The sequence below is a fragment of the Streptomyces sp. NPDC096013 genome (genome assembly GCF_044763565.1).
Lineage (GTDB): Bacteria > Actinomycetota > Actinomycetes > Streptomycetales > Streptomycetaceae > Streptomyces.
This window is the reverse complement of record NZ_JBIWGK010000018.1, coordinates 115343-169896: the sequence shown is the minus strand read 5'-3', so window position 1 is coordinate 169896 and position 54554 is coordinate 115343. Positions and strand designations below refer to the sequence as shown.

Annotated in this window: 59 protein-coding genes, 1 tRNA gene and 1 riboswitch (2 of these 61 running past the window's edge); of the genes, 23 read left to right on the top strand and 37 right to left on the bottom strand. The window is 69.7% G+C overall.

The features are described 5' to 3' along the window. Positions 1-330 carry the 3' portion of a hypothetical protein gene (locus tag ACIRB1_RS39910; RefSeq protein WP_352184339.1) on the top strand. It extends 519 nt beyond the left edge of the window, so 330 of the gene's 849 nt are visible here — the last part of the coding sequence; its start codon lies off the left edge, out of view; the stop codon is at positions 328-330. Between the two features lie 184 nt (positions 331-514). Here the strand turns inward: ACIRB1_RS39910 and ACIRB1_RS39905 are convergent, their stop codons facing one another. Together ACIRB1_RS39905 and ACIRB1_RS39900 are read right to left on the bottom strand one after the other, a co-directional pair. Further along, positions 515-1882 (bottom strand): HupE/UreJ family protein, encoded by a 1368-nt coding sequence (locus ACIRB1_RS39905; protein ID WP_403468961.1) that lies wholly within the window; start codon positions 1880-1882, stop codon positions 515-517. Beyond that, positions 1879-3147 carry a DUF3500 domain-containing protein gene (locus tag ACIRB1_RS39900; protein WP_403468960.1) on the bottom strand — a complete coding sequence of 423 codons (1269 nt, stop codon included), beginning with the start codon at positions 3145-3147 and terminating at the stop codon, positions 1879-1881. The genes ACIRB1_RS39905 and ACIRB1_RS39900 overlap by 4 nt, the downstream gene beginning before the upstream one ends. Positions 3148-3446: 299 nt before the next feature. Here ACIRB1_RS39900 and ACIRB1_RS39895 point away from each other — a divergent pair, with 299 nt between their 5' ends. Beyond that, the gene (locus ACIRB1_RS39895) at positions 3447-3758 is read left to right on the top strand and encodes a hypothetical protein (protein WP_403468959.1); all 312 of its coding nucleotides are present in this window, start codon (positions 3447-3449) and stop codon (positions 3756-3758) included. Positions 3759-4012: 254 nt separating this feature from the next. Here ACIRB1_RS39895 and ACIRB1_RS39890 read toward each other — a convergent pair whose 3' ends face one another. The 4 genes from ACIRB1_RS39890 to ACIRB1_RS39875 form a co-directional block, all read right to left on the bottom strand. Further along, positions 4013-4378: a VOC family protein gene (locus tag ACIRB1_RS39890; RefSeq protein ID WP_352184337.1), complete on the bottom strand. Its 366-nt coding sequence runs from the start codon at positions 4376-4378 to the stop codon at positions 4013-4015. Positions 4379-4391: 13 nt separating this feature from the next. After that, positions 4392-4811 carry a hypothetical protein gene (locus ACIRB1_RS39885; RefSeq protein ID WP_403468958.1) on the bottom strand — a complete coding sequence of 140 codons (420 nt, stop codon included), beginning with the start codon at positions 4809-4811 and terminating at the stop codon, positions 4392-4394. A 62-nt stretch (positions 4812-4873) separates the two neighbouring features. Then, complete coding sequence (locus tag ACIRB1_RS39880) at positions 4874-6424, bottom strand: MFS transporter (protein WP_403468957.1); 1551 nt, start codon at positions 6422-6424, stop codon at positions 4874-4876. 64 nt (positions 6425-6488) lie between these two features. Beyond that, positions 6489-7823, bottom strand: coding sequence for a DUF445 domain-containing protein (locus ACIRB1_RS39875; RefSeq protein WP_403468956.1), 1335 nt, complete (start codon positions 7821-7823; stop codon positions 6489-6491). 136 nt (positions 7824-7959) lie between these two features. On the opposite strand from ACIRB1_RS39875, the gene ACIRB1_RS39870 reads away from it, so the two are divergent. Then, the gene (locus tag ACIRB1_RS39870; RefSeq protein WP_403468955.1) at positions 7960-9288 is read left to right on the top strand and encodes an SGNH/GDSL hydrolase family protein; all 1329 of its coding nucleotides are present in this window, start codon (positions 7960-7962) and stop codon (positions 9286-9288) included. A 23-nt stretch (positions 9289-9311) separates the two neighbouring features. Here ACIRB1_RS39870 and ACIRB1_RS39865 read toward each other — a convergent pair whose 3' ends face one another. The 4 genes from ACIRB1_RS39865 to ACIRB1_RS39850 form a co-directional block, all read right to left on the bottom strand. Next, the gene (locus ACIRB1_RS39865) at positions 9312-10169 is read right to left on the bottom strand and encodes a DUF1707 domain-containing protein (RefSeq protein WP_403468954.1); all 858 of its coding nucleotides are present in this window, start codon (positions 10167-10169) and stop codon (positions 9312-9314) included. A gap of 67 nt (positions 10170-10236) precedes the next feature. Next, the gene (locus ACIRB1_RS39860; RefSeq protein ID WP_403468966.1) at positions 10237-11244 is read right to left on the bottom strand and encodes an ATP-binding cassette domain-containing protein; all 1008 of its coding nucleotides are present in this window, start codon (positions 11242-11244) and stop codon (positions 10237-10239) included. 2 nt (positions 11245-11246) lie between these two features. After that, on the bottom strand, positions 11247-12068 hold the full coding sequence (locus ACIRB1_RS39855) for an ABC transporter permease (protein ID WP_403468953.1): 822 nt from the start codon (positions 12066-12068) through the stop codon (positions 11247-11249). Between the two features lie 25 nt (positions 12069-12093). Further along, positions 12094-12894 (bottom strand): ABC-2 family transporter protein, encoded by an 801-nt coding sequence (locus ACIRB1_RS39850; protein ID WP_352184331.1) that lies wholly within the window; start codon positions 12892-12894, stop codon positions 12094-12096. 221 nt (positions 12895-13115) lie between these two features. On the opposite strand from ACIRB1_RS39850, the gene ACIRB1_RS39845 reads away from it, so the two are divergent. Beyond that, on the top strand, positions 13116-15569 hold the full coding sequence (locus ACIRB1_RS39845; protein WP_403468952.1) for a transglycosylase domain-containing protein: 2454 nt from the start codon (positions 13116-13118) through the stop codon (positions 15567-15569). Between the two features lie 49 nt (positions 15570-15618). Here ACIRB1_RS39845 and ACIRB1_RS39840 read toward each other — a convergent pair whose 3' ends face one another. The 3 genes from ACIRB1_RS39840 to ACIRB1_RS39830 all read right to left on the bottom strand — a co-directional run bounded on the left by ACIRB1_RS39840 (position 15619) and on the right by ACIRB1_RS39830 (position 16867). After that, positions 15619-15939 carry a DMT family transporter gene (locus ACIRB1_RS39840; protein WP_403468951.1) on the bottom strand — a complete coding sequence of 107 codons (321 nt, stop codon included), beginning with the start codon at positions 15937-15939 and terminating at the stop codon, positions 15619-15621. A gap of 36 nt (positions 15940-15975) precedes the next feature. Further along, positions 15976-16048, bottom strand: a riboswitch (guanidine-III (ykkC-III) riboswitch). A 47-nt stretch (positions 16049-16095) separates the two neighbouring features. Beyond that, positions 16096-16452, bottom strand: coding sequence for a co-chaperone GroES (locus ACIRB1_RS39835; RefSeq protein WP_266769113.1), 357 nt, complete (start codon positions 16450-16452; stop codon positions 16096-16098). Positions 16453-16528: 76 nt separating this feature from the next. After that, the gene (locus ACIRB1_RS39830; RefSeq protein WP_328831162.1) at positions 16529-16867 is read right to left on the bottom strand and encodes a DUF3618 domain-containing protein; all 339 of its coding nucleotides are present in this window, start codon (positions 16865-16867) and stop codon (positions 16529-16531) included. A 94-nt stretch (positions 16868-16961) separates the two neighbouring features. Between ACIRB1_RS39830 and bcp the strand changes: the two genes are divergently transcribed. Then, positions 16962-17429, top strand: coding sequence for a thioredoxin-dependent thiol peroxidase (bcp, locus tag ACIRB1_RS39825; RefSeq protein ID WP_352184328.1), 468 nt, complete (start codon positions 16962-16964; stop codon positions 17427-17429). 196 nt (positions 17430-17625) lie between these two features. Here bcp and ACIRB1_RS39820 read toward each other — a convergent pair whose 3' ends face one another. Further along, on the bottom strand, positions 17626-18207 hold the full coding sequence (locus ACIRB1_RS39820) for a GNAT family N-acetyltransferase (protein WP_403468950.1): 582 nt from the start codon (positions 18205-18207) through the stop codon (positions 17626-17628). A 154-nt stretch (positions 18208-18361) separates the two neighbouring features. On the opposite strand from ACIRB1_RS39820, the gene ACIRB1_RS39815 reads away from it, so the two are divergent. The 3 genes from ACIRB1_RS39815 (at position 18362) to ACIRB1_RS39805 (ending at position 19776) form a co-directional block, all read left to right on the top strand. Further along, positions 18362-19015 carry an HNH endonuclease signature motif containing protein gene (locus ACIRB1_RS39815; protein ID WP_403468949.1) on the top strand — a complete coding sequence of 218 codons (654 nt, stop codon included), beginning with the start codon at positions 18362-18364 and terminating at the stop codon, positions 19013-19015. After that, on the top strand, positions 19012-19686 hold the full coding sequence (locus ACIRB1_RS39810; protein WP_403468948.1) for an HNH endonuclease: 675 nt from the start codon (positions 19012-19014) through the stop codon (positions 19684-19686). Before ACIRB1_RS39815 ends, ACIRB1_RS39810 begins: the two co-directional genes overlap by 4 nt. Before the next feature lie 17 nt (positions 19687-19703). Next, a tRNA-Leu gene (locus ACIRB1_RS39805) sits at positions 19704-19776 on the top strand. Positions 19777-19827: 51 nt separating this feature from the next. On the opposite strand, the gene rdgB is transcribed toward ACIRB1_RS39805, so the two are convergent. From rdgB to ACIRB1_RS39785, 4 genes are all read right to left on the bottom strand, one after another. Beyond that, positions 19828-20430 carry an RdgB/HAM1 family non-canonical purine NTP pyrophosphatase gene (gene rdgB, locus ACIRB1_RS39800; protein ID WP_403468947.1) on the bottom strand — a complete coding sequence of 201 codons (603 nt, stop codon included), beginning with the start codon at positions 20428-20430 and terminating at the stop codon, positions 19828-19830. 388 nt (positions 20431-20818) lie between these two features. Continuing rightward, a complete protein-coding gene (locus ACIRB1_RS39795) occupies positions 20819-21229 on the bottom strand; it encodes a hypothetical protein (RefSeq protein ID WP_403468946.1) in 411 nt (136 codons plus the stop codon). 142 nt (positions 21230-21371) lie between these two features. Further along, positions 21372-22109, bottom strand: coding sequence for a ribonuclease PH (gene rph, locus ACIRB1_RS39790; RefSeq protein WP_403468945.1), 738 nt, complete (start codon positions 22107-22109; stop codon positions 21372-21374). Between the two features lie 143 nt (positions 22110-22252). Beyond that, positions 22253-22522: a PTS glucose/sucrose transporter subunit IIB gene (locus tag ACIRB1_RS39785; protein WP_327407241.1), complete on the bottom strand. Its 270-nt coding sequence runs from the start codon at positions 22520-22522 to the stop codon at positions 22253-22255. Between the two features lie 106 nt (positions 22523-22628). Between ACIRB1_RS39785 and ACIRB1_RS39780 the strand changes: the two genes are divergently transcribed. Both ACIRB1_RS39780 and ACIRB1_RS39775 read left to right on the top strand, forming a co-directional pair. Continuing rightward, positions 22629-23921 (top strand): PTS transporter subunit EIIC, encoded by a 1293-nt coding sequence (locus tag ACIRB1_RS39780; protein WP_403468944.1) that lies wholly within the window; start codon positions 22629-22631, stop codon positions 23919-23921. A gap of 180 nt (positions 23922-24101) precedes the next feature. Further along, on the top strand, positions 24102-25352 hold the full coding sequence (locus ACIRB1_RS39775) for a PTS transporter subunit EIIC (RefSeq protein ID WP_352184321.1): 1251 nt from the start codon (positions 24102-24104) through the stop codon (positions 25350-25352). A 74-nt stretch (positions 25353-25426) separates the two neighbouring features. Here the strand turns inward: ACIRB1_RS39775 and ACIRB1_RS39770 are convergent, their stop codons facing one another. Beyond that, positions 25427-26179, bottom strand: a complete 753-nt coding sequence (locus ACIRB1_RS39770) for an MBL fold metallo-hydrolase (RefSeq protein WP_403468943.1) — start codon at positions 26177-26179, stop codon at positions 25427-25429. A 214-nt stretch (positions 26180-26393) separates the two neighbouring features. Between ACIRB1_RS39770 and ACIRB1_RS39765 the strand changes: the two genes are divergently transcribed. Continuing rightward, positions 26394-26810, top strand: coding sequence for a type II toxin-antitoxin system PemK/MazF family toxin (locus tag ACIRB1_RS39765; protein WP_403468942.1), 417 nt, complete (start codon positions 26394-26396; stop codon positions 26808-26810). A gap of 58 nt (positions 26811-26868) precedes the next feature. On the opposite strand, the gene ACIRB1_RS39760 is transcribed toward ACIRB1_RS39765, so the two are convergent. The 7 genes from ACIRB1_RS39760 to clpS all read right to left on the bottom strand — a co-directional run bounded on the left by ACIRB1_RS39760 (position 26869) and on the right by clpS (position 31566). Continuing rightward, complete coding sequence (locus ACIRB1_RS39760; protein WP_352184318.1) at positions 26869-27819, bottom strand: cysteine synthase; 951 nt, start codon at positions 27817-27819, stop codon at positions 26869-26871. A gap of 6 nt (positions 27820-27825) precedes the next feature. Further along, complete coding sequence (locus tag ACIRB1_RS39755) at positions 27826-28104, bottom strand: MoaD/ThiS family protein (protein ID WP_266769135.1); 279 nt, start codon at positions 28102-28104, stop codon at positions 27826-27828. A 104-nt stretch (positions 28105-28208) separates the two neighbouring features. After that, the gene (locus ACIRB1_RS39750; RefSeq protein ID WP_323185335.1) at positions 28209-28304 is read right to left on the bottom strand and encodes a putative leader peptide; all 96 of its coding nucleotides are present in this window, start codon (positions 28302-28304) and stop codon (positions 28209-28211) included. Between the two features lie 90 nt (positions 28305-28394). Beyond that, a complete protein-coding gene (locus tag ACIRB1_RS39745; protein WP_352184317.1) occupies positions 28395-28823 on the bottom strand; it encodes a M67 family metallopeptidase in 429 nt (142 codons plus the stop codon). A gap of 84 nt (positions 28824-28907) precedes the next feature. Continuing rightward, positions 28908-30332 carry an amino acid permease gene (locus tag ACIRB1_RS39740; RefSeq protein WP_352184316.1) on the bottom strand — a complete coding sequence of 475 codons (1425 nt, stop codon included), beginning with the start codon at positions 30330-30332 and terminating at the stop codon, positions 28908-28910. Between the two features lie 298 nt (positions 30333-30630). Beyond that, on the bottom strand, positions 30631-31236 hold the full coding sequence (locus ACIRB1_RS39735) for a DUF2017 domain-containing protein (protein WP_352184315.1): 606 nt from the start codon (positions 31234-31236) through the stop codon (positions 30631-30633). Positions 31237-31248: 12 nt separating this feature from the next. After that, on the bottom strand, positions 31249-31566 hold the full coding sequence (gene clpS / locus ACIRB1_RS39730) for an ATP-dependent Clp protease adapter ClpS (protein WP_352184314.1): 318 nt from the start codon (positions 31564-31566) through the stop codon (positions 31249-31251). Positions 31567-31726: 160 nt separating this feature from the next. Between clpS and ACIRB1_RS39725 the strand changes: the two genes are divergently transcribed. Together ACIRB1_RS39725 and ACIRB1_RS39720 are read left to right on the top strand one after the other, a co-directional pair. Then, a complete protein-coding gene (locus tag ACIRB1_RS39725) occupies positions 31727-33073 on the top strand; it encodes a nicotinate phosphoribosyltransferase (protein ID WP_352184313.1) in 1347 nt (448 codons plus the stop codon). Between the two features lie 86 nt (positions 33074-33159). Beyond that, on the top strand, positions 33160-33744 hold the full coding sequence (locus tag ACIRB1_RS39720) for a nicotinamidase (protein ID WP_403468941.1): 585 nt from the start codon (positions 33160-33162) through the stop codon (positions 33742-33744). A gap of 367 nt (positions 33745-34111) precedes the next feature. Here ACIRB1_RS39720 and ACIRB1_RS39715 read toward each other — a convergent pair whose 3' ends face one another. Then, positions 34112-34465 (bottom strand): hypothetical protein, encoded by a 354-nt coding sequence (locus ACIRB1_RS39715; protein ID WP_403468940.1) that lies wholly within the window; start codon positions 34463-34465, stop codon positions 34112-34114. A gap of 135 nt (positions 34466-34600) precedes the next feature. Beyond that, positions 34601-36943, bottom strand: coding sequence for an immune inhibitor A domain-containing protein (locus ACIRB1_RS39710; protein ID WP_403468939.1), 2343 nt, complete (start codon positions 36941-36943; stop codon positions 34601-34603). A gap of 433 nt (positions 36944-37376) precedes the next feature. On the opposite strand from ACIRB1_RS39710, the gene ACIRB1_RS39705 reads away from it, so the two are divergent. Continuing rightward, the gene (locus ACIRB1_RS39705) at positions 37377-37697 is read left to right on the top strand and encodes a hypothetical protein (protein ID WP_352184310.1); all 321 of its coding nucleotides are present in this window, start codon (positions 37377-37379) and stop codon (positions 37695-37697) included. Positions 37698-37805: 108 nt separating this feature from the next. On the opposite strand, the gene ACIRB1_RS39700 is transcribed toward ACIRB1_RS39705, so the two are convergent. Next, complete coding sequence (locus ACIRB1_RS39700; protein ID WP_403468938.1) at positions 37806-38444, bottom strand: RDD family protein; 639 nt, start codon at positions 38442-38444, stop codon at positions 37806-37808. A gap of 89 nt (positions 38445-38533) precedes the next feature. After that, positions 38534-40051 carry an RDD family protein gene (locus ACIRB1_RS39695; RefSeq protein WP_403468937.1) on the bottom strand — a complete coding sequence of 506 codons (1518 nt, stop codon included), beginning with the start codon at positions 40049-40051 and terminating at the stop codon, positions 38534-38536. A gap of 265 nt (positions 40052-40316) precedes the next feature. Between ACIRB1_RS39695 and ACIRB1_RS39690 the strand changes: the two genes are divergently transcribed. Then, positions 40317-40790: an SsgA family sporulation/cell division regulator gene (locus tag ACIRB1_RS39690; RefSeq protein WP_266769148.1), complete on the top strand. Its 474-nt coding sequence runs from the start codon at positions 40317-40319 to the stop codon at positions 40788-40790. A 16-nt stretch (positions 40791-40806) separates the two neighbouring features. Here the strand turns inward: ACIRB1_RS39690 and ACIRB1_RS39685 are convergent, their stop codons facing one another. Further along, complete coding sequence (locus tag ACIRB1_RS39685) at positions 40807-42213, bottom strand: FAD-binding oxidoreductase (protein WP_403468936.1); 1407 nt, start codon at positions 42211-42213, stop codon at positions 40807-40809. Positions 42214-42305: 92 nt separating this feature from the next. Between ACIRB1_RS39685 and ACIRB1_RS39680 the strand changes: the two genes are divergently transcribed. Next, the gene (locus ACIRB1_RS39680) at positions 42306-43757 is read left to right on the top strand and encodes a tetratricopeptide repeat protein (RefSeq protein ID WP_403468935.1); all 1452 of its coding nucleotides are present in this window, start codon (positions 42306-42308) and stop codon (positions 43755-43757) included. 39 nt (positions 43758-43796) lie between these two features. Here the strand turns inward: ACIRB1_RS39680 and ACIRB1_RS39675 are convergent, their stop codons facing one another. From ACIRB1_RS39675 to hppD, 3 genes are all read right to left on the bottom strand, one after another. Next, the gene (locus tag ACIRB1_RS39675) at positions 43797-44285 is read right to left on the bottom strand and encodes a hypothetical protein (protein ID WP_403468934.1); all 489 of its coding nucleotides are present in this window, start codon (positions 44283-44285) and stop codon (positions 43797-43799) included. Positions 44286-44387: 102 nt separating this feature from the next. Further along, positions 44388-44663: a hypothetical protein gene (locus tag ACIRB1_RS39670; protein WP_403468933.1), complete on the bottom strand. Its 276-nt coding sequence runs from the start codon at positions 44661-44663 to the stop codon at positions 44388-44390. A gap of 32 nt (positions 44664-44695) precedes the next feature. Further along, positions 44696-45841 (bottom strand): 4-hydroxyphenylpyruvate dioxygenase, encoded by a 1146-nt coding sequence (hppD, locus tag ACIRB1_RS39665; protein WP_352184304.1) that lies wholly within the window; start codon positions 45839-45841, stop codon positions 44696-44698. A 124-nt stretch (positions 45842-45965) separates the two neighbouring features. On the opposite strand from hppD, the gene ACIRB1_RS39660 reads away from it, so the two are divergent. From ACIRB1_RS39660 to ACIRB1_RS39630, 7 genes are all read left to right on the top strand, one after another. Then, positions 45966-46457: an Lrp/AsnC family transcriptional regulator gene (locus tag ACIRB1_RS39660; protein WP_352184303.1), complete on the top strand. Its 492-nt coding sequence runs from the start codon at positions 45966-45968 to the stop codon at positions 46455-46457. A 12-nt stretch (positions 46458-46469) separates the two neighbouring features. Then, entirely contained in the window at positions 46470-47117 is a 648-nt protein-coding gene (locus tag ACIRB1_RS39655) for an ABC transporter permease (protein WP_352184302.1), read from the top strand. After that, positions 47110-48357, top strand: coding sequence for a betaine/proline/choline family ABC transporter ATP-binding protein (locus ACIRB1_RS39650; protein WP_328831137.1), 1248 nt, complete (start codon positions 47110-47112; stop codon positions 48355-48357). The genes ACIRB1_RS39655 and ACIRB1_RS39650 overlap by 8 nt, the downstream gene beginning before the upstream one ends. Next, on the top strand, positions 48354-49157 hold the full coding sequence (locus ACIRB1_RS39645) for an ABC transporter permease (RefSeq protein WP_403468932.1): 804 nt from the start codon (positions 48354-48356) through the stop codon (positions 49155-49157). The genes ACIRB1_RS39650 and ACIRB1_RS39645 overlap by 4 nt, the downstream gene beginning before the upstream one ends. Then, positions 49154-50110: a glycine betaine ABC transporter substrate-binding protein gene (locus ACIRB1_RS39640; protein WP_403468931.1), complete on the top strand. Its 957-nt coding sequence runs from the start codon at positions 49154-49156 to the stop codon at positions 50108-50110. Before ACIRB1_RS39645 ends, ACIRB1_RS39640 begins: the two co-directional genes overlap by 4 nt. An 81-nt stretch (positions 50111-50191) precedes the next feature. Further along, the gene (locus ACIRB1_RS39635; RefSeq protein ID WP_403468930.1) at positions 50192-50776 is read left to right on the top strand and encodes an ArsR/SmtB family transcription factor; all 585 of its coding nucleotides are present in this window, start codon (positions 50192-50194) and stop codon (positions 50774-50776) included. Positions 50777-50787: 11 nt separating this feature from the next. Beyond that, positions 50788-50976, top strand: a complete 189-nt coding sequence (locus ACIRB1_RS39630; RefSeq protein ID WP_403468929.1) for a hypothetical protein — start codon at positions 50788-50790, stop codon at positions 50974-50976. On the opposite strand, the gene ACIRB1_RS39625 is transcribed toward ACIRB1_RS39630, so the two are convergent. From ACIRB1_RS39625 to ACIRB1_RS39615, 3 genes are all read right to left on the bottom strand, one after another. Beyond that, on the bottom strand, positions 50973-51767 hold the full coding sequence (locus ACIRB1_RS39625; protein ID WP_352184297.1) for a S16 family serine protease: 795 nt from the start codon (positions 51765-51767) through the stop codon (positions 50973-50975). The genes ACIRB1_RS39630 and ACIRB1_RS39625 overlap by 4 nt on opposite strands. 395 nt (positions 51768-52162) lie before the next feature. Beyond that, positions 52163-52804 (bottom strand): IclR family transcriptional regulator, encoded by a 642-nt coding sequence (locus tag ACIRB1_RS39620; protein ID WP_403468928.1) that lies wholly within the window; start codon positions 52802-52804, stop codon positions 52163-52165. 361 nt (positions 52805-53165) lie between these two features. After that, positions 53166-54554 carry the 3' portion of a DEAD/DEAH box helicase gene (locus tag ACIRB1_RS39615; RefSeq protein ID WP_352184295.1) on the bottom strand. Its footprint extends 420 nt past the window's final position, so only the last 1389 of its 1809 coding nucleotides appear in the window; its start codon lies off the right edge, out of view; the stop codon is at positions 53166-53168.

Genomic DNA, 54554 nt, shown 5'->3' with positions numbered 1-54554 from the left:
GCCGCGATCAAGAAGGCGTCCACCCTGACCGCCGACGCCACGCCGGAGCCGGTCAAGAAGGGCAAGACCATCACGGTCACGGGCAAGCTCGCCCGCGCGAACTGGACGACGGGCAAGTACGCGGGGTACGTGTCCCAGCCCGTGAAGCTCCAGTTCCGCAAGAAGAGCAGCAGCACCTACACGACCCTCAAGACGGTCAAGACCAACAGCACCGGCGTGCTGAAGACCACGACCAAGGCCACGGTCGACGGCTACTACCGCTACGTCTTCGCCGGCACCGCCACCACCGCCGCGGCCACAGCGCCCGGTGACTTCGTCGACGTCCGGTAAGCGGTTCGCCGGCTCGACAGCACCGCGGGCAGCACTCTGGTGCCGGGCCGCCGCCATCCGTCGGCGCCCGGCACCACACCCTTCCGAGTTCGAGACAGATCCCCGGACCCGGCGCTGTAAGCCGAAGCACCGCCGCGCCCGCAAGCACCGCCGCCCTCGCGCCCCACCCCGGCCCTCCTGCCGTCTACGGAAGCGTGATGAGTGCCAACTCCATCCCCAAGCGCTGCCGTTGGCGCACCACCAGCGTCCAGCCGACCGCCAAGACCGCCGCCGCCCCGAGCACCACCAGCAACACCGTCGTATGCGAACCCGCACTGTCCGCCATCCGCGCCACCGGGTTGGGCAGGCCCAGCCGGTCCGCCAGCCAGCCGACTGCCGCCGTCGCCGTGAGCAGAGCGCCGGTCACCCGTAGGGCGGGCCCGACGCGCAGCCTCGCCAGCACGAGGAGCGAGGGCAACGCGAGGCAGACCAGGAGGAGTTGGACCAGTTCGATGCCCAGGTTGAAGGCCAGCAGGCTGGTTGCCAACTGGCCTGTGGACAGGTGCATTTCGGCGAGGACGAAGGAGAACGCCATGCCGTGGCCCAGGCCGAAGACACCGGCCACCAGTGCCTCCTTGCCGGGGAACAGGGGGCGGATCGCGTGGATCGCGCCCACCAGGATGCTGGCCGCGATGAACGCCTCCACCGGCCGGCCGGGAATCTCGAAGCGGGTGAGGGCGGTCGCGGCCAGCGCCACCGAGTGGCCGACGGTGAAGGCGAGGGTGATGCCGCCGATGCGCGTGAGTGCGGCGCGGGGGCCCGCCAGGCCGCCGTTCCAACGGCCGCCCGCTGCCAACAGGGGTGCGGGCAGCAGGAGGATGAGCAGGAACAGCAGGTGGTCGGTGCCGGTGAGGATGTGGTTGCCGCCGAGTTGGAGCATGGCCACGAAGCCGCGCCATGCGCTGCCCTTGCCGAGGTCGACGGTCAGCGGCGGGACCTTCATGTGGCGGACGTCCAGGCGGATGGTGCCGACCTGGGTGGCGCCGTCGCCGGTGACCCGGCCTGCTGCCCAGTCCTGACGGACCGACACCAGGGTGATGTGGGTGACGACTTGGTGCACGATCACGTCGTAGTCGAGCGTGAAGTGCCGTACGTCGGCGCCGGGCGGCGGGGTGAGCACCGCCTTGGCGACCAGCTCGCGGTACGGGCCGGTGGAGGTCTGTTCGGTGCGGCTGAGGCTCAGCGCGCCGATGCTCACCTGCCACGCCTGGCCCTTGAGGGTGGTCGGATGGATGTGGGCGCCGAGGTAGGCGCGGATCGCCTTCGCCCTGGTGGGGAGGGCGGATGCGGCGAGAGTGTTGAGGTCGATGCCGCTGGCCGTGGTGAAGTCGCCCACCGGCAGGGCCAGTTGGGCGGTGACCGAGTTCTTGTGGACGTCGAGGCGGACCACCGAGTGCGGCATCGGGTGCGCGGCGGCCGGCGACGCTCCGAGCAGGAGCGCCGCCGGTACCGCGATCGCGATCCCGGCCACCAGACGACGTGCTGTGGTCAGCCAAGCTCGCGGTGCGGTCATGAGAACGTGAACTCGCTGCCGTAGTCGCGGGTGTGGTCGCGGTACACGGTGTGGTAGTGGATCTGGTCCCGGTACACGACGCCGTTCTGGCAGACGAACTCGACCCAGACGCCCGGACCGTCGATGCGCACGTAGTCGCCCTGGGTGGCGAGGGCGGTGGTGCCGGAGTAGGCGACGTAGGTCTGGTTCAGCTCGTGCTCGTAGGTCTTCATGAGCTGCTTCGCGGTGGCGTCGTCGACGTTGGCGATCCAGGGGTGGATGGCCTTCAGGACCAACTGCTTCTGTTTCGGGGAGAGCGTGCTGACCTTGATGCCCTCCTTCGTCTCAGGGAACTGGCCGTCCTGGCCCGGGCCGAGGAGTACGTCGCTGAAGGACTCCGACAGCTTGGCGGTGGCCAGTTGCTCCGTGCTGAGGCTGCCGGTCAGGGCGAGCAGGCCGTTGCGCATGGTGTCGAGCGGCGCGTACGTGGTGCCGTCGGTGTCGGTCCAGGTGCTGGGCTCGACGCCCACGAAGTACGGGCTGGAGCCCGCCACCTTGCCCTTCTTGTAGGTGAGGTTGAGGGCCAAGTGGTGGCCGCCGAAGTGGAGTTGCCAGGTGCCGGTCACCGAGGGCGTGCCGAGGAAGGCGAGGAAGTAGACGCCGCTGCCGTAGCCGCCCATGCCGCCGCCTCCGGTACCGCCGGAGGGCGGGGTGCCGGTCGGGACGTCGGTCGGCGCGTCCGTCGCCGAGGAACTGGGGGCCGCCGTCGCGGACGGATCCGCCGAGGCCGTGCTCGACGGTGCCGGGCCCGCGGAGCTGGTGCTCTGGGCCGAGTTGAGCACGTCGTCGGCCTTGATGATCTGGGTGATCTGGTCGTACCCGGTGTTCTTGCCGGTGCCCGTGGCCAGCTTCACCACCTTCATGGCGGCGGCCAGTTGAGTGTCCGTCAGGGAACCGAGCTGGATGCCGGGCCGGCAGGACGAGCCGCACGGAAGGTTCGACCACGCGGTCGCGTTCGCCTGCGAGAAGTCGAGCAGCGTGGAGGCCTGCTGGTCGGCGTCCAGCGTGTTCAGGAACTCGTTGGCCGCGCTGACCACGGCAGCGGCGCCGGTGGCCTTCTTGTCGACCGGGCGCTTGACGCCCGCGGCCGCCTTGCCGGTCCCCGTGTCGGTCGAGGCATTCGCCACGGCGAAACCGCCACCGACCAGCACGATCGCCGTGACGGCTCCCGCTATTCCACGCCAGGTGCGTTTCGTGCGTATCAGTCGGGTTCTTTCCCTGCTCACGGACGACTCCTTCGATTCCAGTGGTGTCAGAAATTACGGAAATTCCAGAACGGGGATCACGGCCCGCCCGGGCAGCGCCCAGGCGGCACCCGAGCAGCACTCATCGCTGCTCTTCAGCGGGTTCACGTGATGGTTGGCAAGGCTATCGGCGTTCTTACCGGAATCTCAATGGATCGTCACGTGGATAAAATAAGTTTCAGGTTCCACAGCAATACAGCTCGAATTCAAGGAATTCGCTCAGGCATTTGACAGGCTATGCTTGTCGCGCGAATAGGTTTTTCTGCTACTGGAGGCACATCATGGCCAAGGTCCCGAGCGTTCCCAGCGCGGCGATCGCCGCAGGCGGGCTCGTCGGTGGCTACGGCGTAGCCCGCTGGACCAGGAAGCGCCAGCTCGGCGGAGTCGTCCTCGCCGCAGCCGGCGCCACCGCCGCCAACCAGTGGCGCCGGCAGGCCGGCGGCAAGGCGGCGGGTGCACTCACCGTCGCCTACGCAGCGGCCTTCGCCGGATCCCACCCCTTGGCCAAGCGGGTCGGCGCCTGGCCCGCGGTCTTCGGTGTCGCCGGCGCCGTAGCCCTCGCATCCTGGGCGGTAGCCGACCGGAGCACGTGACGGCCGTCAGGGACGTACGGCGCGAAGGCGACGTGTCGGGGGGTGTCCGCCCGCAGCGGTCGGCGCTCACACCGCCGCACTCTTCAGAAACCTTGCCGCGCCGATCCGAGGACGGACACCCCCCGGCGCGGCGCCGACCCCCAACGACCCACAACACACCGGCACCCACCCACGACCCGCACCCCCACTCACCCAGGGGCGCGGGGAACGGCGCGACCAGCCCCACACGACCCGCACCCGAAGACGACGACGCCTCAGCCCCGATGCCCCAGCACGTTCACCACGCGCCCACCCGGATCCCGCACAAAGAACCGCCGCACCCCCCACTCCTCGTCCCGCAGCTCCCGCACGACCTCCGCCCCGGACGCCACCACCGCAGCCCACACCGCGTCGACGTCCTCGACCTCCACGCTCACATCCGGCACGACAGGCGCGGTCCGTTCCTCCGTCAGGAAGCTGATCTGAGCGGTCGGGTTGGAGGGTGACGCCAGGGTCATGACCCACCCCTGGTTCATGACCTCCTCGAAGCCGAGAAGGCCGTAGAAGCCGGCGTTCGCGCTCATCGAGTCCGTGCCGTCCTCCGCCACCTGGAAGTCGGGGACGATCCTGCGGATGGTCATGGGGTACGGCTCCTCACGATCGATGCCCGGCGGCACACAACAGGCCGTCGTTCGAGTCTTCCTCGCGCGGCCGGAACCAGCGTCCCACCCCCGCCACGACCAGCGTGCCCGCCGCGATCACCAGCGTCGCGGACGCCCACGCCAGCGGCCGTTCCGCCTCGAACGACAGGTACATCAGCACGGCCGGCCCCACCGCCACCACCAGCAACGGCCAGGCCAGATCGTCCCGGTGCCCGAAGTAGCCCGCCAGGACCACCAGGATCACCGCGAGCACCGCACCGGCCCCACCGTGCGCCTCGTCCGACGCCGGGACCGCCCCCGACGGAACGCAGAGGGCGTACGCCGCCGTCGCGAGGGCGGCGCCGAGTGCGCGGGTCAGCCAGCGTTCCGGCCAGGGGCGCGTCCGCAGGGGGCTCAGCAGCTTCTCGGTCATGCGTACGAGGTTCGCCCGTGGGGCCGGACACCAACAGAGTACGAGTACTCAGATACCGAAGCTCAAGACGTCGACGGCGCCGCAGCCCCCGCCCCAGAACCGGCTCCCGCCCCAGAACCGGCCCCCGCCCCATCCACCGCAGTCAACGGCTTGGCCACATCCTCCAGAGACCGCCCCTCCGCCCGAACGGCCAACACCGCCGCCACCAACCCGGCCGCACACATCAACCCCGCCCCTATCTGAAACGCCAGCACCGTGTCCCCGACCTTCCCCGTCCCCGTGAGATCCGCGAACAGCAGCGGCCCGCTGATCCCGCCCGCCGCCGTACCCAGCGCGTAGAAGAAGGCGATCGACATCGCCCGCGTCTCCATCGGGAAGATCTCCGACACCGTCAGATACGCACTGGACGCACCCGCCGACGCGAAGAACAGCACCGCGCACCAGCACGCCGTCAGCGTCGTCGCACTCAGCGACCCCCGGTCGAACAGCCAGGCCGTGCCGAACAGCAGCAGCCCCGAGAGCAGATACGTCGACGAGATCATCACCCGGCGCCCGACCGTGTCGAAGAGCTTGCCGAGCAGCAGCGGGCCGAAGAAGTTGCCGACCGCGATGACCGCGAAGTAGTAACCGGTGTTGCCCGTCGGCACGTCGAAGAACTTCGTGAGGATCGCGCCGAAGCCGAAGGTGATCGCGTTGTAGAGGAACGCCTGGCCGATGAAGAGGGAGAAGCCGAGGGTGGCGCGCTTGGGGTAGTCGTGGAAGATCGTGCGGGCGATCTCGGCGAAGGAGACGCTCTTGCGCTGGTGGATGGTGATCTCGCCCTCGGCGGGCGGCAGTTCGTGGCCCTGTTCGGCCTCGATCCGGCGCTCGATCGACGTGACCACCTCGTCCGCCTCGCGGTCCCGGCCGTGGATCAGCAGCCAGCGTGGACTCTCCGGGACGTGCCGTCGTACGAGCAGGATGACGAGGGAGAGAACGGCGCCCAGCGCGAAGGTCAGCCGCCACCCCACGTCCGCGGCGAAGATGTCGGTGTTCAGGGCGACGATCGAGAGCAGCGAGCCGCCCACCGCGCCCACCCAGAAACTGCCGTTGATGATCAGGTCCACGCGCCCCCGGCAGTACGCCGGGATCAGCTCGTCGATCGCGGAGTTGATCGCCGCGTACTCGCCGCCGATGCCGAAGCCGGTGAGGAAGCGGAACGTGAAGAACCACCAGGTCGAGAAGGAGGCCGCGGTGAGGGCGGTCGCCGCGAGGTACACGACGAGCGTGATCATGAAGAGCTTCTTGCGGCCGTAGCGGTCGGTGAGGTGGCCCCAGAACAGGGCGCCCACGCACGCACCCGCCACATACAGCGCCGCCGCGATGCCGGTGACCTGGCCGGAGCTGATCGGCAGGCCGCTGCCGGGCTCGGAGAGGCGGCTCGCGATGTTGCCGACGACCGTGACCTCCAGGCCGTCGAGAATCCACACGGTGCCGAGGCCGATGACGATCGTCCAGTGCCAGCGGGACCACGGGAGGCGGTCGAGGCGGGCGGGGATGGACGAGGTGATCGTCCTGCCACCGCCGCCCCCCGCCGGGGTTTCGGCACTCGCACTCGTACTCGCACTGGCCATCGGGTTCCTCCTCGTCGAGCGAACCCCCTCCGGGTGCCCCCGGAAATCCGCCCCTACACCCGCATTACACCCCCGCCAGCCGGGTCACCGTGTAGATCAACAAGCCCACCAACGATCCCACCACCGTGCCATTGATCCGGATGAACTGCAGGTCACGGCCGATGTTCGCCTCGATCTTGCGCGTGGTGTGCTCGGCGTCCCAGCCGGCCACGGTGTCGGTGATCAGGGAGGTGATCTCCTTGCGGTAGGTCGTCACGACGTACACCGCCGCGCCCTCGACCCAGCCGTCGACCTTCGCCTGGAGCTTCGGTTCCACGGCCATCCGCGCGCCCAGCGACAGCAGCGAGGCCCGCACCCGCAGCCGTAGCTCACTGCGCTCGTCCTCGGCGGCGGACACGATCATCGAGCGGACGGACGTCCAGGCGCTGGCGATCAGGTCCTGGACCTCGCCGCGGCCGAGGACCTCACCCTTGAGGCGCTCCACGCGCGCGCGGGTCTCGGTGTCGGACTGGAGGTCGGCGGCGAAGTCCCCGAGGAAGCGGTCCAGGGCGCCGCGGGCCGGGTGGGAGGGCATATCGCGCATCTCGGTGACGAAGCGGAGCAGTTCCTTGTACACGCGCTCGCCGATGCGCTTGTCCACGAATCTCGGGGTCCAGCCGGGGGCGCCGCCCTCGACGGCGTCCATGACCTGCTCGTCGTGCAGGACCAGCCACTCGTGCGCGCGGGCGACGATCAGGTCGACGACCCGCTTGTGACCGCCGTCGGCGACGATCCGCTCCAGGGTCTTGCCGATGCCGGGCGCGATCTCCTGGGCGTCGGCGCGGCGGGTGATGGCCTCGCCGACGATCGCCTGGACGTCCGAGTCCCGCAGGACCGTGAGGGCGCCCCGGAGGGCTGCCGACAGCTCGGCCGTGACGCGGTCGGCGTGGTCGGGGTCCGCGAGCCAGGCGCCGAGGCGGCTGCCGATGCCGACCGCGCGCAGCCGCTGTCGTACGACCTCTTCGGAGAGGAAGTTCTCGCCGACGAACTCGCCGAGGGAGACGCCCAGTTGGTCCTTCTTGGTGGGGATGATCGCGGTGTGCGGGATGGGCAGGCCCAGGGGGTGGCGGAAGAGGGCCGTCACCGCGAACCAGTCGGCCATCGCGCCGACCATGCCCGCCTCGGCCGCCGCCGCGACATAGCCCGCCCAGGGTCCGGCGCCCGAGTGGGACGCCCATTTCGCCAGGACGTAGACGACGGCCACGAAGAGCAGCAGCGCCAGCGCGGTCAGCTTCATGCGGCGGACGCCGCGCTGTCTCTCCTGGTCGGCGGCGCTGAACGTGGTCATCGTGCGGCGGGACCCGTCGCTCTCCCGGCCCGGGGCCGCCTCGGCCGCCGCCCCCGCTTCTGTCCGGTCCATCCGCTCCACCCGTTCGCCCGTACCGTGCACCTTGTCCCTTCCTGTCCGACTCCCGGAACTGGACAGGAGTTCCCGTAGTCCCCCGATCGGGCAAAATGGCGGGACCCTGCCACTCACCCGAGGAGATCAGTACCGCGTGACCAAGCGACGTGGTTATGCCCTGCTGTCCGCGATCATCACCCTGATCGCGGTCCTTTCCGCCTCCATATACCTCGGGGCCGCCGCGGGCGACGGAACCCGCGACGACGGGAAGAACTCCCCGGGCTCCCGCTCCGGCGGCAGCTCCGCCGCCCCCGCCTCGGCCGGCACCTGGGTGGGCGCCTGGGCCGCCGCGCCCGTGGCCGGTGAGACCGGCACGGAGAACACCGGTATGGCGGGCCGCTCGGTGCGCAACGTCGTCCACACCAGCGCGGGCGGCGCGGGCGCCCGGATCACCCTGTCCAACCTCTACGGCCGGACCGCGCTCAGCATCACGCACGCCTCGATCGCCCTCGCCGCCGCCCGCAACAGCTCCGCCGCCGCCCAGGGCACCATGCGGCGGCTGACCTTCAACGGCGCGGCCTCGGTCACCATCCCGGCCGGGCAGCAGACGCTCAGCGACGCCGTCCGCCTCCATGTCCCCTCGGGCGCCGACCTGTTGGTGACCACCTACTCCCCCACCGCGTCGGGGCCGGTCACCTACCACCCGTACGCACGGCAGATCTCCTATCTCGCCGCCGGCGACCACGCCGAGGACGCGACCGGCACGCCGTACCGCGAACGCACCGCGATCTGGCGGTATGTGACGTCGGTGGACGTGCTGAGCGACCAGGCGAACGGCACGGTCGTCGCGTTCGGCGACTCGATAACCGATGGGTCCACCTCGACCGAGAGCGCCAACCGCCGCTGGCCCGACGCCTTTTCGCAGCGGCTGCGCGCGGCGCTGGCCGCCGGGCAGCAGGTGCCCCGCTACAGCGTCGTCAACGAGGGCATCAGCGGCAACCGGATCCTCACGAGCCTCGACGGCCGGCCCACCGCCAACCAGAGCGGCCTCACCCGCTTCACCCGTGACGTGCTGGGCCGCCCGAACGTCAAGGTCGTCGTCATCGACCTCGGCGTCAACGACGTCCTGCACGACGCCACCGCCGACCAGGTCGTCACCGGCCTGCGCACCCTGGTCGCCCGGGCCCACGCCCGCGGCATCAAGGTCGTCGGCGCCACCCTGATGCCCTTCGGCGGCCACCCCCGCGGCTCGGCGACCCGGAACGCGGTGCGCCGGCAGGTCAACGCGGTGATCAGGAGCGGCACGGTCTACGACGCCGTCGTCGACTTCGACAAGGCGCTGCGCGACCCGTACGACCCGCGCAGGTTCGCCCCGGAGTACGACTCGGGCGACCATCTCCACCCCAGCGACCGGGGGTACCGGAAGATGGCGGCCACGATCGACCTGGCGGACCTCAGGGGCGCGGTGCCGGCCCAGCTGTGACCCGGGGTCCTGGTGAGGAGACCTCAGTCCCAGTCCCGGTGCCTGCGCTCGCGCCGGTCGCGGTGCCGCTCGCGCCGCTCCTCGTGGCGTTCCCTGCGCTCCTCGTGGCGGCGGCGGATCGCGTCGCGGTGCTCCTCCATGGCCTCGCGGTGGGCGTCGTGCGCGACGGACAGGGCGTCGCGGTGGGAGCCGTAGAGCTCCTTGGCGGACGAGCCGCGGTCCAGTTTCTGCTGGCGGCGTTCCTCCTTGAGGCGCTGCCGCTCCGCCCGGGTCACCTTGCGTTCGATGCCGACGCCGCCCCAGAAGGCGAAGCCCGTGACGATCACGCGCGGGGCGCCCGGGTCGCCCGGCACGCCCTCCTCGCTGTGGTCGAAGGCGCCCATGATGCCGATGCCACGGACGACGACCTCGACGCCGGGCGGCACGACGATCTGCGCTCCGCCCATGATCGCGATGCAGTTGATCTCGACCTCACGGTCCGCGAAGTTCGCCTCGCGCAGGTCGATCTCGCCGCCGCCGAAGAAGGAGAAGCAGGTGAACCGCTTCGGCACCGTCCACCGGCCCTTGCGCTGGAACCCGGACAGGATGGCCACCGCGCCGGTCGAGGACCCCTCGCCGCCGACGATCCGCCCGGCCCAACTCCCGCCGTCCACCGGCTCCTTGACCATGTTCACCGGCGGCGGGGCGACCCCGGGGGCGGGCAGGTCCTGGGTGATGGGGGTGAGTTCGCCGTACGTCCGCGCCTTGTAGGTCGCCTCCAGCCGCTCCTCGAACTCCTCCATGTCGAGGCGGCCCTCCGCGACGGCGTCGCGCAGCACCTCGGCGACTCGCTCACGGTCGGCATCGGATGCGCGGAGCTCCGGGACTGCGTCGTCGGTCATGCACAGCAGCCTACGAGGTGACTCCGCGCAGGGCCATGAGGGAAAGCGGGCCCGCCTCCCCCTCGTCCTACGACACCGCTTTCTCGGCCTGCTCCGACGGCGGTCGGGGGCTGTCCCCCATCGAGTACAGCATCTTCGCGATGACCGCCTCGATGTCCGGCTCCCGCACCGACAGGTCCACCATCGGGTACTGGGCCGCGATCCGCGCGACCAGCGGAGCCGCCGACTCCGACGCCGGGAACGCCAGCCACTGCCTCGGGCCCTCCACCTTCACGACCCGCGCGTCCGGCACCTCGATCGGGGGCAACTCCCGCTCCAGGTCGACCACAAGGGTCCGCTCGCTCTCCCCCGCCTCGTGCAGGCCGGCGAGCGGGCCGTCGTACATCAGGCGGCCGTGGTCGATGACCATGACGCGGGAGCACAGCTGCTCGATGTCCTGGAGGTCATGGGTGGTGAGCAGGACCGTGGTGCCGCGCTCGGCGTTCAAGTCCCGCAGGAACTCACGGACCTTGGCCTTGGAGATGACGTCCAGGCCGATGGTCGGCTCGTCTAGGTAGAGCACCTCGGGGTCGTGCAGCAGGGCCGCCGCGATGTCGCCGCGCATCCGCTGGCCGAGGGACAGTTGGCGTACGGGGACATCCAACAGGGCACCCAGCTCCAGGAGTTCGACACAGCGGTCGAGGTTCTCGGCGTAACGGGCGTCCGGGATGCGGTACATGTGGTGCATCAGCTTGTACGAGTCGATCAGCGGGAGGTCCCACCAGAGAGTGGTCCGCTGGCCGAAGACCACGCCGATGCGGTGCGCGAGCCGGGTCCGCTCGCGGGACGGGTCGAGGCCGGCCACCCGCAGCCGGCCCCCGCTCGGGGTGAGGATGCCGGTGAGCATCTTGATGGTGGTCGACTTCCCGGCGCCGTTCGGGCCGATGTAGCCGACCATCTCGCCGCGTGCCACGGCGAAGGAGATGGAGTCGACGGCCCGCACCTGCCGCCGCTCCCGCTTCATGAACCCGGTCTTCTTGCGCACGTCGAAGACCTTCTCGACGCGGTCGAGTCGAATGAAATGCTCGTCCACGATCCTCAACTCCCGGTGCTTCGGTACGACATGAGTCCTGCCCGCCAGGCGAGACCGGCCAGCGCACAGCAGACGAGCGCCACCAGCGGCGACGCGAAGGCCGCGCCCGCCGGCAGGCCCAGCGGGTACGGCCGCCCCAACACGTAGGAGGCGGGCACCCAGTTGACGAAGGCGAGCGGCAGCATGAAGGTCACGCCCCGCACGAAGTCCTTGCCGAACACCGCCGGCGGATACGACAGCAGGGTGTTGCCGCCGTAGGTGAACGCGTTCTGCACCTCGGCCGCGTCCTGCGCCAGGATCTGGAAGGCCGCGCCCGCCACGAACAGCGCCCCGAAGATCGCCGCCCCGCACAGCAGCATCACCGGCACCAACAGCACCTTCCCCACAGTCCAGTCGACATCGATGTGGAGCAGCGCGTACCCGAGGACCACGGCGCCCTGGGTGATCCGGCCCAGTCGGCGCAGCGCGAAGCGGTCCGCGCCGATCTGGGCCAGCACCGGTGCCGGGCGCACCAGGAGGGTGTCGAAGGAGCCGTCGCGGATGCGGGCACCGAGCACGTCCATCGAGCCGAGGACCAGGTCGGAGAGGCCGAACGCGGTCGACGACAGGCCGTACAGAAAGGCGACTTCGGGCAGCGACCAGCCGCCGAGCGAACCGACCTGGGAGAACATCAGCAGGATGGTGACGAAGTCCAGTCCGGTCACCAGCAGGTTGCCGACGACGGTGATGACGAAGGACGTGCGGTAGGCCATGCTCGACCGGACCCACATCCCGGCGATGAGGCCGTAGGCGCGCAACCCCTCGCGCCAGCGCGGCAGTTCACCCATAGGGTGTTCGCTCCCGCGGATCGTCTCAGCCACCCTGCACCACCACTCTCCGCGTCGCCGCCGACTGCAACAGCCGCCCCGCCGCGAGCAGCACCACCGCCCAGGTCGCCTGGAAGACGTACGCGTGGAGCGGATCGGTCCTGCCCATCAGCACGTCCGCGGGCATCTGGATCTGCGCCGCCCAGGGCAGCGCCTGGACGAACGTGCCGAGGCCGCCGGGGAAGGCGTTCAGCGGGAGCACCATGCCCGAGCAGAAGATCCCCAGGATCATCATGGCCTGGTTGACGCCCGTGCCGTCCAGCAGCCAGAACACGCTCAGCGCCACGAGATAGCGGATGCCGAAGCTGACGACCATCGCGAGCAGCAGCGCCACCAGGAGGGCCAGCCAGGAGGTGACGTCCGCGGGAAGCGCCATCGGGAAGAACAGCGCGCCGAACGCGAACGGGATCACGCCCCGGCCGATCAGCTGGAACAGGGCCCGGCCGAAGTCGCTCGCCAGCCACCAGAGTTGGAGATCGGCGGGCCGGTACAGGTCGACGGCGATGTCGCCCGTGCGGATGCGGTCCATCAGGTCCTTCTCGAAGCCGCCGCCCTGGATCGCCAGCGTCGCGTACAGACACTGCCCGAGCCACACGTAGGTGACCGCCTGCGCCTGGTCGTACCCCCCGAGATGCGGGCGCTCGTCCCACAGCGCCAGGTACGTGTAGACGAGGACGACACCGAAGACGGTGTTGGTGAAGACCCCGGCGAGCGTCGCCGCCCGGTAGGTCGCGTAGCGCCTGAAACCCCCCGCCGCGACGGCCGCGTACAACCGTCCAGCGCCCACAGAAACCACCCTCCGTCCCCTCTTGACACCGAAGCGCAGGAGCCTAGTGCGCAGGTGGTGACGCACGCCACGCATTTTCCGGGCAAGTGCGTGCCGATGGGCGGGAACGGAACGCATGGTGCGAGAGTCTTCGTCTGGGGGCGCAGAAGCGCACAAGGCCGTACAGGAACGTACGAGGCCGTACGCGACCGTACGACGCGAAACAGGAGTCCGTGCACGACATGAGCGACCAGCCGCAGCCGCAGCAGCCGAACCAGGGCTGGGCACCGAGAGAGCCGGAAGCGGCCGCCACCCCCGAGGCCCCCGGGGCGCCCGGCGGTGAGAAGCCGAAGAAGGCCAAGCGGCCCAAGCGCACCGGATGGCGCAGGATCATCCCGACCTGGCGGATGACGCTCGGCGGGGTCGTCGTGCTCGTCGCGCTGCTGATCGGCGCGTTCTACCTCGGCTACTCGCTGGTCAAGATCCCGCCGGCCAACGCGCTCGCCACGAAGCAGTCCAACGTGTACCTCTACGCGGACGGCTCCCAACTCGCCCGCGACGGCGAGGTCAACCGCGAGAACGTGGGCCTCGCCCAGGTCTCGAAGAACGCCCAGCACGCCGTACTCGCCGCCGAGGACCGGGACTTCTACACCGAGTCCGCCGTCGACCCCAAGGCGATGGTCCGCGCCGGGTGGAACACCGCGACCGGCAAGGGCACCCAGTCCGGCTCGACGATCACCCAGCAGTACGTCAAGAACTACTACCTGGGCCAGGAACAGACCGTCACCCGAAAGGTGAAGGAGTTCTTCATCTCGATCAAGCTGGACCGCGAGGAGTCCAAGGACGAGATCCTGGAGGGCTACCTCAACACCAGCTACTTCGGCCGCAACGCCTACGGCATCCAGGCCGCCGCCCAGGCCTACTACGGCAAGGACGCGGCCGACCTCGACGCCGGCCGCGGCGCCTATCTCGCCGCGCTGCTGAACGCGCCGAGCGAGTACGACGTCGTGGCGCATCCCGAGAACAAGGCCTCGGCGCTGGCCCGTTGGAACTACGTCCTCGACGGCATGGTCAAGAAGGGCTGGCTCACCCAGGCCGAGCGCACCGGCATGAAGTTCCCCATGCCGAAGGAGGCGTCGGCCTCGACGAGCATGTCCGGACAGCGCGGTTACATCGTCGGCGCGATCAAGGACTACCTCACCACCAACAAGATCATCGACGCGGACACCCTCGAAGCGGGCGGCTACCGCATCACGACCACCCTGCAGAAGAGCAAGCAGGACGCCTTCGTGAAGTCAGTCAACGACCAACTCATGTCCAAGCTCGACAAGAAGAGCCGCAAGGTCGACAACTACGTGCGCGCGGGCGGCGCTTCGGTCGACCCCAAGACCGGCAGGATCGTCGCGATGTACGGCGGCATCGACTACGTGAAGCAGTACACGAACGGCGCGACCCGCGGCGACTTCCAAGTCGGCTCCACCTTCAAGCCGTTCGTCCTCACCTCCGCGATCCAGAACGGCTCGCAGACCCAGGACGGCCAGACCATCACGCCCAACACCTACTACGACGGCACCAACAAGCGCCCCGTGGAAGGCTGGAACGGCGGCTCGTACGCGCCGGAGAACGAGGACGAGGTCTCCTACGGCGACATCACCGTCCGCACCGCGACCGACAAGTCCGTCAACTCGGTGTACGCGCAGATGGCCGTCGACGTCGGCCCCTCGAAGGTCAAGCAGACCGCTATCGGCCTCGGCATCCCGGCCGACACCCCCGACCTGACCGCCACCCCGTCGATCGCGCTCGGCCCGTCCACCGCGAGCGTCCTCGACATGGCGGAGGCGTACGCCACCATCGCCAACCACGGTGAGCGGCACGCGTACACGATGATCTCGAAGATCACCAAGGACGGCACGAACGACATCAAGCTGCCGGAGAACAAGACGACCCGCGCGGTGAGCCGCGAGGCCGCCGACACCACCACCTCGGTCCTACAGAGCGTCGTCGACAACGGCACGGCCACCGCCGCCCAGGGCGCCGACCGCCCCGCGGCCGGCAAGACCGGCACCGCGGAGGAGGACACGGCGGCCTGGTTCGCGGGCTACACCCCCGACCTCGCCACCGTCGTCTCCGTCATGGGCCAGGACCCGACCACCGCCGCCCACAAGTCGCTCTACGGCGCGATGGGCCTCGAACGCGTCAACGGCGGCGGGGCGCCCGCGGAGATCTGGGCCCAGTACACCAAGACCGCCCTCAAGGGCACCGAGGCGAACGACTTCGACCTCCAGCTCCAGGACGGCGCCGAGACCGTCGCACCCCCGAGCCAGCAGCCCAGCCGGCCGGCGACCACCGGCGACCAGAGCAACGGCGGCACGACCACCACCGGCGGCCAGGGCGACCAGGGGCAGACCCAGGGCCAGACCGACGGCGGCACCACGACCACCGGCGGCACGACGGGCACGACCACGACCGGCGGCACGACCGGCAGCACGACCGGCGGCACCACCGGCACGGGCGGCACGACCACCGGCGGCGGCACCACGAGCACCGGCGGCACGACGGGCACGACCACGGACGGCGGCACCACCGCGACCGGCGGCACGACGGGGACCACGACGGACGGCGGGACGACCGGGGACACCACGGGCGGCACGACGACAACCGGCCCCCAGAGCACCACCGGCCGGAAAAAGGAGTGACGGCCCGTCCCTGAAGGCGGAGTGACCGCTGGTGCTTAGGCGGGGGGTCTCAGTGACCGGAGGTCGCCTTCAGCCCCACCACGGCGACCAACAGCAGACACACGAAGAAGATCCGGGCGGCGGTGACAGGCTCCCCCAGCACCACCATGCCGAGCACCGCCGCCCCCGCCGCACCGATCCCGACCCACACGCCGTACGCGGTACCGATGGGCAGCGACTTCGCGGCACACGACAGCAGCAGCATGCTGGCGACGATCCCGGCACCGGTGAACACGCTGGGGACGAGCCGGGTGAACCCGTCGGTGTACTTCATCCCGATCGACCAGCCGACTTCGAGCAGACCGGCGACGACCAGCAGAACCCAGGCCATGAGAGGCACCTCCGAGGCACGTGTGTGACTGACGGCAGTGCGTCGTCTTTGCGTGACTCCCGGTACGGCGCGTCTCGTCGGGCTCCTCCCCAACGTAGCAAAGGGACGGCAAAAGGGGCTGGTGAAGATGGTCACCAGCCCCTTCGAAGCTCGCTTCTACAGGTACAGCCCGGTCGAGTCCTCGGACCCCTCGAACCGGTCCGCGGCGACCGCGTGCAGATCCCGCTCCCGCATCAGGACGTAGGCCACCCCACGCACCTCGACCTCCGCACGGTCCTCCGGGTCGTACAACACCCGGTCCCCGGGCTCCACCGTCCGCACGTTCTGCCCTACGGCGACCACGTCGGCCCAGGCCAGCCGGCGCCCCACGGCCGCCGTCGCGGGAATCAGGATCCCGCCACCCGAACGCCGCTCGCCCTCGCTCTTGTCCTGACGCACCAGCACACGGTCGTGCAGCATCCGGATGGGCAGCTTGTCGTCCTGGGTGCTCTGCTCGTCTCTCTTGGCGCTCACGCCCACGAACCTACCTGCCCAAGGCCCGTCCGTACGCGGCCGGGTGGCCCGGAACCGGCCCCGCAGGGCCCCCGCGTCAGCGCCTGCGACGCCGGGAGCCGAGGACGAACAGCCCGACGACACCGACGGCGACCAGCGCGACGGGGACGATCCGCTCGATCCGCGGGGCGCCCTCCTCGTCCACGAACTGACCCCTGACATCGCTCACGACGCGGTTGACGCCGACGTACGCCCTGCCGAGGGTGTGGTCGATGTTCGACGCGACCTTGGCCTTCGCGTCGCCCACGATGGTCTTCGGGTGCACCCGCACCCCGATCTCGTCGAGCGTGTCGGCCAGGACATCGCGGCGACGCTTGATGTCCGCCTCGATCTGCGCCGGCGTTCTGGTGTCCGGCGTGTTCGACGTGTCCGTCACCGTACGGCCTCCGAAGTCTGCTGGTACTTGTGCCGCACAGTCTGTCAGCTCTCGGGCGGAGTGCACTGTCAGCACCCCCGGTTACGCTAGCGCGATGAGTGAACGACTCCAGCCCGGGGACGTTGCCCCCGCCTTCACGCTCCCCGACGCCGACGGCCACGAGGTGTCCCTCGCCGACCACAAGGGCCGCAAGGTCATCGTCTATTTCTACCCCGCGGCCCTGACCCCCGGCTGCACCAAGCAGGCCTGCGACTTCACGGACAACCTGGAACTGCTGACCGGCGCCGGCTACGACGTCATCGGCATCTCCCCCGACCAGCCGGAGAAGCTCGCCAAGTTCCGCGAGAAGGAGAACCTCAAGGTCACCCTCCTCGCGGACCCCGACAAGAAGGTCCTCGACGCGTACGCGGCCTTCGGCGAGAAGAAGAACTACGGCAAGACGTACATGGGCGTGATCCGCTCCACGGTCATCGTCGACGAGTCCGGCAAGGTCGAACACGCGCTGTACAACGTGCGGGCGACGGGCCACGTGGCGAAGATCATCAAGGACCTGGGCATCTGAGACGCCGGGCCACCAGGCCCTAGGTCGTGTCCGCAAAGTCCCGTCGTCCGCCCGGAGGGCGGGCCTCGCGGCGTCCGGTGCGTGCGCTCGGTGTGCCGCCCGGAAGCCCCCGTACTGGACGTACTTGGGCTTCCGGGCGGTGCGGCGAGCGTGCGTGCCGGGCGTCGCGAGGCAGGCGGGACTTTGCGGACACGGCCTAGCGCTCCACCGCGCTTCCGTACGCGAACGAGATCCACACATCAGGAGGCAGGCCGGCCCGCCCGGGCACCGGCCTGCGCTCCTCGCTCCACTCCCCCGGGGCCAGCTCCTCGCCCACCCGCCGCCAGAACGCCACGGCCCCCGGATTGACGTCCTGAAACGCGACCTTCCAGGCCCCCGGATTGACGTCCTGAAACGCGACCTCCCAGGCCCCCGGATACCGCGCGACGACGTCCCGCACGGCCCGCATCCCGACCCCACCCCGCCGGGCCCCGCGCACGACGAAGAAACTGTTGAGAACCCGGGTGGCCCCGCCGATCCCCCGCACGAACGCGAACCCGACGGGATGCCCACCACCCCAGAAGAGATACGGCGCCCAGTCCCCGCCTCCACCGGAGCCCCCGAACGCCGCGGCCACCCGCTCACTGCGGAACGTCCCGTCCGCAAGGGGCAGTTGAGACACCCCGCCGTTCCTGAACTCCGACAAGTCATGCCGGAACATCAGCCAGAGCCGCTCGACGACGGGACGGTCGGCGGGGGTGGCTGGTCGTACGTCTACTGCTCCCAGGGAAATGGTCATGAAAAAAGCCTCCTGGGCGGACAAGGGTCCGCGCCTGGAAGGCTTCAGCGACCCGGAGTCTATCAACTGCTTTACGTTTCGGGTGTGACTGTCGGATTGACGGCTCGTTACTCCATTCGAGAGCACGAACGTGTTTCCGGATCGGAGGGGAACGATGGGGGCCAGCGCGTATTCGCGGGAGCGGCTGGAGGGAGCGGCTCGGGGGGCGCGGACGTTGTCGGAGGCGTTGGAGAGGTTAACGGTGGATCCGGGTAGTTCGACTCGGCGCTACGTCCTTGGACGGATGAAGAAGCTGGGCGTGGATGTATCTCACTTCGAGCGCGAGGGCGTGAAGTGGACGAAGGAGATCCTCCAGGCGGCGGTTTCGACGTCGACGAACATGTGCGAGGTATTACGGTGCCTCGGGCTGGAGGTCGTGGGCGGACACCACACGCACATCAGCCGTCGGATCAGGGCGTACGGCATCGACACCTCGCATTTTCGGTCGCCGACCCGACGTGGCGAAGCCCGGCGCCCTCGGACACCTGAGGGACTACTCATCGAGCAGCCGACCGGTCAGGCTCGGCGCATCCCGAGTGATCGGCTCAAGTGGGCAATGACAGTCATGGGGATGCAGGAGCGGTGCGCCTTGTGCGGGACGGAACCGGTCTGGCGAGGGCACCCGCTCCCGCTGGAGGTCGATCACATCGACGGCAACTGGCGCGACAACCGCATCGAGAATCTGCGGTTCCTGTGCCCCAACTGCCATTCGACGACCGACAGTTACCGGGGGCGCGGAAAAGCACGCGGCAAAGTCGGCAGCTCATGAGCAGCGGTGTCCAGTACACGCGCGAGCGGCTGACCGAAGCCGCCTCGCGCTGCTCCGACATCGACGAGGTCATCGCCTTCTTCGGTACGCAGCCCTACGGCCAACTCCGCCGCCACCTCTTCGGGCGTTTCGACCACTTCGGCATCGATGTCTCCCACATGCCACGCCACAGACGGTCGCACACGGCGGACAGACCGACCACCGACGAACTGAGCCGCGCCGTCGCGGGTGCCACGTCCATCGCGGACACGCTCCGCGCGCTGGGAATGGCGCCGTACAACGGCAGACTGCGCACCCTGCTTCGCCAATGGCTGACGGAAGACGGCGTCGACACCGCCCACTTTCTGGGACAGGCGCACCAGCGAGGACGATCAGGCGGGGTGCTTCTTCGGCGCGCCGAGAACATCCTCGTCCAGCACGATGGCAGTCGCCGGACGAGAACCCATCTGCTACGTCGGGCACTTCTGGAGGTGCGGGTACCGGAAGTGTGTGCCGAGTGCGGAACCGCCTCTGAGTGGCTCGGCAAGCCCATGACTCTGGAGGTCGATCACATCAACGGGGACTGGAGCGACGACCGGCGCGAGAACCTGCGGTTGCTGTGCCCCAACTGTCACGCGATCACGAGCACGTGGTGCAGAGGAGGTCGACAACGCAGTTGCGGCGCCCAGTAAAGTAGGTCGCAGCACTGGCGCCCGTACGCCAAGGGCTGAGCGGCGATCTTTAGGTGGTCGTGTTTGTCGGTTCGAATCCGACCGGGCGCACGAGGACGCCCCGCACCTTCGATTCGCAGGTGCGGGGCATTTTTCGTGAAGTCAGCCCAACAACTCCCGCACCACCGGCACCAGCGCCCGGAACGCCTTCCCCCGGTGGCTGATCGCGTTCTTCTCGTCCGGGGTGAGTTCCGCGCAGGTTCGTGTCTCGCCCTCGGGCTGGAGGATCGGGTCGTAGCCGAAGCCGTTGGTGCCTGCCGGGGTGTGGCGGAGGGTTCCTCGCAGTTGGCCCTCGACCACGCGTTCCGTGCCGTCCGGCAAGGCCAGGGCCGCCGCGCACGCGAAGTGCGCTGCCCGGTGTTCGTCCGCGATGTCCGACAGCTGGGCCAGGAGCAGGTTCAGGTTGGCCTGGTCGTCGCCGTGGGTGCCGGACCAGCGGGCCGAGAAGATGCCGGGGGCGCCGTTCAGCACGTCGACGCAGAGGCCGGAGTCGTCGGCGACCGCCGGGAGGCCCGTCGCCCGGGCCAGGGCGTGGGCCTTCAGCAGGGCGTTCTCCGCGAAGGTGATGCCTGTTTCCTTGACGTCCGGGATGTCGGGGTACGACTCCGCGCCGACGAGCTCATGGGGCAGGCCCGCGTCGGTGAGGATCGACCTCAGTTCGGTGATTTTCCCGGCGTTCCGGGTGGCGAGGATCAGGCGTGTCATGCCGTCCAGTATCCCGGCCGCCTCCACCCACCCGCGACAGCCTGAACTCCGCCGCACGCCGTACGTCGGCGCCATCCCCCGCACATCGACGACATCCCACCGCACGCCGCACGGCATCCCGACGCCTACCTACGGCCGTGGCATTCCCACCACGGCCGCATACCCCCAACACCCCGACGCCCGCCTACAGCCGTGGCATTCCCACCGCCGCCGCACACCCCCGAAACCCCGAGACCCGCCGCATACCCCGGGAACCCCGAGACCGCCGCGCACCCCGAAACCCCGGCACCCGCCGCTCCCCCACGGCATCCGCCGCCCGTCACACCCCGTACGCCTACGTCAGCCCAACCCCGCCGCACGCCCCGAAAACCCCCACACCCCCAACCCCCTACGACGTACACACCTTCGTCAACTCCCCCGCCGCATCCGTCACCGGGCTGATGTCAGGCGTGTTGTCGCCGTTCTTCACCGCCGTGCGGACGTTGTCGACCGCCTCGCGCAGGTGGTCCACCGCCTTGTTGACGTCGGCGTTGTCCGTCTTGTCGCCGATCTTGTCGAGGTCCTTCTCGATGGAGTTGAGGGACGCGTCGGTCTGGGTGGGGTCGTTCGCCGCGTTCTCCACGGCCTGTTGGAGGCCGGTGACGCTGTCGGCGATGGTGTCGGCGGTATGGACGCAGTCGATGGCCTTGTCGACGGCGTCGCAGCCGGTGGTGAGGCCGGCGGTCAGGCCGATCACGGCCGCGCCGGCGGCTAGCGCGATCCGGCGACGGCTGCTGCGGCTTCGTCGGCTTGCGGCCATGGTTTCGGTGCCTCCCCGTGGGGTGACCTCGGCGGCCGGCCCCGTTTCCGTTCCGTATGCGTAGGGACGCGGGGACGGGCCACCGGGTTGCCCCGGCGGCCCGCCTCTCTTGGTACGTCCTTTACCTGTCCGGTCCAGCTTCTTACTTCTCCAGCGCGGCCTCAAGTGCCTGTCGCTGTACGGCGGCCAGGTCGCCGCAGCCGGCGACCGCGAGGTCGAGGAGGGCGTTGAGTTCGTTGCGGGCGAAGGGCTCGGCCTCGGCGGTGCCCTGGACCTCGACGAAGCGGCCGTCGCCGGTGCAGACGACGTTCATGTCGGTCTCGGCGCGGACGTCCTCCTCGTAGCAGAGGTCGAGGAGCGGGACTCCGCCGACGATGCCGACGGAGACCGCGGAGACCGTGCCGGTCAGGGGCTGGCGGCCGGCCTTGATGAGCTTCTTGCCCTGGGCCCAGGTGACCGCGTCGGCCAGCGCGACGTACGCGCCGGTGATGGCTGCCGTACGGGTGCCGCCGTCGGCCTGGAGGACGTCGCAGTCGAGGACGATGGTGTTCTCGCCGAGGGCCTTGTAGTCGATGACCGCGCGCAGCGAGCGGCCGATGAGGCGGCTGATCTCGTGGGTGCGGCCGCCGATCTTGCCGCGGACGGATTCGCGGTCGCCGCGGGTGTTGGTGGCGCGGGGCAGCATGGAGTACTCCGCGGTGACCCAGCCCTCGCCGCTGCCCTTGCGCCAGCGGGGGACGCCTTCGGTCACGGAGGCGGTGCAGAAGACCTTCGTGTCGCCGAAGGAGACGAGGACGGAGCCCTCGGCGTGCTTGCTCCAGCCGCGTTCGATGGTGACGGGGCGGAGCTGTTCGGGGGTGCGGCCGTCGATTCGAGACATGGCGAAGAGCCTAGTCGCAGGACCGGGGCGGGCAGGAGGGAAGGGCCTGCGGAAGGGAAGGGTGTGCGGAAGGGGCATGGGGAAGGGGCTCCTCCCGGGGAGGAGCCCCTTCAGTACGCGAAGCCGGGGATGATCCCCCTGCTTCACATCATGTCTTCGATGTCCGCCGCGATCGGGTCCGCGTCCGTGCCGATGACGACCTGGATGGCCGTGCCCATCTTGACGACACCGTGGGCGCCTGCGGCCTTCAGGGCGACGTCGTCGACGAGGGCCGGGTCCTTCACCTCGGTGCGCAGGCGGGTGATGCAGCCCTCGACCTCTTCGATGTTGTCGATGCCGCCCAGTCCGGCAACGATCTTCTCAGCCTTGGTGGCCATGTTGTTCTCTCCCTGATCCGAACCGCTTTGTCGCAGTAACCCACAGTTGGCCCAGCTTCGCGAGCGGTCATGTCGTGCGTGCCGAATGATGGTGAACGATCACGTCGCCAACTGGTCTACACCACATTACCGAGAGGCGTCCATGAGTGCCGACAGTGCCGCCACCCGTCCTGGGCGCAGCTATTGGAGCACCCTGTTCCAGGGACTCCAGAAGATGGGCCGCAGTCTCCAACTGCCCATCGCCGTGCTGCCGGCCGCCGGCATCCTCAACCGGCTCGGGCAGCCGGACGTGTTCGGGGCCGACGGTCTGGGGTGGACCAACGTCTCGAAGGTGATGGCGGGTGCGGGCGGGGCGCTGCTGGACGGGCAGCTCGGGCTGCCGCTGCTGTTCTGTGTGGGTGTCGCGATCGGCATGGCGAAGAAGTCGGACGGGTCGACGGCGCTGGCGGGGCTGGTCGGCTTCCTCGTCTACTACAACGTGCTGCGTCAGTTCCCGAAGGACTGCACGGGCGGTACGAACGTGGTGCCCGGCATCGGCTGTCAGGCCGCCGATCATTCGGTCTCGGCGTTCACTTACCAGAATCCCGGGGTGTTCGGCGGGATCGTGCTGGGGCTGCTGACGGCGTTCTTCTGGGCGCGGTATCACCGTACGAAGCTGGTGGACTGGCTCGGCTTCTTCAACGGGCGGCGGCTGGTGCCGATCATCATGTCGTTCGTGGCGATCGCGGTCGCGGCGGTGGCGCTGTGGATCTGGCCGCCGATCGGCACCGGCCTGGAGCACTTCAGCGACTGGCTGAGCGCGCGGGGTGCGCTGGGCGCGGGGGTGTTCGGGCTCGCCAACCGGGCGCTGCTGGTCGTGGGGCTGCATCAGTTCCTGAACGTGCCCATCTGGTTCCAGTTCGGCAGTTACACCAAGCCGGACGGGACGGTGGTGCACGGTGACATCAACATGTTCCTGGCGGGCGACCCGAACGCGGGGCAGTTCACGTCGGGCTTCTTCCCCATCATGATGTTCGCGCTGCCGGCGGCGGCGCTCGCGATCGCACACTGCGCACGTCCTGACCGGCGCAAGGAGGTGGGCGGGCTGATGCTGTCGGTGGCGCTCACGTCGTTCGTGACCGGTATCACCGAGCCCATCGAGTACTCGTTCCTGTTCATCGCGCCGGTCCTCTACGCGATCCACGCGGTGTTGACCGGGGTGTCGATGGCGGTGACGTGGGGGCTCGGGGTGCACGACGGTTTCAGCTTCTCGGCGGGGCTGATCGACTACGCGATCAACTGGAACCTGGCGACGAAGCCGTGGGCGATCATTCCGATCGGGCTGTGCTTCGCGGCGGTGTACTACGTCGTGTTCCGGTTCGCGATCACGAAGTTCGATCTGAAGACGCCGGGCCGGGAGCCGGCGGACGAGCGCGAGGACGTCACAAAAGCCTGACGGCGTAAGGGAGTTGGGCCCTCGGACCATCGGTCCGGGGGCCTTTTGGCGTGCGGGCGCCCGTGTACGTGGCGTAGCGATCCGGTCGCAGATTCAGCGGGTTCCTTTATGCGGACTTCATCTGCTACAACAGGTCTACACCACTGAGTGGTGTAGACCACCACCCGATGGAGGAAGTCCATGAGCACTGCCACCGCGCCAACGGCGGCACCCACAAAGAAGTGGGGATCCGGCCTGTTCCAGGGCCTGCAGAAGATCGGTCGCAGCCTACAGCTCCCGATCGCTGTGCTTCCGGCGGCGGGCATCCTGCTCCGGTTCGGCCAGGCCGACATCCATGACAAGCTGCACCTCCCCGACAAGGTGACGGCTGTCTTCGCCACTGCCGGTGGCGCGATCTTCGACAACCTGCCGCTGTTGTTCTGTATAGGTGTCGCGATCGGCTTCGCCAAGAAGTCCGACGGCTCCACCGCCCTCGCGGCGCTCGTCGGCTTCCTCGTCTACAGCAATGTGCTCAAGGCCTTCCCCGTCACCGAGGCGCAGATCCTGAAGGGCGCCGACGTACCGGCGACCTACAACAACCCCGGTGTCCTCGGCGGCATCATCATGGGGCTGCTCTCCGCGGTGCTGTGGCAGCGGTTCCACCGGACCAAGCTGGTCGACTGGCTCGGCTTCTTCAACGGCCGCCGTCTCGTCCCGATCATCATGGCCTTCGTCGGCACGATCATGGGTGTCTTCTTCGGCCTCATCTGGAAGCCGATCGGCGAGGGCATCTCGAACTTCGGTGAGTGGATCACCGGTCTCGGCGCCTTCGGTGCCGGTCTGTTCGGTCTGATCAACCGCGGTCTCATCCCGGTCGGCATGCACCAGTTCGTCAACTCGGTGGCCTGGTTCCAGATCGGCGACTACAAGAACTCCGCCGGTACGGTCGTCCACGGCGACCTGACCCGCTTCTTCGCCGGTGACCCGACCGCCGGACAGTTCATGTCGGGCTTCTTCCCCATCATGATGTTCGGCCTCCCGGCCGCCGCGCTCGCCATCGCGCACACCGCCCGCCCGGAGCGCCGCAAGGCCGTCACCGGCATGATGATCTCGCTCGCGCTGACGTCCTTCGTGACCGGTGTGACCGAGCCCATCGAGTTCTCGTTCATGTTCATCGCCCCGGTCCTCTACGCGATCCACGCGGTGCTGACCGCCCTGTCCATGGCGATCACCTGGGCCCTCGGCGTCCACGCCGGCTTCACCTTCTCCGCGGGCTTCATCGACTACGCCCTCAACTGGAACCTCGCCACCAAGCCGTGGCTGATCATCCCGATCGGTCTGGTCTTCGGCGCCATCTACTACTTCGTCTTCCGCTTCGCGATCACCAAGTGGAACCTCCCCACCCCGGGCCGCGAGCCCGAGGAGGAGATCGAGGACCTCACCAAGGCGTGACCCTCGCGGCATGAGCCCAGCGTGACGAAGACCCCCGGCACCTTTCGGTACCGGGGGCCTTCGCCCACGCAGAGCTAGATGTCGTACGACATTCTCGGCGCCGCCAGTTCCACCGGGCCCGCGTAGGCCTCCCGCGCGTCGGCCAGGTTGGTCTGGGGGTCGGTCCACGGGGGGATGTGGGTCAGCACCAGGCGCCTGACCCCCGCCCTGGTCGCCGTCTCGCCCGCCTCGCGGCCGTTGAGGTGGAGGTCGGGGATGTTCTCCTTGCCGTGGGTGAACGCGGCCTCGCACAGGAACAGGTCGGTGTCCCGGGCGAGTTCGTCGAGGGACTCGCTGACGCCCGTGTCGCCGGAGTACGTCAGGGACCGCCCGCCGTGCTCGACGCGGATGCCGTACGCCTCGACGGGGTGGCGGACCCGCTCGGTGTGCACGGTGAAGGGGCCGACGTCGAACGTGGACGGCTTCACCGTGTGGAAGTCGAAGACCTCGCTCATCGAGGACGCGGTGGGGGTGTCGGCGTAGGCCGTGGTCAGACGGTGTTCGGTGCCCTCGGGGCCGTAGACCGGGATGGGGTCGCAACGGCCGCCGTCGTGGCGGTAGTAGCGCGCGACGAAGTACGCGCACATGTCGATGCAGTGGTCGGCGTGCAGATGGCTGAGGAAGATCGCGTCGAGGTTGTAGAGACCGCAGTGGCGCTGCAGCTCGCCGAGGGCGCCGTTGCCCATGTCGAGGAGCAGCCGGAAGCCGTCGGCCTCTACGAGGTAGCTCGAACAGGCCGATTCCGCGGACGGGAACGACCCCGAGCAGCCGACGACGGTGAGCTTCATAAAGCAGAAACCTCCGCTGGCGGGAACTTCTGGAGTTGGGTGACGGGGGTCGTGCGGTCCGTCGAGCGTAAGGCGCAAAAGGGCGGGTCGCTCCTCCGCCAAGGGCTGTTGTGGGGCAACTCACCTGTGGTGTCACCGGTTCGGCTGGAACCGGGGCGTGTGGGGTGTGCCATGGGGCGCGCGGCGTTGTGTGCGCGCCGGTACGGTCGTCCGTATGAACATGTACTGGTGGCTCGGGCTTGCGGCGGTGGCGTTGCTGGCACTGGTCGCGACGCTGGTCGACGGGTGGGGGCGGTCGTCCCGGCGGGGTCGCGGGGACCGGCCTCGGCCCGCGGAGATCTGGTGGGCGAACGTGCCCTACGAGGATCAGCCCGGGGCGGCGAAGGACCGGCCCTGTCTGGTGCTGGCGGTGCGGGGGCGGAAGGTCACCGTCGCGAAGATCACCAGCAAGCAGCACGAGGGGCGGGGCGGGGTGATTCCCTTGCCGCCGGGTGCCGTCGACGACGCCCGGGGGCGGGCCAGCTATCTGGAGACCGACGAGGTGCGGAAGGTGCCGGTGTCCGAGTTCCGGCGCAGGGTCGGGGTGGTGGACCCGGTCCTCTGGGATCAGGTCCGTCACCTCAGCAGCTGAAGCGCCCCGCGCCCCCGGAACCCCCGGAAAGCAGGGGGTATCCCTCAAACCCCTTGCGTCACGCCCAGAGTTGGCCCTGGAGTGTGGCGATCGCCTCTTCTGTCGTGGCCGCCGTGTAGACGCCTGTCGACAGGTACTTCCACCCGCCGTCCGCCACCACGAAGGCGATGTCCGCGGACTCCCCCGCCGCTACGGCCTTCCTGCCGACGCCGATCGCCGCGTGGAGGGCCGCGCCGGTGGAGACGCCGGCGAAGATGCCCTCCTGCTGGAGGAGTTCCCGGGTCCGGGTGACCGCGTCGGCCGAACCGACGGAGAAGCGGGTGGTCAGGACCGAGGCGTCGTAGAGCTCGGGGACGAAGCCCTCGTCGAGGTTGCGCAGGCCGTAGACCAGGTCGTCGTAGCGGGGTTCGGCGGCGACGATCTTCACGTCCGGCTTGTGCTCGCGGAGGTAGCGGCCCACGCCCATGAGCGTGCCCGTGGTGCCGAGGCCGGCCACGAAGTGGGTGATCGACGGGAGGTCGGTGAGGATCTCCGGGCCCGTCGTCGCGTAGTGGGCGCCCGCGTTGTCCGGGTTGCCGTACTGGTAGAGCATGACCCAGTCCGGGTGTTCGGCGGCGAGTTCCTTCGCCACGCGGACGGCCGTGTTGGAGCCGCCCGCCGCGGGGCTGGGGATGATCTCGGCGCCCCACATGTTGAGCAGGTCGCGGCGTTCCTGGGAGGTGTTCTCGGGCATCACGCAGACCATGCGGTAGCCCTTGAGCTTGGCGGCCATGGCGAGGGAGATGCCGGTGTTGCCCGAGGTGGGTTCCAGGATGGTGCAGCCGGGGGTGAGGCGGCCGTCCTTCTCCGCCTGTTCGATCATGTGCAGGGCCGGGCGGTCCTTGACCGAGCCGGTCGGGTTGCGGTCCTCCAGCTTGGCCCAGATGCGGACGTCGGTGGACGGCGAGAGCCGCGGCAGGCGCACCAGAGGGGTGTTGCCCACCGCGGCCAGCGGGGAGTCGTAACGCATCGACGATCAGGCCATGCCGCCGGCGACGGCCGGCAGGATCGTGACGTTGTCGCCGTCCGACAGCTTGGTGTTGATGCCGTCGAGGAAGCGGACGTCCTCGTCGTTCAGGTACACGTTGACGAAGCGGCGCAGTTCGCCGCCGTCCACGATGCGGGCCTGGATGCCCGCGTGCCGGGTCTCGAGGTCGGCGAAGAGCGCGGCGAGGTTCTCACCGGCACCCTCGACGGCCTTCTGGCCGTCGGTGTAGGTGCGGAGGATGGTGGGGATGCGGACCTCGATGGCCATGGCAGAGGGCTCCTGTTCGGAAGCGGAAGGGTCTGGTCTCGGTGGGCGCGCAGCCCGGGCATGGGCGCGCCGCGGCGCACGGCCGTACGGCGACAGCGCGGGGGTCAACAGATGGCGCTGTTCGACCTGCACAGGTCGACGTGCAGCCGCGCCACGAGCAGCGTGCCCGGCGCCTTGTCGCTCACGTCGAGAAGAACCATGGGCTCATCGTATCGATTCCCTGTCCGGTCCCCGGTAGGGGATCTCACGCTTCGGACGGATTTCATCCGGAGTACGAGATCAGGACCGGATCAGTACGACTCCACCACCTTGACGTCCTCCTCCGTGACCACGCCTTCCAGGATCTGGTACGAGCGGAACTGGAAGGGGCCCGCCTCGTCGGTGTCGGCGGTGGAGACGAGGACGTAGTGGGCGCCGGGTTCGTTGGCGTAGGCGATGTCGGTGCGGGAGGGGTAGGCCTCGGTCGCGGTGTGGGAGTGGTAGATGATCACCGGCTCCTCGTCGCGGTCGTCCAGGTCCCGGTAGAGCTTGAGCAGGTCCTGCGAGTCGAACTCGTAGAACGTGGGTGAGCGGGCCGCGTTCAGCATCGGGACGAAGCGCTCGGGGCGGCCCTGGCCCACCGGGCCCGCGACGACTCCGCACGCCTCGTCGGGGTGGTCCGCGCGCGCGTGGGCGACGATCTGGTCGAAGAGGGCCTGGGTGATGGTCAGGGTCGGCATGGTGGTCAGGATAAGCAGGAAACGGAAAGGGGCCGCCCTGTACCGAGTGGTGGTACGGGGCGGCCCACATGGTGGGCTGAGTGGTCAGCCGACCTTCTCGAACTCCGGGTCGCGGCGCTCGGTGACCCGCGGGTTGCGGGACTTGAGGACGAACCAGCCCGCGGCCAGGGCGACGGTCCAGCCGGCCATGACGTAGAGACAGACCCGGGAGTCGGGGTCGTAGGCGATGAGGCCGGTGACGAAGAGGAGGAAGGCGATGGCGATCCAGCTGCACTTCGCGCCGCCGGGGGCCGGGAAGGGCGAGGCGGGGAGGCGGCCCGCGTCGACGGCGCGGCGGTAGAGGACGTGGCTGATCAGGATCATCAGCCAGGTCCAGATGCCGGCGGCGGTGGCCACCGAGGTGACGTAGCCGAACGCCTTCTCCGGGACGACGTAGTTGAGGACGACGCCGATGCCCATGAAGGCGACGGAGACCGTGATGCCGGTCGCCGGGGTCTTGGAGGCGGAGAGCCTGCTGAAGACCTTCGGGGCCTCGCCGTTGTCCGCGAGGGTGCGGAGCATGCGGCCCGTGGAGTACATGCCCGAGTTGCAGGAGGACAGGGCCGCGGTGAGGACCACGAAGTTGACGATTCCGGCGCCCGCCGGGATGCCGATCTTCGCGAAGGCCTCGACGAACGGGCTGACGCCGGGGGCGAATTCGGTCCACTTCACGACGCAGAGGATGACGGTGAGGGCGCCGACGTAGAAGAGGGCGATGCGCCAGGGGAGGGTGTTGATCGCCTTGGGGAGGGTCTTCTCCGGGTTCTCGGACTCGCCCGCGGTGACGCCGACCAGCTCGACGGCGAGGTAGGCGAACATCACGCCCTGGAGGGTCATCAGGGAGGAGCCGATGCCCTTGGGGAAGAAGCCGTCGAACTGCCAGAGGTTGGCGACGGAGGCGGTGTCACCGGCGCTGCTGAAGCCGAAGGTGAGGACGCCCAGGCCGATCACGATCATGCCGATGAGCGCGGTGACCTTGACCATCGAGAACCAGAACTCGATCTCGCCGAACAGCTTCACCGAGATCAGGTTGGCCACGAAGAGGATGACCAGGAAGGCGAGCGCGGTCACCCACTGGGAGACGGCGGGGAACCAGTAGTTGACGTAGATGGCGGCGGCCGTAAGTTCGGCCATGCCGGTGACCACCCACATCAGCCAGTACGTCCAGGCGGTGAAGTAGCCGAAGAACGGGCCGAGGAACTCGCGTGAGTACTCCGCGAAGGAGCCCGACACCGGGCGGTACAGGAGCAGTTCGCCCAGTGCCCGCATGATGAAGAAGATGATCACGCCCGCGAGGGCGTACATGAAGATGAGGCTGGGTCCGGCCTTGGCGATGTTCGCCCCGGCCCCCAGGAAGAGGCCGACGCCGACGGCGCCGCCGATCGCGATCATCTGGACCTGACGGCTGCCGAGCCCGCGCTCGTACCCCTCCTCGGGGGTGCTGTCCGTCTCGACCTGAGCGGAGGTCATGTGTGGTGCGCCTTTCTCCGAATCCCCCCGTGAACTGGAGCTGCCCGGCCGAGGTCCGTCGGCCGTACGGCGAACCCGGCGGGACATGGATGGCGTCCGCCGGGCGGTCGTGAAGATCTATCACGGTCGCGCCGGAGATCATCGGCGGAGTTTGTGGCGCACACCACAGGAAGAAGCGGACAAAACGCCGCCGGGGGCGGCAATCCCGGCCGCCGTGGTGACCTCATCGTTATGCGGATTTGAGCGTCCGCTGAGCGAACACGAAACCGTCACATAGCGCGGTACGAGGCCCGGCGTATCACCGCATAAGGGTCGAGACGAGGGTCTCCTGAAGCCCGCCCAGCCAGAGGTACGCCATCACCATCGGCTTGCGCGGGTCCTCGTCCGGCAGCCGGTAGAGGTCGTCGGTGTCGTCCTCGTCGGTGATGTCGAGGCGGGAACCGATCGCCAGGCGCAGGTCGTTGAGCGCGCCGAGCCACTGCCGGGACTCCTCGGCGGTGAGCTTGAGGATCGCGCCGCCGTCACCGCCGGGGGTCAGCGCGTCCAGGGTGCGGACCACCACGAGGGCGTTCTCGCGCTTGCCCGCGCGGAGGTCGTTCTCGGTGAAGCGGCGGAACTCGGCGGAGTGCGCCATCCGTTCCTCCGCGTCCTGCGGGGAGTCGGGGGCCTGCTCCGGGTCGGTGTAGGCGTCCGGGAACAGGCGCCGGAGCACCGGGTCGGCGGGCGGCTCGCTCGGGCCCTCGGCGAAGAGTTCCGCGAGGGGGTCGTCGGAGGTGTCCTCGCCCGGTCCCGGGCCGATCAGCTCAAGGAGCTGCACGGCCAGGGAGCGGATGATGGAGATCTCGACGTCGTCGAGCGCGACGGCCGCGCCGCCGCCGTGGAGCGGTTCGAAGTGTCCTGGCATCGGGATGGGTCGCTACTTCCGGTCCTGCTGGAGGGTGGCCCACAGACCGTAGCCGTGCATCGCCTGCACGTCGCGCTCCATCTCCTCGCGGCTTCCGCTGGAGACGACCGCGCGGCCCTTGTGGTGGACGTCCATCATGAGCTTGGTGGCCTTGTCCTTGGAGTAGCCGAAGTAGGTCTGGAAGACGTACGCGACATAGCTCATGAGGTTGACCGGGTCGTTGTGCACGATCGTGACCCAGGGGACGTCCGGCTCGGGTACGGCGAAGGCCTCCTCCGCCGGCTCGGTCCGTTCGATCTCCAGGGGTGCGGGTGACGTCACACGGCCCATGCTGCCACCACAAGGGGGTGCCCGCACAAATGGACCCCACAAATCGTCAGAGTGACGAGATGGGAGTACCATCCGTTGCCATGCGGCACACACCGGGGGACGACCCCCGGACCCCCGGCGGACCTGGGGGCACCCTGAAAAACACGACCAGGAGAGTTCAGTGGACGTAGCGGACCTTGGGCTGCCGGTGGACGTTCCCTCGACGGCGCTCTTCACCGACCACTACGAGCTGACGATGCTCCAGGCCGCCCTCAAGGCGGGCACGGCCGACCGGCGTTCGGTCTTCGAGGTCTTCACCCGGCGGCTGCCCGAAGGACGGCGCTACGGCGTCGTCGCGGGCACCGGACGCGTCCTGGACGCGGTGGAGAACTTCCGGTTCGACGGGGACGTCCTCGGCTTCCTGCGCGAGCACGACGTCATCAACGAGGAGACCCTGGAATGGCTCGCCGCCTACCGCTTCAGCGGTGACATCTGGGGCTACCCGGAGGGCGAGGTGTACTTCCCGGGCTCGCCGATCATGCGCGTCGAGGGCTCCTTCGCCGAGTGCGTGCTCCTGGAGACGGTGATCCTCTCCATCCTCAACCACGACTCCGCGATCGCGGCCGCCGCCTCCCGCATGGCCTCCGCCGCCGGTGACCGCCCGCTCATCGAGATGGGCGCCCGCCGCACCCACGAGCTGGCCGCCGTCGCCGCCTCCCGCGCCGCCTACGTCGGCGGCTTCGCCACCACCTCCGACCTCGCGGCCGGCTTCCGCTACGGCATCCCGACCGTCGGCACCTCCGCGCACGCCTTCACCCTGCTCCACGACAACGAACGCGACGCCTTCCAGGCCCAGGTGGACTCCCTGGGCCGGAACACCACCCTGCTCGTCGACACCTACGACGTCACCGAGGCGGTCCGTACGGCGGTCGAGGTCGCCGGTCCCGAGCTCGGCGCCGTCCGCATCGACTCCGGCGACCTGCTGCTCGTCGCGCACCGGGTGCGGCAGCAGCTGGACGAGCTGGGCGCCGTCAACACGAAGATCGTGGTGACCTCCGACCTGGACGAGTACGCCATCGCCTCGCTGGCGGCGGCGCCCGTGGACGCGTACGGCGTCGGCACCCAGCTGGTGACCGGCTCAGGGCACCCGACCTGCTCGATGGTCTACAAGCTGGTCGCCCGCGCCGAGTCCGCCGACCCGAAGGCGCCGCTGGTGCCGGTCGCGAAGAAGTCCAGCGGCGGCAAGACGTCGATCGGCGGGCGCAAGTGGGCCGCGCGGCGCCTGGACGCCGACGGGTACGCGGAGGCCGAGGTCATCGGCACCGGACCGGTCCCGCAGGAGTTCGCCGACCGGCAGCTGCTCGTCGAGCTGGTCAGGGGCGGCGAGGTCGTCGCCCGCGAACCGCTGGACGTCGTACGCGACCGGCATGCCGTCGCCCGCGGCAACCTGCCGTTGTCGGCGACCCAGCTGTCGCGCGGGGAGGCCGTGATTCCGACGGAGTACGTGCAGCTGCGGTCGGGTAGTTAAGACCCGCACGAGAATCAGGGGTGCGCCCTCCCGCAGTACCGCCGAAGTCTCTAGGCTCGAATCTCACACCGTCGGAGGACACCACCATGCGCCGCGCCTTGATCGTCGTTGACGTGCAGAACGACTTCTGCGAGGGGGGCAGCCTCGCGGTGTCCGGGGGCGCGGACGTGGCCGCCGCCGTGACCGAGCTGATCGGGCAGGCACCTGCCGGGTACCGGCATGTCGTGGCCACCCGCGACCACCACATCGCGCCCGGCGGACACTTCGCCGACAACCCCGACTACGCGCACTCCTGGCCCGCGCACTGTGTCGCGGGTACGGAGGGGGTCGGCTTCCATCCGAACTTCGCGCCCGCGGTGGCCTCCGGGGCGATCGACGCCGTGTTCGACAAGGGGGCGTACGCGGCGGCGTACAGCGGGTTCGAGGGGCGGGACGAGAACGGGGTCTCGCTCGGGGAGTGGTTGCGGGCGCGGGAGATCGACGAGGTGGATGTGGTCGGGATCGCCACCGACCACTGCGTGAAGGCGACGGCGTTGGACGCGGTGCGGGAGGGGTTCCGTACGCAGGTGCTGCTGGACCTGACGGCCGGGGTGGCGAAGGAGACCACCGACCGGGCGCTGGATGAACTGCGTTCGGCCGGGGTGGAGCTGACCGGAAAGCCCGTCGTCTAGTTGTTCTTCGTCTGCGGGCCCGGTGGGGGCTGGTCGCGCAGTTCCTCGCGCCCCTGAAAAACCCGGCTGTGTCCTGTCCGCGGGCCCGTGGGGCTTCTCGCGCAGTTCCTCGCGCCCCTGAAAAACCCGGCTGTGTCCTGTCCGCGGGGCCGTGGGGCTTCTCGCGCAGTTCCTCGCGCCCCTATGGGGCGCGGTACGGCAGCGAGGTATTGCGGCGTCAGCCGCATCTGAAGGGGCGCGGGGAACGGCGCGACCAGCCCCCACTCGGCCGCACACGACACACAACCCCGCTTCACAGGGGCGCGGGGAACTGCGCGACAAGCCCCCACCGGGCCCGCAGCCGACACACCGCCCCACCGGCGGAGCCTTACGCCGGGGCGGCCGGCCGGCGGAGCAGCGCCTTGATCGGATGCCACAGCTCCTGCGGCAGCTCGCGCCCGGGGATCACGACAGCGTTGTCAGGCGGAGGGGCCGTGCGCCATATCAGCCCATCGGGGTGGTGCAGGACGGCCGTGATCTCGTCCGGCGTGGGCGGCTCCGCGTTGCCCCGCAGGTAGACGGCCCGCATCCCGAGGTTGCGGAGCCGCGTCAGCGCCCGGGCACGGTTGCGGGCGTGGACGAGCACGCGGACGCAGCCGTCACCCTGGGCGCTGGGTCTGGGCAGGTTCAACGCCACCACCACGCTGCCGGTCGGCAGCTTGCAGAAACCTCCTGCGGACAATGCGGTCACACCCCCTGGCGGGTCGGATTCGATCTCGGTGTCAATAAGCCAAGCACAGGACGCACCTAAACACGTATCGGCGGCGACCCGCCAGTGGGTCGCCGCCGACACCTTTCTGACCTGCGCTTTTACCGACTACTTCGTCGAGGGACCGACCTGGACGCTCACCGTCGAGCCGTCATGCGGCTGCTTGACGATCTTGATCCGGGTGTTGGTGTCAGTGATCTTGACACCGGCTGTCGGGTTCGACGTGTCGTAGTAGGTCGACCGGCCGTCGTCGAAGACGGGCACGCCGGGCTGCGACTTCACCTTGGTCGCGACGTCGGCGTTGTGCAGCGTCATGCCGTCCGTCCGCTCCAGGCCGAACGGCGAGTCGTAGGCCTGCACGCGGTTGCGCATCAGCGTGCCGTCGGACCACTTCAGCTGCGCCGGGTGGGAGTCGATCGGCAGGATCAGACCCGTGCCGGGGTGCTCGCTGGTGTTGTCGTCCGCCTGCGAGGTGTCCCACTTCCAGATCAACAGGCCGTTCTGGTAGGCGTAGTGCTCCACCCAGTCCGGACGGGTCGTCGAGAAGCCGAAGTTGTACGGGCCGACCTTCAACACCTTGTCGTACGACACGTATTGACGGTTCTCGGCGATGTAGTACTGCGGGTAGTCGTCCGTGAAGGACGCCCCGATGCGCGAGAAGCCGTCGGCGGTCCAGGCCGGGTCCGCGGACTCGGCGTTGTCGGAGAAGAGGGTCGCGCCGTCGGCGGTCACCGTGATCTCGTCGGCCGCGAAGCCCTTCTGGGCGACTCCGCTGTCGGTCTGGTAGCGGAAGCGGACGTCGATCTTCTGGCCCGCGTAGGCGTCCAGCGGGTAGGTCAGCTTCTGGTACGCCGCCGCCGTGCCGGTGAGCGCCGGGTTGCCGCTGCCGTCACGCGGGATGGCGGAGCCGTCGGCCAGCTTGCCGTCGATCGGGGTCCAGCTCGTGCCGCCGTTCGTGGACACCTCGGTGTAGAGGAAGTCGTAGTCGGCCTCGATGTCGTAGTAGCCGTCCAGGGTGAGGGCGGCGGACGACTTGCCCGTCAGGTCCACGGAACGGGACAGGGTGTTGCTCAGGCTGTTGCCGCTGCCGCTCCACCACTGTGTGGCGCCCTGCGCCGGGGTGACGACGTCGGTGGTGACCGCCTTCTGGGGCAACTGCACGACCAGCGCCTGGGGGTTCTTGGTGTTGTACTCCGCGACGCCCAGGGTGTGCTTGGACTTGGTGCCGGCCTTGGCGATGTCGTAGTCCAGCCAGCCCAGTTGGAGCTTGTCCCAGGCGTTCATGTCGCCGGGCAGGTCGCCGATGGCCTCCTTGCCGGTGCCGAGCCAGGAGCCGGACGACATCAGCGTCCAGAAGCCGGTGGAGTTCTCGCCGCCCGCGGTGTCGTACTCGTCGGGCAGGCCGAGGTCGTGGCCGTACTCGTGGGCGTAGACGCCGAGTCCGCCGTTCTCCGGCTGGATCGTGTAGTCGCCGACCCAGAGGCCGGTGTCGCCGACCTGGGTGCCACCGAGCTTGTTGGTGTCCGGGCCGGTGGAGCCGGCGTCGGTGCCGAAGGCGTACCAGCGGTGGGCCCAGATCGCGTCCTCGCCCTGCGCGCCGCCGCCGGCGGACTCGTCCTCGCCGGCGTGCACGATCTGGAAGTGGTCGATGTAGCCGTCGGGCTCGTTGAAGTTGCCGTCGCCGTCGTAGTCGTAGCGGTCCCACTGGTCGAACTGGGCCAGCTCGGTGTGGATCTCGGCGGCGGTGTCGCCCGCGGCCTCGCGCTGGGCGACCCAGGCGTTGACGCCGTCCTGGACCGCGTACCAGGCGCCGGTGGAGGCGTCGTTGGAGCCGTAACGGGCCTCGTTGTAGGGGACCTTGACCCAGTCGGTGACCTCGCCGTCGACCGAGTAGCGGCCCGAGGACTGCTTCTCGTAGTACTTCTTGAGCGACTCGGTCTTCTTGCCGGTGCCGAAGTACAGGTCCTGGAAGTGGGCCTGGTTGTAATCCGCCTGCCAGGCCGTGGAGTTGTCCTTCGCGCGGTCGGGCGCGGCTATCTGGTTGTGCAGCGGGCCGATGGTGCCGCCGTAGCGGGGGTCGACCTTGTCGCCGAACTCGACCAGGATCGTGAAGATCTTGTCGGTCTTCTCCCGGCCCAGTTCGACGTACTTGCTCCTGCCGCCCTTGCTCTTGAGCTGGACGACCTGCGAGCCGTTGCGGTCCTTGACCGACGCCTTGCCGGATATGACCTGGTTCAGGGCCTCTTGCCGCTGCGCGTCCTGGGTCTTGCTCAGCGGGCCGTCGAGGTCGTGCTCCTTCTGTGCGACCGGTGCCGGGTCGTGCCGGTCCACAGTGGCGGGCTTGGCCGAGGTGTCGGCCTCCGCCACGGCGAACGTCGAGAACGTGGCGGTGGCCGCCGCGAGGGCCACGCCCACCGCGGCCGCTCTGAACGTCCAGGGTCTGCTGGTCACTTGAGGTCCTCCCCTGCGCACCCGACCGCGCGGAAGGGGGGTCCTGGAAGTCATGGAAGGTCCGCGCGCGGTGTACGCGTGATAGTCAAGTGCCGTTATTTGACTAGAGGTTTACGGGAAAAGACAGATCTTGACTTGAGCAGGACAAGTGCACTATACGAAGCCGGGGTCCGCTTTGCGGACACGCACGGGCGACTCGGGTCTCGCTCAACGGGCGCGTACATCCGTCCACTTGGTGGACGGTATGACTCCGTGCGCCCCCCATGCACCGGAGCTGTGGGTTAGGTCATGCTTACTGCACGTTCCACTCGGGCATGCAGGCGAATAGAGTCGACTGGCGGAACGCCCGGAACCGGCGGAAAACCAGGCCGACATCGTAGTCGCACCCCCCTTTCACAGCTCCCCTCCATTGCCTAACGAGGACTCGATTGCCATGCCTCGTCCGACTGCCGCACAGCTCGCCTACGGTTCATGCACCGTGATCTTCTCGACGCTCGCCATGCTGCTGCTGTCACAGACGAACTCGGGTCTGGGGATCGCGGTCATCGCATGCGCGGCGCTCGCCCTCGGACTGCTCGTCTCCCTGACGGTGGCGCAGCCCAGGACCAGGGCCGCGACGGTGGCCCAGGCCGCCGGGCGGACCGCGACACCCTCCTCCGTGCCCCAGCCGCGGGTCCCGGTGCCGGTACGGCGGGAGACCGTCTCCGCCGCCGTCTCCGCCGCGGAGCCCGTACGGGAGCGGAGCACTCCCTAGACCAAGCCCAGGGCCATGTGCCGCCTCCGCCATGCGAATCGGCGGGTCCGCAGAGACACGGACCCGCCGATTCGCTGTGCGCGCACCGAAGACGCGCCGCCGCTCACGTCACCGCGTGCTGACCACCACGGTCTTGGCGGCCTTGTCGTGCAGTCCCTGCTTGTACGGCTTGTCGAAGAAGCTCCAGCCGCCGCAGATCGCCGTCCAGATGCAGGCGCAGCAGAACGCGAACGGAATCCACAGCACCGCCGCCCGGATCAGGTTGGTCTGCACGGAGGGCGTCGAGCCGTTGTCGAGGTTGGCCACCCGCAGGCCCATCCACTTCTTGCCCAGCGTCTGCCCTGACTTGGCCATCATCACGGTGTCGTAGCCGATGTAGAGCACGGCCGCGGTGAGCGACTGCCCGAGGGACTTGGCGTAGGACATGTGGTCGGAGTTGACGTCGTACTCGTGCACCCCGAAGGCCCAGGTCAGCAGCCATACGACGATCCCGACGAGGATCAGGTCGATGATCCGGGCGAGGGTGCGCCGGCCGCTCTCGGCGAGCGGGGGCATGCCGGCCAGCGGGTCGGTGGGGTAGGAGCCGCCGCCGTAGGGGTCACCGCCACCGCCGCCGTACGGAGGGGGCTGGTTCCCGAAGGACTGGTCGTACGGTGAGCCCGATCCCTGGCCAGGAGGGGGCTGCTTCCTGAACGGGTCGTCTTCCGGCGGCTGCTGGCCGGAGCCCGGAGGCGGTTCGGTGCTCATGGCCCGAGTCGACCGTGAACCGCCCGGCTCCGCATCCGGCGAGCGTCCGTCCGGGGTACGGAATCAGGTACCCCGGATGCCGTAGGCCCCTATGCCGCTACGAACGTATGCGCCGCCTTGTCGTGCCAGCACTGGCGCCAGGGCCGGTCGAACAGGCACCAGACGACGCCGACGGCACCGATGCCGACCAGCCCCGGGACGCTGTACACCAGCCAGCGGCGCAGCGCCCCGCCGAAGGTGGGCGGCTCGTGGCTCTCGATGCCGCGCACCTCGATCCCGCAGAGCTTCTTGCCGAGGGTGCGGCCCCACTTGGCGGTGGGCAGCGCTTCGTAGAGGACGCCGAAGAGGAGGAGCACGGCGAGGACGATGCCGAGGTAGAGGGTCGTGGTGCCGTCCAGCAGCCACACCGTCTCGGTCCGGCCGGAGAGCTTGGCCGCGTCGATCTTCCCGTCGATGTGGTCGGCGGCCCTGGTGCCCAGCGGTACGGCGGCGGCCGCGGTGACCGCGCCGAGCACGACGCTGTCGATCAGCCGGGCGACCAGCCGCCTGCCGAGCCCCGCGGGCCGCGCCGCCGACTGCCGCCGGGCCGCCGCCTGGAACACGTCCTCCACGGGCGGCTTCCAGGGCGCCACGGGCCCGTCCTCGTCGCCCGCCAGCCGATGCACCTGCTGCGCCCAGGACGGCTGCCCGCCGCCATTACCGGGGGCCATCGGAGTCGGTACGGCGGCCCCCTGCGGCTGCGCGGGACCGGCCTGCTGCGGGACACCGGGGGCGGACTGCTGGGGCCCGGAGAGGGCCGTAGGAGCGGCGGAGGCGGGTGCCCCGGTGCCGGTGCCCGCCTGGCCCGCCTGGGCCTGTGCGGCGCGTGCCGCGGCGGCCTTTCCGGCGCCGAAGCCGGGGCCGGAGGGGTCGGCGGCAGGGGCGGTCCCGGCGGGGTTGCCGGCCCCCGGACGGTGCGCTGCCGGGTTGGGCGGACCGAAGCCTCCCGCGGCGGCGGGTTCGTCGCTCACGGGACTCCGCGAGGCGAAGCCCCCTGCCCCCGCGCCCTGTTGAGGCATGCGCGGGGTCGGGCGGCGGAACGTGGTCGTGCCCTCGTCGGCGACCGGGGGCGAGCTGTCCGCGCTTCCGGTGGCCGGGCGGCGGAACACGAAGGTGCCGGGGTCGGGCGACTCCTCCGGGGAGTTCGTCGCCGCGCCGTCCGGGCCGGGGGCGTGGGCCGGGGGGTCCGCGGGCACTCTCGGGTCCGCGCCGGTTCGCGGGTCCGGGGCACCCCAGGAGACACGGCGGTCCTGCTCGGCGCTGAAGCCGGACTGGTGGGCACGGTCCGCGCCCCAGGCCGCCGCCGGTTCGGGGCGGCTGCCGTGCTGGGCGTCGGCCGGGCTGACGGGCGCCGGGTCCTCGTCGAAGAAGTGCGGGCCGGTCTCCTCGACGGACTGGCCCGGGGCGCCCGGCGCGGCGAGCGGCCGTCCGTCCGACGGCGCCGGGCGGCTGGTGCCGGGCACCCAGGCCGCGCCGTTCCAGTACCGGACATATCCAGGAATGGACGGGTCCGGGTAGTACCCCTCGCGGGGCCTGTCGTCACCGGGTGCCGGGGTTGGGGCGCTCATGTCCGTCGTCCCGTATCTGCTCGGAGGTCAAATGGGGGTGTCCACATCTATCAGACCCGCACGACCGGCACTGCCCGTCCCGCCGGACCCACCCCGATCCGGGCAAGCTCGTGCACGGAGTCCACACGCCCCGAAGCCCCGCGAAGCCTTCGTGACCCGGCGCGGAAAAAAAGATTCCCGAAGTCGCGTAATGCTCGAGCCCGCCCGCCCTCTCCACTCGTACGGACCCACCGCGGGGTCCGGTCAGCGAGAGGAGACACACGCCATGCACACAGTCGTGGAGCGGGAGTTGGAGCTCAAACTCATCCTGTCCCCGGAGCGGAGCATTCCGGTCCCGGCCCGGCTCAGCTACCGCACCGATGATCCCTACGCCGTCCACATCGCCTTCCACATCACCTCCGAGCAGCCCGTGAACTGGACGTTCGCCCGCGAACTCCTCGTCGAGGGCGTGTTCCGGCCGTGCGGGCACGGGGACGTACGGGTGTGGCCGACGAAGGTGGAGGGGCGCAGTGTCGTCCTGATGGCCCTGAGTTCACCCGACGGCGACGCCCTCCTGGAGGCCCCGGCCGCCCAGGTGTCGGCGTGGCTGGAGCGCACCCTCAGGGTGGTCCCCCCGGGCTCTGAGGCGGAGCAGCTCGGCATCGACGACGGCCTGGCCGAGCTGCTCGCACCAACCCCGGCCGACGACCTGTGGCTGCGCGACCCGTGGCCGTCGGACGAGTCGAAGGACGGGGAGTGAGCCGCGGGGAGGAACGTCAGAAGAGCTTGCCCGGGTTGAGGAGGCCCAGCGGGTCGAAGGCCGTCTTGACCGCCCGCTGCATCTCCACGCCCACCGGGCCGAGTTCGCGGGCCAGCCACTCCTTCTTCAGGACACCGACGCCGTGCTCGCCGGTGATGGTGCCGCCGAGTTCCAGGCCCAGCGCCATGATCTCGTCGAAGGACTCACGGGCGCGCCGGGACTCGTCGGCGTCCTGCGCGTCGAAGCAGACGGTGGGGTGCGTGTTGCCGTCACCGGCGTGCGCGCAGACGCCGATCGTCAGCCCGTACTTCACGCCGATCCGTTCCACCCCTTCGAGCATCTCGCCGAGCCGCGACCGGGGCACGCACACGTCGTCGATCATCGTCGTGCCCTTGACGGCCTCCAGTGCCGTGAGCGACAACCGCCGTGCCTGGAGCAGCAGTTCGGACTCGGCGGCGTCCTCGGCGGGCACCACCTGGGTGCCTCCGGCCGCCTCGCAGAGCGCTCCCACGGCGGCCAGGTCGGCGGCCGGGTCCGCCGTGTCGAAGGCGGCGAGCAGCAGCGCCTCGGTCGTCTCGGGCAGCCCCATGTGGGCGAGGTCGTTGACGGCCTTGACGGTCGTACGGTCCATCAGTTCGAGGAGGGACGGCACGTGCCCGCCGGCCATGATCCGGCACACGGCGTCGCACGCGGCGGCCGCGGAGGCGAACTCGGCGGCCAGGACGAGCTGTTGGGGCGGCCGCGGCTTCAGCGCGAGGACCGCCTTCACGACGATGCCGAGCGAGCCCTCCGACCCGACGAACAGCCGGGTCAGGTCGTACCCGGCGACCCCCTTCGCCGTCCGCCGGCCGGTGCTCATCAGCCGCCCGTCGGCGAGGACGACGTCCAGACCGAGGACGTACTCGGCCGTCACCCCGTACTTCACGCAGCACAGGCCGCCGGACGCGGTGCCGATGTTGCCGCCGATCGTGCACGTCTCCCAGCTGGAGGGGTCCGGCGGGTAGTAGAGCCCGTGTTCGTTGACCGCGCGGGAGAGCGCCGCGTTGACGACGCCCGGCTCGACGACCGCGATGCGGTCGACCGGGCTGATCTCCAGGATGCGGTCCATCCTGACCAGGGACAGCACGATGCAGCCCTCGGACGCGTTGGCCGCGCCCGACAGGCCGGTGCGGGCGCCCTGCGGGACGACCGGGAGGCGCAGCTCGGTGGCGACGCGCATGACGTGCTGGACCTGCTCGACCGTGCGCGGCAGCACCACCACCGCAGGGGTGCCGGACGGGCAGAAGCTCGCCATGTCGTTGGCGTACGAGACCGTGACGTCCGGATCGGTGAGGACGGCCTCGGCGGGCAGCCCGGCCAGCAGCCGGTCGAGGAGGGTTCCGGTGTCCTGGTCGCGAGGCGCTTCGATACGGCTCATGATCACAGCGTCGCACTCGCGGCCATCGGTGTGAACCCCGTCCGCGCGCGGCTTTCGGTGGCGGGATGTGGTCGTCGTACTGACGCAGAGTGAGCGCCATGGAGAACGAACAGCGGAGTCCGGGTACGTCCCTGGTGGCGGAACCGCGGCAGCGCCGCTCCCCCGTTCTGCGGCGGGTGCTGCTCGGCGCGGTCGCCGGGTGCGCGGTGCTCGGCGGGCTGCTGTGGCTGCTGCCCGAGGAGCCGCGCCCGGCACCGCCGCCCGCGCCGGGGCCCAAGGCGCAGGCGCTGACCGCGGTGACCGCCGGGGTGCCGGCCGCGCTGCCGGACCTGGCCGCGCTGATCGGCGACCGGGAGACGCGGGTACGGGTCCATCCGGGGGACGCCCGGTCGTGGGCGGTGCTCGGCTCGGCCTATGTGGAGCAGGGGCGGCGGACCGGGGACACCCTGTACTACCCGAAGGCCGAGGAGGCCCTGCGTACCGCGCTGAGGGTGCGGACGCGGGGCAACGACGCGAACCCCGTGGCGATGGACGGTCTTGCGGCCCTGGCGAACGAGCGGCGGGACTTCCGGGCGGCGCGCACCTGGGGCGAGGCCGCGGTGAAGGCGGCGCCGCGCCGCTGGACGACGTATCCGCTGCTGATCGACGCGTACACCGGCCTCGGCGACTACAAGGCGGCCCGGCGCACCCTCGACAGACTGCTGGAGCTGCACACCGGGCCGGCCGTGATGGCACGGGCCGCCGCCGTCTACCGCGACCGGGGCTGGCGCGAGGACGCCGCCGCCCAGCTCGCGGACGCGGCGGCGAAGGCCACCGCCCCCGCCGAACAGGCCGCCTGGCTTCAGCGCTCCGGCGAGCTGGCCTGGGAACGCGGGGACCGCGAGGTCGCGCTGCGGCACTTCGAGGCGGCCGTACGGCTCGACCCCGACCAGCGCGAGGCGCTCGCCGGAGAGGGCCGCGCGCTCGCCGCGCTGGGCCGCACCTCGGAGGCCCTGAACGCCTACCAGGTCGCCCTCGCCAAACAGCCGACCCCTCAATACGCCCTGGAACTGGGCGAGTTGTACGAGTCCCTGGGTCTCGCGCAGGCCGCTCGCGTGCAGTACGACACGCTGCGCGCCCTCGCCGCGAAGGACGCGGCGGCCGGTGTGGACGACGAACTCGTCCTCGGCGTCTTCGAGGCCGACCACGGCGACGCGCACGACGCCGTACGGCGGCTGCGGGCCGAGTGGACCCGGCAGCCGGGCATCCCGGTGGCCGACGCGCTGGGGTGGGCGCTGCACCGGGCCGGGCAGGACGAGGAGGCCCTGAAGTTCGCGTCGGTGGCGACGGACCGGGTGCACGGCGGCGGGGTGCGGGACGCGCTGTACATGTTCCACCGGGGCATGATCGAGCGGCAGACGGAGAAGTACGCGTCCGCGCGCCGCCATCTCCAGGAGGCGCTCCAGATCAACCCGTACTTCTCGCCGCTGCGCGTGCCGCTGGCCCAGGCGGCGCTGACGGCGCTGGGCGAGCCGCCGAACGAGCCGCCGCCCTCCGGCACGCCGGGCTGAGCGGCCAGGACTACGGCAAGGCGGGCTGAGCGTCCGGGGCTACGGCTTGGAGCAGAGCGAGAACAGGCGTGCTCCCGTCGCCCCCGACGCGAACCCCATGTACAGCCGGGTACCGGGCTTCCTGCGGACGGCGAGGCCCTCCGGTTCGCGGTGGGTGAGGGTGTAGCCGGCCTCCGTGCGGGAGCGCTGGACGAGGGCGCCGGTGCGGATGTCGAGGCAGGAGACGTAGGTGTTGCCGTGCTTCGCGGGCGGGTTGGTCGTGGAGTCGTAGGCGGAGCCCGCGAGTTGGTAGAGATGGTCGCCGTCGAGGGCGTAGCCCTGGAACGGGATCGACGGGTCCGGGTGCGCGCCGGTCTGGGCGAGGTCGGCGACGGGAGCGGAGTAGTCGCGGGCCACGAAGGCGTCCAGGTCCCAGACGCGGTACCGGGGTCGGTTGGCCAGGCGGTAGCGGATCGCTATGCGCTTCGAGGCCATGCAGACCGTCGGCTGGTTGTTGGTGGAGTTCGGGATCGGCTTGCGGATCGCCACGTCGGCGGCGGTGCGGGTGGCGCCGTTCGCGAAGTGGAAGCGGGTGACGGCCTGGCCGTAGGCACCGCCCGAACCGGCCTTCGCGGCGGCCTCGGTCCAGATTCAGACGTCGCCGTCGGCGGTGTTCTGCACACCCATGCCGACGCCGTGGCCGAAGCCCTGGAGATGCATGTGCCCGAGCGGCTCGCCCGCGTAGTCGAGCTGGTTGAGGCAGAGGTTGCCGGCGTCTGCGCCGCCCGACCTCAACTGAAGGACGTACAGGCGCTGATGGACCTCGTCGAAGGCGAACGACTGGAGGACCGTGGGCTCGTGCAGCGTGCCCTTCCGCCACAGGCGGCGCACCGCCGGTACGGACAGATCGATCGGCGCGACGGCCACGGTCCTCCCAAGTCCCGTGCGGGACCCGCGTGTTACAGGTTGCCCCGCTTCTCCTGCTCCCGCTCGATCGCCTCGAACAGCGCCTTGAAGTTGCCCTTGCCGAAGCCCATCGAGCCGTGCCGCTCGATGAGTTCGAAGAACACCGTAGGACGGTCCTGGACCGGCTTGGTGAAGATCTGGAGAAGGTACCCGTCCTCGTCGCGGTCGGCGAGGATCTTCAGTTCGCGGAGGGTGTCGACGGGGACGCGGGTGTCGCCGACCCACTCGCCGAGGGTGTCGTAGTAGGAGTCGGGGGTGTCCAGGAAGCGCACCCCGGCCGCGCGCATGGTGCGTACCGTCCGCACGATGTCGTTGGTGTTGAGCGCGATGTGCTGGACGCCCGCGCCGCCGTAGAACTCCAGGTACTCGTCGATCTGCGACTTCTTCTTCGCGACGGCGGGCTCGTTGATCGGGAACTTGACCTTGAGGGTGCCGTCGGCGACGACCTTCGACATCAGGGCGCTGTACTCGGTCGCGATGTCGTCGCCCACGAACTCCTTCATGTTCGTGAAGCCCATGACCTTGTTGTAGAAGCCGACCCACTCGTTCATGTGGCCGAGTTCGACGTTGCCGACGCAGTGGTCGACGGCCTGGAAGGTGCGGTGGGCGGGGGCCTCGACCAGCGGCTCGGCGGGGGCGAAGCCGGGGAGGTAGGGGCCGTCGTAGCCGGTGCGCTCGACGAGGGTGTGGCGGGTCTCGCCGTAGGTGGCGATGGCGGCGAGGACCACCGTGCCGTGCTCGTCCTTGACCTCGTGCGGCTCGACGAGGGAGCGCGCGCCGTGCTCGACGGCGTACGCGTGGGCGGCGCGCGCGTCCGGCACCTCGATGGCGAGGTCGACGACACCGTCGCCGTGCTCGGCCACATGGCGGGTGAGGAACTCGCCCCACGGGGTGGCGGGCTTGATGACGGAGGTGAAGACGAAACGGGCGGAGCCGTTGGTGAGGACGTACGAGGCGGTCTCGCGGCTGCCGTTCTCCGGTCCGGAGTAGGCGACCAGCGTCATGCCGAAGGCCGTGGAGTAGTAGTGCGCCGCCTGCTTGGCGTTGCCCACGGCGAAGACGACCGCGTCCATTCCCTTGACCGGGAAGGGGTCGGCCTGCCGGGCGGTGTCGGGAGTGTGGTGTGTGGTCTGCGTCATGCCCGCAGGCTCCCCCTCACCGGCAAGGTGCGCAATAGTTTGCGTATCCGCTGGACAGTCTGTTCAGCGGTACGCCCGTTTCGGCGGGCTTTCTGTACAGGATGACCACCCTCGGAGGCGGGCCATGGGGATCGATCGACTGGACGGCCGGATCATCGTGCTGCTGGCCGAGGAGCCGCGCATCGGGGTGCTGGAGATGTCCCGGCGGCTGGGGGTGGCCCGGGGCACGGTGCAGGCGCGGCTGGACCGGCTTCAGTCGAATGGAGTCATCCGGGGATTCGGCCCGCAGGTCGATCCGGCGGCGCTCGGCTACCCGGTCACCGCGTTCGCGACGCTGGAGATCCGGCAGGGTCAAGGCCCGGACGTCCGGGCGCACTTGACGACCGTCCCCGAGGTCCTCGAACTGCACACCACCACCGGCAGCGGCGACATGCTGTGCCGCCTCGTGGCCCGCTCGAACGCCGATCTCCAGCGGGTCATCGACCGGGTTGTCGGTTTTGATGGCATTGTCCGGGCCGCCACCGCGATCGTGATGGAGAACCCCGTTCCGCTGCGGATCATCCCGCTGGTGGAACAGGCGGCCCTGGATCAGGAGAGGACGACCTGGCCGACGTAGGGGTGTGGGCATGTGAGCTTCTGGGAGTACGTGGGCAACCGGCACCAGCAACTGCTCACCGACGCCTATCAGCACGCCAGCGCGGTCTTCCAGTGCATGGTCGTGGCCACGCTGATCGGGGTGGTGATCGGGGTCGTCACCTATCGGAGCGAGTGGGCGGGCAACCTGGCCACCACGACCACGTCGACCATTCTGACCATTCCGTCGCTCGCCATGATCGGTCTGCTCATTCCGATCGTCGGCCTGGGCGTTCCGCCCACGGTGATCGCACTGACGCTCTACGGCCTGCTGCCGATCGTCCGTAACTCGATCGTGGGCCTGCGCGGGGTCGACCCGTCGCTGGTCGACGCGGCGACGGGCATCGGGATGTCCCGGCTGATGCGGCTCGTACGGGTCGAACTGCCGCTGGCCTGGCCGCCGATCCTCACCGGCATCCGGGTCTCCACGCAGATGCTGATGGGCATCGCGGCCATCGCGGCGTACGCCTCCGGGCCCGGCCTCGGCAACGAGATCTTCCGCGGCATCGGGTCGCTGGGCAGCAAGAACGCCCTCAACCAGGTGCTCGCGGGCACGCTCGGGATCATCATCCTGGCGCTGCTGTTCGACGCCGCGTACGTCCTTCTCGGACGGCTGACCATTCCCAGGGGGATCCGTGCCTGAGCCAGCAGCCACCACGACCTCCGGTGCCTCCATCGAGCTGGAGAACCTCACCAAGAAGTACCCCGGCACTCCGCAGCCGGCGGTCGAGAACGTCAACATGGAGATCAAGGCGGGCGAACTGGTCGTGTTCGTCGGGCCGTCCGGCTGCGGCAAGTCGACCACGCTCAAGATGATCAACCGGCTGATCGAGCCGACCGGCGGCCGCATCCGCATCGACGGCGAGGACGTCACCGACATCGACCCGGTGAGGCTGCGCCGCAAGGTCGGCTACGCGATCCAGTCGAGCGGGCTCTTCCCGCACATGACCGTCGCCCAGAACATCGCGCTGGTGCCGCGGATGATCGGCTGGTCGAAGTCCCGGATCAGGGACCGGGTGGAGGAGATGCTCGACCTGGTCGGTCTCGACGCCGGCGAGTTCCAGGGCCGCTATCCGCGCCAGCTCTCCGGCGGACAGCAGCAACGCGTCGGCGTGGCACGGGCGTTGGCCGCCGATCCGCCGGTGCTGCTGATGGACGAACCGTTCGGCGCGGTCGACCCGATCACTCGCGACCACCTCCAGGACGAGCTGATCAGGCTCCAGCACGAACTGCACAAGACGATCGTCTTCGTCACCCACGACTTCGACGAGGCGATCAAACTGGGCGACCGGATCGCGGTGCTGCGCGAACGCTCGCACATCGCGCAGTTCGACACCCCGGAGGCGATCCTCACCAACCCGGCGGACGACTTCGTGTCCGGGTTCGTGGGCGCGGGGGCGGCCCTGAAGCGGCTGAACCTGACCCGCGTACGGGACGTGGAGATCACCGACTATCCGACGGTCACCGTCGACGACCCGCTCCAGGACATCTTCGACAGGCTCCGGGAAAGCGGCACCAACGAGATCCTGCTGCTCGACAAGCGCGGCCGGCCCTACAAGTGGCTGCGGCGCGGCGACATGATGCGCGCCAAGGGCTCGCTGGCCCGGGCGGGCACGCTGGTCAGCGACACGGTGACCCGGGACGCGACGCTCCGGGACGCGCTGGAGGCGGTGCTCACCGACAACGCGGGCCGGGTCGCGGTCACCGGGCGGCGCGGCGAGTACACCGGGGTCGTCGACATGGAGACGCTGATGAACTCCGTGCACGAACTCCTGGAGGCCGACCGGCTGGAGGCGATGGAGGCCCAGCACGAGCTGGAGGAGGCCCGGGCCCTCCAGACGCACGCCGAGCAGGAGGGCGCCGGAGGGGAGGAGCCGGCGTGACCACCACCCCCGAACTGGAGGAAGAGGAGACGCCGGCCGCCGCGCCGCCGACTCCCCCGAAACGCCGTATCACCTGGCAGAAGCTGACGATCCTGCCCGCGTTCCTGGTGGCGGTCCTGCTGGCGACCTGGCTGTGGTTCAACCAGGCCCACCTGGACGCCATTTCGGAGAACGCGCTCTCCAACGGCCAGGTCAGCAAGGCCCTTTGGCAGCACGTCCAGCTCACCGTGATCTCCACGTTCTTCGTGCTGATCATCGCGATCCCGCTGGGCATCGTGCTGACCCGCAGGGCGTTCCGGAAGGCCGCCCCGGTGGCGATGACCTTCGCCAACATGGGCCAGGCCACCCCGGCCATCGGTCTGTTGGCCCTGCTGGTGATCTGGCTCGGCACCGGCGAGAAGGCGGCCCTGATCGGCATCATCATCTACGCCGTCCTGCCCGTCCTGTCCAACACCATCGCGGGCCTGAAGGCCAACGACCCGACCCTCCTCGAAGCCGCCCGGGGCATCGGCATGTCCCCACTCGGCGTCCTGTCAAAGGTGGAGCTGCCCCTCGCGGTCCCGCTGATCCTGGCCGGTGTCCGAACGGCCCTGGTCCTCAACGTCGGTACGGCCACCCTGGCGACCTTCGGCGGGGGCGGCGGCCTGGGCGTCCTGATCACCACCGGCATCACCACCCAGCGGATGCCGGTCCTGGTCCTCGGCTCGATCCTCACGGTCAGCCTCGCCCTGCTGGTGGACTGGCTGGCCTCGCTGGCCGAACTCCTGCTCCGCCCCAGGGGATTGGAGGCGGGCTCATGAAACGCACCTGTCTGGTGACGGTCGGCGCGCTCCTCGTGGTCTCCGGCTGCGGGCTGACCAGCGGCTCCCCCATGGTCGACGACGTCAGCCCCGGCACGGTCGGCCGTGGCGAGCCCCTCAAGGGCGCCCATCTCACCGTCACGTCGAAGGAGTTCACGGAGCAGCTGATCCTCGGCGCGATGATGGGCATCGCCTTCGAGGCGGCGGGCGCGGACGTCCTCGACCGGACCGGCATCCAGGGTTCGATCGGCGCGCGGGAGGCCGTCAAGTCCGGTGACGCGGACGGGATGTACGAGTACACCGGCACCGCGTGGATCACCTACCTCGGCAACAGCAAGCCGATCACCGACCCGATGAAGCAGTGGCAGGCGGTCCGGGACGCCGACCTCAAGAACGGCCTCACCTGGCTGCCGCCGTCCGCCCTCAACAACACCTACGCCCTCGCCATGAACCAGGCCAACTTCAAGAAGTACGGCACGAAGACGCTCTCCGAGGTGGCCGCGCTGGCGAAGAAGAACCCGGGGGCGGTGACGCTGTGCGTGGAGAGCGAGTTCGCCAACCGCGCGGACGGGCTGCCGGGCATGGAGAAGGCGTACGGCATGAACCTCCCCGCGAAGAACATCACGCAGATGGACACCGGGATCATCTACACCCAGGTGAAGAAGGGGAGTTGCACCTACGGCGAGGTCTTCACCACCGACGGCCGCATCAAGTCGATGAACCTCGCGGTGATGGCCGACGACAAGAAGTTCTTCCCCAACTACAACGCGGCGCCCGAGATCAACACGAAGGCGCTGAAGAAGTGGCCGGCCATCGCGAAGGTCCTGGACCCGGTCACGAAGAAGCTGAACAACACGGTGGCGCGGACGCTGAACGCGAAGGTGGACGTCGACGGGGAGGACCCCCATCAGGTGGCGCTGGACTGGATGAAGGCGGAGGGGTTGGTCAAGTAGGGGTGGTGGGGGGCGAGTTACAAAGAGCTGGTTGCAAAGAAGTGGTTGCAAGGACTTCTTTGCAACGGTAGCTTTGTGGGCATGCAGGAGCCCGAAGAACGGAAACGACACCGCCTCGACGCCCGCTCGCTGCGCGGTCTGGCACACCCGCTGCGGATGCAGCTGCTGGACGCGCTGCGGAACCACGGCCCGGCCACCGCCTCCCAACTGGGCGCCCGGCTGGGCGAGTCCAGCGGTGCGACCAGCTACCACCTGCGCCAGCTCGCCGCGCACGGGTTCGTCGAGGACGCCCCCGAGCAGGGCAAGGGCCGGGAGCGGTGGTGGCAGGTGGTGGACCAGGGGATCGTCTTCGACGCCGATGACTTCCAGGACGCCGGTCCCGAGGTCCGGGGACTGGCGGAGGCGTTCCTGCACGAGTTCGCGAACACCCACTCCCGCGAGCTGATCACCTGGCTCAACGGCCGCGGCAAGTGGGCCGAACCCTGGTCCCGCGCCTCCGACATGAGCAACGCGACGCTACGGCTGACCCCCGACCTGGCCGCCGAACTCGTCGAGAAGATGCACGCCCTGATCGACGAATACCGAGACCGCGTCCCCGACAAGGACACCCCGGAATCCGAGCAAGTGCGCATCCACACCCACCTGTTCCCCATCGAGACGGACTGAGAGGCACAACCATGTATGCGCACAGCCAGCTCGCACAGCAGCACATCGCCGAACTCCACGCCCAGGCCGACGCCCACCGCCTCGCCGCAGAAGCCCGACCGCCCCGCCGGGAACTCCGCATCCGCCTCGGCTGGACCCTCGTAGAACTCGGTCTGCGGCTCGCCTCGGCGCCCGCCGGTGCGAAACCGGCGCCGGTCTAGCAGCTGGGTACCGATCCCTTACCCGTCTCCAGCGCCTCCAGGGCGGACACCGCGCCCTTCAGGGTGGTCACCGGAACCAGTCGTAGTCCCTTGGGGAGTTCCGACTTGGCGTCCGAGCACTCCGCCCTCGGCACCAGGAACACCGTCGCACCGTCTCGTCGCGCGGCCTGGGTCTTGAGGGCCACTCCCCCGACCGCGCCGACCGTGCCGTCGGTGCCGATCGTCCCCGTACCGGCGATGGTGCGGCCGCCCGTGAGATCACCGCCGCTGCCGTTGCCGTCGAGCTTGTCGATGATGCCCAGGGTGAACAGCAGACCCGCGCTGGGGCCGCCGACGTCCGCGAGCTTCAGCGTGACCTTGACCTTCTTGTCGCTGAGGTGCAGATAGTCGAGCGCGGCGGTGGTCGCGTCGTCCTGCGACTCCTGCATCTGCTCGGTGTTGTGCTGCTCGATCTCCTTGACGCTGTTGCCGCTGGGGTAGACCGAGTCGCGCGGCATGACCGCCCGGTCTGTGCGGAACCAGCTGTCGAGCACATCGCTCAGCGAGACGTGCTGATCGGGTCCGGTCGCCTCGATCGTCGTCATACGCAGCTGACCGCTCGTCGTCCGCACCGGCGCCCCGGAGATGGTGATCACCGGGGTGCCCTGGTTGTCGCCGAGCACGTTCGCGGTCAGACCGGGCTGCGCCAGCGCGAACGGCAGCGGCGCGAGACCCGCCGTGGCGAGCAGTGCCACGACGGGCAGGGCGCAGACGGCTACGGCCTGGGGGCGCGTGAGGCGAGAGAGGAGCACGGGATCAATCTAACGCGAGGGTCAGTACCGGCCGGGAGCCGGTCAGGTCATGGCGCGTGGGGTGATCGCGGGGCGGGAGCGGGTGAGGTTGTTCCGCGGGGCTCGCTCGTGGGGCGGGAGGGGGTCAGGTGCTGCCGCGGGGCGCGCCCGCGGGGCGGGAGCAGGTCAGGTCCTGCCGCGACGGGCGCTCCCGGACCAGGACCCGGCGCGGTCATGCCGCGTGGGGCACCCGCGGGCCGGGGCCCGGTGCGGCGATGCCATGTCGGGCGCTGGCGTGCGGGGAGCCCGTCACGTCGAGGGCCCGGCGCGTGTACCGCCCTCGCCCCCTGCCCGCCCTCGCCGCTCTGCCCGACCTCGCCCCGCCTGCCCGCCCTAGCCCCTCTGCCCGCCCCGACTCAGCGCAGCGCCTCCGCCACCTCGCGTGCCGCGTCGACCACCCGCGGGCCGACCCGCTCGGGCACCGCGTCCGCCAGCATCACGACGCCGACGCTGCCCTCGACGCCGGTGACGCCCAGCAGCGGAGCGGCCGCACCACTCGCGCCGGCCTCCAACTCGCCGTGCGTCAGGGTGTATCCGGGTCCGTCGGCCGCCTGGTGCCGGGCGGCGAGGATCGCGCGGCCGGCCGCTCCCCGGTCCAGCGGGTGGCGGAAACCGGCGCGGTAGGCCACGTGGTAGTCGGTCCAGGTCGGCTCGACCACGGCGACGGCGAGGGCGTCCGCACCGTCGACCAGGGTGAGGTGAGCGGTCGCCCCGATGTCCTCGGCCAGCGAGCGCAGCGCGGGGAGCGCTGCTTCCCGTACCAGCGGATGCACCTGACGGCCGAGGCGCAGCACGCCGAGCCCCACGCGGGCCCGGCCGCCCAGGTCACGGCGTACGAGGGCGTGCTGTTCGAGCGTGGCGAGCAGCCTGTACACGACTGTCCGGTTGACGCCCAGTTTGTTGGACAGCTCGGTGACGGTCAGCCCGTGGTCCGTATCGGCCAGCAGTTTGAGGACGCGCAGTCCCCGGTCGAGCGTCTGGGAGGTCTCCGCGGTCACGACGCCCACTCCTTAAGTGGTGAGGTCGGCGGCTCCTTAGCGACGGATGCGTCACCGAGTCCCGTCAGTGACGCGCTTCAGAGGCCGCCGATCGGCGAGGCGGCCCGGCGTGTCCGGGCCCAGTCGCTTCACGGCTGCGCTCCGCGGCGGCGCTGCCACGGGGCGTGTGCGTAGCGGGACACTAGCGAAGCCGGTTCGCTGAGCGGAAGTCTCCGTCCAGAATCCGGGCACCGCCTGGTACGGACCGGTACCCCTTGATGTCGATATGTCCTGACCTGCGGATCAACCCGGCGCGGACTCCGCACGGATGTGCTGATCGGCCGACGGAACCGGAATGGAACCGGTACGGATCCGCCGGGGATCACTTCATGCGCGTGGCCCACTCCTGGACCTTCGCGATGCGCTGCCGCAGCTGCCCGGCGGTGGCCTCGGCGCTCGGCGGGCCGCCGCAGGTACGGCGCAGTTCGGTGTGGATGACGCCGTGCGGTTTGCCGGTCTGGTGGACGTACGCGGAGACCATGGTGTTGAGCGACTTCCGCAGCTCCATCATCTCCTTGTGCGAGACGACGGGCCGCCGCTCGGCGGGCAGTTCCAGGAGGTCGGCCTCCTCGTCCGGCTTCTTGCGGCTGTGCGCAATCTGCCGGGCCTGCCGCTTCTGGAGCAGCATCTGCACCTGGTCGGGTTCGAGGAGGCCGGGGATGCCGAGGTAGTCCTGCTCCTCCTCGCTCCCCGGGTGCGCCTGCATGCCGAACTCGGCGCCGTCGTAGAGGACACGGTCGAAGACGGCCTCGGACTCCAGGGCCTCGAAGGAGAACTGCTCCTGCTCGCCGGTGTCCTCGTCCTCCTCCTTGTTCGCCTCCTCCATCTCCTTCTCGGACTCGGCGTACGGGTCCTCCTCGCCCTCCTTCTTCGGCTTGTCGAGGGCGTGGTCCCGCTCCACCTCCATCTCGTTGGCGAAGGTGAGGAGGTCGGGCACGGTCGGCAGGAACACGGACGCGGTCTCGCCGCGCCGCCGGGACCGCACGAAACGGCCGACGGCCTGGGCGAAGAAGAGGGGGGTGGAGATGGTGGTGGCGTACACGCCGACGGCGAGCCGCGGCACGTCGACGCCTTCCGACACCATGCGGACGGCGACCATCCACCGGTCGTTGCTCGCCGCGAAGTCGTCGATGCGCTTGGAGGCACCGGTGTCGTCCGACAGCACGACGGTCGCCTTGGAGCCGGTGATCTCGCGGATCAGCTTGGCGTAGGCGCGCGCCGAGTCCTGGTCGGTGGCGATGACGAGGGCGCCGGCGTCCGGGATGCCCTTCCTGACCTCGGTCAGCCGCTGGTCGGCGGCGCGCAGCACGCTCGGCATCCACTCGCCGCGCGGGTCCAGCGCCGTACGCCAGGCCTGGCTGATCGCGTCCTTCGTCATCGGCTCGCCGAGCCGCGCGGCGATCTCGTCACCGGCCTTCGTCCGCCAGCGCATGTTGCCGCTGTAGGAAAGGAAGATGACGGGCCGGACGACGCCGTCGCCGAGCGCGGACCCGTAGCCGTAGGTGTAGTCGGCGGCGGACCGCCGGATCCCGTCGTTGCCTTCCGCGTACGTGACGAAGGGGATGGGGTTGGTGTCCGACCGGAAGGGCGTGCCGGTGAGCGCGAGCCGTCGCGTGGCCGGCTCGAAGGCTTCGAGGCAGGCCTCGCCCCAGGACTTGGAGTCACCGGCGTGGTGGATCTCGTCGAGGATGACGAGGGTCTTGCGCTGCTC

Excerpts from the sequence above, each read along its gene's own strand:
- ACIRB1_RS39905 (WP_403468961.1), bottom strand. The coding sequence starts at position 1,882 with ATGACCGCACCGCGAGCTTGGCTGACCACAGCACGTCGTCTGGTGGCC.
- ACIRB1_RS39895 (WP_403468959.1), top strand. The coding sequence starts at position 3,447 with ATGGCCAAGGTCCCGAGCGTTCCCAGCGCGGCGATCGCCGCAGGCGGG.
- ACIRB1_RS39890 (WP_352184337.1), bottom strand. The coding sequence starts at position 4,378 with ATGACCATCCGCAGGATCGTCCCCGACTTCCAGGTGGCGGAGGACGGC.
- ACIRB1_RS39885 (WP_403468958.1), bottom strand. The coding sequence starts at position 4,811 with ATGACCGAGAAGCTGCTGAGCCCCCTGCGGACGCGCCCCTGGCCGGAA.
- ACIRB1_RS39880 (WP_403468957.1), bottom strand. The coding sequence starts at position 6,424 with ATGGCCAGTGCGAGTACGAGTGCGAGTGCCGAAACCCCGGCGGGGGGC.
- ACIRB1_RS39875 (WP_403468956.1), bottom strand. The coding sequence starts at position 7,823 with ATGGACCGGACAGAAGCGGGGGCGGCGGCCGAGGCGGCCCCGGGCCGG.
- ACIRB1_RS39865 (WP_403468954.1), bottom strand. The coding sequence starts at position 10,169 with ATGACCGACGACGCAGTCCCGGAGCTCCGCGCATCCGATGCCGACCGT.
- ACIRB1_RS39855 (WP_403468953.1), bottom strand. The coding sequence starts at position 12,068 with ATGGGTGAACTGCCGCGCTGGCGCGAGGGGTTGCGCGCCTACGGCCTC.
- ACIRB1_RS39845 (WP_403468952.1), top strand. The coding sequence starts at position 13,116 with ATGAGCGACCAGCCGCAGCCGCAGCAGCCGAACCAGGGCTGGGCACCG.
- ACIRB1_RS39840 (WP_403468951.1), bottom strand. The coding sequence starts at position 15,939 with ATGGCCTGGGTTCTGCTGGTCGTCGCCGGTCTGCTCGAAGTCGGCTGG.
- bcp (WP_352184328.1), top strand. The coding sequence starts at position 16,962 with ATGAGTGAACGACTCCAGCCCGGGGACGTTGCCCCCGCCTTCACGCTC.
- ACIRB1_RS39820 (WP_403468950.1), bottom strand. The coding sequence starts at position 18,207 with ATGACCATTTCCCTGGGAGCAGTAGACGTACGACCAGCCACCCCCGCC.
- ACIRB1_RS39815 (WP_403468949.1), top strand. The coding sequence starts at position 18,362 with ATGGGGGCCAGCGCGTATTCGCGGGAGCGGCTGGAGGGAGCGGCTCGG.
- ACIRB1_RS39810 (WP_403468948.1), top strand. The coding sequence starts at position 19,012 with ATGAGCAGCGGTGTCCAGTACACGCGCGAGCGGCTGACCGAAGCCGCC.
- rdgB (WP_403468947.1), bottom strand. The coding sequence starts at position 20,430 with ATGACACGCCTGATCCTCGCCACCCGGAACGCCGGGAAAATCACCGAA.
- ACIRB1_RS39795 (WP_403468946.1), bottom strand. The coding sequence starts at position 21,229 with ATGGCCGCAAGCCGACGAAGCCGCAGCAGCCGTCGCCGGATCGCGCTA.
- rph (WP_403468945.1), bottom strand. The coding sequence starts at position 22,109 with ATGTCTCGAATCGACGGCCGCACCCCCGAACAGCTCCGCCCCGTCACC.
- ACIRB1_RS39780 (WP_403468944.1), top strand. The coding sequence starts at position 22,629 with ATGAGTGCCGACAGTGCCGCCACCCGTCCTGGGCGCAGCTATTGGAGC.
- ACIRB1_RS39775 (WP_352184321.1), top strand. The coding sequence starts at position 24,102 with ATGAGCACTGCCACCGCGCCAACGGCGGCACCCACAAAGAAGTGGGGA.
- ACIRB1_RS39770 (WP_403468943.1), bottom strand. The coding sequence starts at position 26,179 with ATGAAGCTCACCGTCGTCGGCTGCTCGGGGTCGTTCCCGTCCGCGGAA.
- ACIRB1_RS39765 (WP_403468942.1), top strand. The coding sequence starts at position 26,394 with ATGAACATGTACTGGTGGCTCGGGCTTGCGGCGGTGGCGTTGCTGGCA.
- ACIRB1_RS39760 (WP_352184318.1), bottom strand. The coding sequence starts at position 27,819 with ATGCGTTACGACTCCCCGCTGGCCGCGGTGGGCAACACCCCTCTGGTG.
- ACIRB1_RS39755 (WP_266769135.1), bottom strand. The coding sequence starts at position 28,104 with ATGGCCATCGAGGTCCGCATCCCCACCATCCTCCGCACCTACACCGAC.
- ACIRB1_RS39750 (WP_323185335.1), bottom strand. The coding sequence starts at position 28,304 with ATGGTTCTTCTCGACGTGAGCGACAAGGCGCCGGGCACGCTGCTCGTG.
- ACIRB1_RS39745 (WP_352184317.1), bottom strand. The coding sequence starts at position 28,823 with ATGCCGACCCTGACCATCACCCAGGCCCTCTTCGACCAGATCGTCGCC.
- ACIRB1_RS39740 (WP_352184316.1), bottom strand. The coding sequence starts at position 30,332 with ATGACCTCCGCTCAGGTCGAGACGGACAGCACCCCCGAGGAGGGGTAC.
- ACIRB1_RS39735 (WP_352184315.1), bottom strand. The coding sequence starts at position 31,236 with ATGCCAGGACACTTCGAACCGCTCCACGGCGGCGGCGCGGCCGTCGCG.
- clpS (WP_352184314.1), bottom strand. The coding sequence starts at position 31,566 with ATGGGCCGTGTGACGTCACCCGCACCCCTGGAGATCGAACGGACCGAG.
- ACIRB1_RS39720 (WP_403468941.1), top strand. The coding sequence starts at position 33,160 with ATGCGCCGCGCCTTGATCGTCGTTGACGTGCAGAACGACTTCTGCGAG.
- ACIRB1_RS39705 (WP_352184310.1), top strand. The coding sequence starts at position 37,377 with ATGCCTCGTCCGACTGCCGCACAGCTCGCCTACGGTTCATGCACCGTG.
- ACIRB1_RS39700 (WP_403468938.1), bottom strand. The coding sequence starts at position 38,444 with ATGAGCACCGAACCGCCTCCGGGCTCCGGCCAGCAGCCGCCGGAAGAC.
- ACIRB1_RS39695 (WP_403468937.1), bottom strand. The coding sequence starts at position 40,051 with ATGAGCGCCCCAACCCCGGCACCCGGTGACGACAGGCCCCGCGAGGGG.
- ACIRB1_RS39690 (WP_266769148.1), top strand. The coding sequence starts at position 40,317 with ATGCACACAGTCGTGGAGCGGGAGTTGGAGCTCAAACTCATCCTGTCC.
- ACIRB1_RS39680 (WP_403468935.1), top strand. The coding sequence starts at position 42,306 with ATGGAGAACGAACAGCGGAGTCCGGGTACGTCCCTGGTGGCGGAACCG.
- hppD (WP_352184304.1), bottom strand. The coding sequence starts at position 45,841 with ATGACGCAGACCACACACCACACTCCCGACACCGCCCGGCAGGCCGAC.
- ACIRB1_RS39660 (WP_352184303.1), top strand. The coding sequence starts at position 45,966 with ATGGGGATCGATCGACTGGACGGCCGGATCATCGTGCTGCTGGCCGAG.
- ACIRB1_RS39640 (WP_403468931.1), top strand. The coding sequence starts at position 49,154 with ATGAAACGCACCTGTCTGGTGACGGTCGGCGCGCTCCTCGTGGTCTCC.
- ACIRB1_RS39635 (WP_403468930.1), top strand. The coding sequence starts at position 50,192 with ATGCAGGAGCCCGAAGAACGGAAACGACACCGCCTCGACGCCCGCTCG.
- ACIRB1_RS39630 (WP_403468929.1), top strand. The coding sequence starts at position 50,788 with ATGTATGCGCACAGCCAGCTCGCACAGCAGCACATCGCCGAACTCCAC.